We start from the raw sequence: 57,046 nt of genomic DNA on the forward strand, positions 1-57,046 counted from the left end.
AATTTCCCGGCTGCCTCATGATACACCCCTTTTCATTCAGGATGCACCCCGCCTGGTGTTTTAGCTGCCAGGCGGAGCGCTGCCGCATGAAAATCAGGGCCTGAGCATTACGGCTTGCTCTTGTCCAGGAAGCGGAAGAACTCGTTCTTCGGATCCAGGACCAGCACGTCGCTCTTGCTCGAGAAGCTTTCGCGGTACGCCTGCAGGCTACGGTAGAACGCATAGAAGTCCGCGTCCTGGGTGTAGGCCTTGGCATAGATGGCGGCCGCCTGGGCGTCGCCGTCACCGCGGGTTTCTTCCGCTTCGCGGTACGCTTCGGCCAGCAGCACACGGCGCTGGCGGTCGGCGTCGGCACGAATACCTTCGGCCAGCTCGTTACCCTTGGCGCGGTGCTCGCGGGCTTCACGCTCACGCTCGGTACTCATGCGGTCGAACATGCTGCGGTTGACTTCCTTCGGCAGGTCGATGGCCTTGACGCGCACATCGATCACCTCGATGCCCAGCTCCTTGTTGGCCATGCGGTTCAGCGATGCGGTGATGTCAGCCATCAGCGCGTCGCGTTCACCGGAAACCACCTCGTGCAGGGTACGTTTACCGAACTGGTCACGCAGGCCGCTTTCCAGGCGACGCGAAAGCCGCTCGTCGGCGATCTGCTTCATGCCCGACGTGGCGGTATAGAAGCGCTCGGCGTCCTTGACGCGCCACTTGGCGTAGGCGTCGACCATCACCGCTTTCTTCTCCAGGGTCAGGAACCGCTGGGTCGGGGCGTCGAGGGTCATGAGGCGGGCGTCGAACTTGCGTACCTGGTTCACGTACGGGATCTTCACGTGCAGGCCTGGCTGAACATCTGCCTGGACCACCTTACCGAAGCGCAGCAGCACTGCACGCTCGGTCTGGGACACGATATAGAAGCTGTTCCAGGCCACGATGGCCAGGACCACGGCGGCGATCAGGGCGATCAGCGATCTGTTGCTCATCAGCGGCTCTCCCTAGTGCGCAGCGGCTGCTGTTGCTGTTGCATGTCCTGCGCCGCACGCGCGGCCGCATCGTTGGCCGATGGCGATACGCTGGTGGTTGGCGCGGACGCGTTGCGGCTGCCTTCGACCATTTTGTCCAGCGGCAGGTAGAGCAGGTTGTTCTGCCCATCCTTGGTTGCCACCATGACCTTGCTCGAATTGCTGTAGACCTCTTGCATGGTCTCCAGGTACAGACGCTGGCGGGTCACGTCAGGTGCCTTGCGGTACTCGCCGAGCAACTTGCTGAAGCGATCGGCCTCACCCTTGGCGCGGGCGATGACTTCGTCGCGGTAGCCGTTGGCGTCTTCGATGATGCGCTGCGCCTGACCACGGGCTTCCGGCACCACGCCATTGGCATAGGACTCGGCCTGGTTGCGGGCGCGCTGCTCGTCTTCACGGGCACGGATCACGTCATCGAAGGCTTCCTGCACTTCACGCGGGGCTGCCGCGCTCTGTACGTTGACCTGGGTAACGGTGATACCCGTGCGGTAGTTGTCGAGGAAGCGCTGCAGGCGCTCGCGGATATCCACGGCCATCTGCTCACGGCCTTCGGTCAGTACCTGGTCCATCGAGGTGGAACCCACCACGTGGCGCAAGGCACTGTCGGTGGCGTGCTGCAAGCTCACCTCAGGCTGGTCGACGTTGAGCACGAAGTCCTGCAGGTTGCTGATCTTGTACTGCACGGTCAGCGGCACCTCGACGATGTTCTCGTCTTCGGTCAGCATCTGGCCCTGCTTGGTGTAGGCACGCTCACGCGTGACGTTCTCCATGTACTTGCGATCGATTGGCGGGAAGTAGATGTTCAGGCCGGGACCGACCGTTTCATAGTACTTGCCGAAGCGCAGCACCACGGCCTGCTCCTGCTCGTCGACCACATACACGGCGTTGTACAGCCAGATGGCAGCCAGCACCGCCAGGCCGATGCCCAGCAGACCGAAGCCACCGCCCTTGCCGATGTTGCGGTCACCGCCGCCACGTTTCTTCTTGCCGCCGAACATGCCATTGAGGCTGTCCTGCAGTTTGCGGAAGGCCTCGTCCAGATCCGGCGGACCTTTCTTGTCACCACCGCCGCCACCGCCACCACGGCGGCCGCCCCAGGGATCCTGATTGTTCGAGTTGCCACCCGGCTCGTTCCAAGCCATAGCGCTCTCCATCTGATAAAGCAAAGACGCGCCCACGGCGCGCCGTCCAATGCTACAGAATGCCTGTCACTGCTGCCCGGCGACCTCGACGGGCATTTATTGCAAAGTGTGTTGCTCGACAAACACTTGCGGCTCCATGCCTTCGCGGCTGACCAGGCGATTCAGTTCGACCATGGGCAGTCGCACGCTCAGCAGGCTGCGCCCTTCTTCATCATGCTCTTCACTCTGCACCGCACCCAAGGCAAAGAATTGCGCGCGCAAGCGGGCAAAACGCTGCTCCAGGCAAAGGGTACCGACAAACAGATCTTCCCCCAGCAACTCGGCAATCGCCTGGCCGACCAGCTCCAGGCCACGCCCATCGCGTGCCGATACCCAGACCCGTTCCGGCTTGCCATCGGCATTGCGCTGGATCTGCGGCTCGACATCTTCGAGCAGGTCGAGTTTGTTATACACCTCGAGGATCGGCAAGCCTTCGGCGCCAATCTCGCCCAAAACCGCCAGCACTTGCTCGATCTGTTCCATGCGCTCGGGCTCATGGGCATCGATCACATGCAGCAACAGGTCGGAGTTGCTCGACTCTTCGAGCGTAGCGCGAAATGCCTCGACCAGCTTGTGCGGCAAATGGCGAATGAAGCCCACGGTGTCGGCCAGCACGATCGGGCCAAGGTCGTTGAGCTCGAGCCGGCGCAAGGTCGGGTCGAGGGTAGCGAACAGCTGGTCCGCGGCGTACACCTCGGATTCGGTCAGGGCGTTGAACAGCGTGGACTTGCCGGCGTTGGTGTAACCCACCAGCGACACCGAAGGGATGTCTGCACGCTTGCGCCCGCGCCGTGCCTGCTCGCGCTGGCTACGGACCTTTTCCAGGCGCGACTTGATCTGGCGGATGCGCACGCGCAACAGGCGCCGGTCGGTTTCCAGCTGGGTTTCACCCGGGCCGCGCAGGCCGATACCCCCTTTTTGCCGCTCTAGGTGAGTCCAGCCACGCACCAACCGCGTGCTCATGTGCTCCAGCTGGGCCAGTTCGACCTGCAGCTTGCCTTCATGGGTACGCGCCCGTTGGGCGAAGATATCGAGGATCAGCCCGGTGCGGTCGAGCACACGACACTCGAACACACGTTCAAGGTTGCGCTCCTGGCTGGGCGTGAGGGTGTGATTGAAAATCACCAGGTCTACCTGTTCGGCATGGACCAGGTCGTGCAGCTCTTCGACCTTGCCACTGCCAATCAGGTATTTAGCGGAAGGCTGATGCCTTGTCACCGTGACCAGCGAAATGATGTCGGCACCGGCCGACAATGCCAGTTCCTGAAACTCCTGCGGGTCTTCGCGCGCCTCAGGGTTCTGACCTTCCAAGTGAACGAGCAACGCCCGCTCACCACCACCGTGGCGCTCAAAGAACAATGCAGGCTCCTATCAGGCGTTGCCTGGCTCGCTGTCACCGTGCTCGGAATCGGACGGGCTTGGCAGGCGAACCGGACGGGCTGGCACCACGGTCGAGATGGCGTGCTTGTAGACCATCTGGCTCACGGTGTTCTTCAGCAGTACCACGAACTGGTCGAACGACTCGATCGAACCCTGCAGTTTGATGCCGTTGACCAGGTAAATGGAAACCGGGACCTTCTCTTTTCTCAAAGTGTTCAGGTAAGGGTCTTGTAGCGAATGCCCTTTTGACATATGCCGCACTCCTGTAAGGATAAATAATAGAAAATCAATGAAATCGATAAATTAGGCCGCCCCTTCGCAAGAATAGACGGCAATCAGCAGGGACTCAGCTCAATATGGAGATGGGCCCCAGGTATTTCAAGGTGCGGGACAGATTGTCGCAGGCCAGGCTGTCTAGCCAGTGTACGTCAGGCCAGCCACGCAACCAGGTGAACTGCCGTTTGGCCAGCTGCCGGGTCGCGATGATACCGCGTTCACGCATTTCACTCTCTGACAGCTTGCCGTCCAGGTAATCCCAGACTTGCCGATACCCCACTGCCCGTATAGACGGTAACCCGGCGTGCAAGTCACTTCTGGCTCGCAGTGATCGGACCTCGTCGATAAAGCCCTGTTCCAGCATCTGCGAAAATCGTAACGCAATTCGCTGATGCAAAATGTGACGATCTGTAGGAGCAATCGCCAAGCTGGCGACAGTATAGGGCAAATGCCCGCCAGCGCCTGCGTCTGCGCCGCGACTTTCAGCGAATTGACGTTGCCGGTGGGCCGTCATGCTCTCACCGCTCACCCGGTAGACCTCCAGGGCGCGGATCAACCGCTGCGGGTCGTTGGGGTGAATGCGCGCCGCCGACACCGGGTCGACCTCGGCCAGTTGGCGGTGCAACTCGCCCAGCCCCAAGGCCGCCGCCTGGGCTTCAAGCTCGGCACGCACGCCCGCGTCGGCCGCTGGCATGTCGGCAAGGCCGTCGACCAACGCTTTGTAATACAGCATGGTACCGCCGACCAGCAGCGGGATTTTGCCGCGCCCGCTGATCTCGGCCATGGCCTGCAGGGCGTCGGTGCGAAACTGCGCGGCCGAGTAGCTTTCGGCCGGGTCGCGGATGTCGATCAAGCGATGCGGGTGGGCGGCAAGGACTGCTTTCGACGGTTTGGCCGAGCCGATGTCCATGCCGCGGTAGATCAGCGCCGAATCAACGCTGATCAGCTCGCACGGCAGCACTTTGGTCAGTTCGATGGCCAGGTCGGTCTTGCCGGCGGCCGTCGGACCCATGAGGAATATCGCTGGGGGCTTGCCGCTCATTTCATCGACCGCGCAGGAAAAGTTTGTCCAGGTCGTCCAGGCCCATCTGGGTCCAGGTGGGACGGCCGTGGTTGCACTGGCCGCTGCGCTCGGTGTTTTCCATATCGCGCAGCAGGGCGTTCATCTCGGGAATGGCCAGGCGCCGGTTGGCGCGTACCGCACCGTGGCAGGCCATGGTGCCGAGCAGCTCGTTGAGGTGGGCCTGAATACGGTCGCTGGTGCCGTATTCCATCAGGTCGGCCAGCACATCCTGCACCAGGCGGTTGGCCTCGGCCTGCTTGAGCAAAGCCGGGATCTGGCGGATGGCCAGGGTTTCCGGGCCCAGCCGCTGCAGTTCGAAGCCCAGGCGCTGGAACCACTGCGCGTGCTCTTCGGCGCAGTCGGCTTCGCGCTGGCTCAGGGCCAGGGTTTCCGGCACCAGCAGCGGCTGGCCGCTGAGGCCCTCGCTGGCCATGGCTACCTTCAGGCGCTCGTACATGATGCGCTCGTGGGCGGCGTGCATATCGACCAGCACCAGGCCGACAGCGTTCTCGGCCAGGATGTAGATACCCTTCAGCTGCGCCAGCGCGTAACCCAGCGGCGGAATGTCGCCCTGGCTTTCCGGCAGGGTGGCTGCCGGGGCGGCGCCATTGTCCAGCGGCTTGTAAAACTCGCGGTACACCGCCTGCGCCTCGGCCGCCGGCAGCGGTGGCGAGGGCCGCGGGGTGTACTGGTACTGGTAACCGGCACCACTACCGCCGTTGCTGGCGGTGTGTTGCGGCGCACGTGGCTGCTCGAGCACAGGCGAAGCCAGGCGCATTTCCCCCTGCGGGCCGAACTCACCGGCCTGCTGGCCAGTGGCGCGCATCGCTTCAGGCACCGCAGCCGGGGCGGCCAGTTGGTCTTCCGGGCGCACATCGGCCAGGGCCCGGTGCAGGGTGCCGTACAGGAAGTCGTGCACCGAACGCCCTTCGCGGAAGCGCACTTCATGCTTGGTCGGGTGCACGTTGACATCGACGCCGTTGGGTTCCAGTTCAAGGAACAGCACAAAGGTCGGGTGCCGGCCGTTGAACAGCACGTCACGGTAGGCCTGGCGTACGGCGTGGGCCACCAGCTTGTCGCGCACCGCACGGCCGTTGACGAAGAAGTACTGCAGGTCGGCCTGGCTGCGCGAGAAGGTCGGCAGCCCAACCCAGCCCCACAGGCGCAGGCCGTTGCGCTCGACGTCGATCGGCAGCGCCTGCTCCATGAAGCCCGGGCCGCAGATGGCACCCACCCGCCGCGCACGCGCCACTTCATCATGGGCCTCGTGCAGGCTGAGGATGCTCTTGCCGTTGTGGCGCAAGTGGAAGCCGACGTCGAAACGCGCCAACGCCAGGCGCCGGATGACCTCCTGCAGGTGATCGAACTCGGTTTTCTCGGCCTTGAGGAACTTGCGCCGCGCCGGGGTATTGAAGAACAGGTCACGCACTTCGACCGAAGTACCCACCGGGTGGGCCGCCGGCTGCACCCGCGGGAGCATGTCGCGGCCTTCGGTTTCAACCTGCCAGGCTTCTGTGGCACTGGCAGTACGCGAGGTCAGGGTCAGGCGCGCCACCGAGCTGATCGAGGCCAGGGCTTCGCCACGGAACCCCAGGCTCAATACGCCTTCAAGGTCTTCCAGCTCACGGATTTTGCTGGTGGCATGACGGGCCAGCGCCAGCGGCAGGTCGTCGGCAGAAATACCGCTGCCATCATCCCGCACCTTCAGCAGCTTGACGCCGCCCTGCTCCACTTCCACATCGATGCGCCGGGCTCCGGAGTCCAGGCTGTTTTCCAGCAGTTCCTTGGCTACCGAGGCCGGCCGCTCGACCACCTCGCCAGCGGCGATCTGGTTGGCCAGCCGCGGGCTGAGCAGCTGGATGCGCGAACCACCACTCATTGCGAAGCCAATGTGGTGGCAGGGATATCCAGACGCTGGCCGACCTTCAGCTCATCGGACTTCAGGCTGTTGGTGTTGCGCAAGCTGGCCACACTGACCTGGTAGCGCACCGCCAGCATTGCCAGGGTTTCGCCTGGGCGCACCGTGTGCTCACGTGGGCCGGCGGCAATCTTGCCGGTGTCACGCAGCCAGGCGATATAGGTGCCAGGCGGCGGGTTCTGCTGGAAGAACTGGCGCACCCCGGTATGAATCGACCGCGCAAGCGCTTGCTGATGGCTGCGACTGGCCAGCTTGGCCGCCTCACTGGCGTTGGAGATAAACCCGGTCTCGACTAGGATCGACGGAATGTCGGGCGACTTCAGCACCATGAAGCCAGCCTGTTCCACACGCTGCTTGTGCAGCGAGGTGATGCGGCCCATGTTGCCCAGCACTTTCTGCCCGACATTCAGGCTGGAGCTGAGCGTGGCCGTCATCGACAGGTCGAGCAGCACACCCGCGAGCATGCGGTCCTTGTCGTCGAGGCTGACGTTGCCGGCGCCCCCGATCAGGTCGGAACGGTTTTCCGTGTCTGCCAGCCAGCGTGCGGTTTCGGAGGTAGCGCCACGGTCGGACAGGGCAAACACCGATGCGCCGAACGCAGCCTTGGACGGCGCGGCGTCGGCGTGGATCGAAACGAACAGGTCGGCGCCCTTCTTGCGGGCGATTTCGGTGCGTTTGCGCAGCGGAATGAAGTAGTCACCGGTGCGGGTCAGTTCGGCGCGGAAGCCCTTTTCCGTGTTGATCTGGCGCTGCAGCTCCTGGGCGATCTGCAGCACGATGTCTTTTTCATGCTGGCCGCGCGAGCCGGAAGCACCCGGGTCCTCGCCGCCATGACCGGCGTCGATGGCAATGACGATGTCGCGCTTGCCGCTAGGTACCGGCGGCAGCTTGATGGCTGGCTGGGTCGGCGTGACCGGGACCGCTGGCGTGGTGGCAGGCGTTTGCACTGGGGTCGGTGGTGGGGTTGGCGCCATGGCCGCGATGGCATCGGCTTCCTGATCGTACAGGTCGACCACCAGGCGGTTGCCGTACTGGGCATTGGGCGCCAGGGTAAAGCTCTTGGGGGTGACCGACTTCTTCAGGTCAACGACCACACGCAGGTCGGTCGGCGTGCGCTGGGCCGAACGCACGCTGCTGATCGGCGTGTTGGAAGTCGCCACTTTCAATGGCGCCGCCAAGGTCGCGCCATTGATGTCGATAACCAGGCGATCCGGTGCGCTCAAGGTGAAGACGCTGTGCTGCACGGGGCCAGACAGGTCGAAGACCAGCCGCGTGTTGTCTGGCGCGCGCCACAGGCGCACGCTCTTGACTTGAGTGACGGCCAGAGCGTCAACGGTCACCGTTGTCAGCAGCAGCCCAACGATGGCGACCAGTGCGCGTATGCGCATACCTACCCCACTTACTGTTTATAGTGTTTGGCCAGTGCCACGCACCAGGCCTCGCCGCGAGCCCCCTGCGGCGACAGGTTCAGCGAGCGTCCGCCCGCTTGGGGGCTTATGGTAATGGTCAGGTCGGGCTTTGGCAAAACGCCCGCACCCTTTTGTGGCCACTCGAACAGGCACAACGGGTCGCCCTCGAAATAGTCACGAATCCCCATGAACTCCAGCTCCTCCGGATCGACCAGCCGATACAGGTCGAAGTGAAAAGCTCGGACAGCGCCGATCTCGTAGGGTTCGACCACGGTGAACGTCGGGCTTTTCACTGCACCAGTATGGCCCAGGCCACGGATCAGGCCACGCGAGAGCGTGGTTTTACCCGCGCCCAGGTCGCCTTCCAGGAAAATGACACCGCGACCACCGGTCACTTCGGCCATTTTTGCACCAAAGTCGACTGTAGCCGCTTCATCGGCCAGAAACAGATTTAAGCCACACACGCAGAATGCTCCTCCAACAACGCTCGAATGACCGGCGCCAGATCGCTGGCCGCCAGGCCCCTGCCTTCAACCCCCAGACGCTCACCGGCACAGGCGTGAAGCCAGGTACCCAGGCAGCCGGCACTCCAGGCGTCCAGCCCCTGGGCCAGCAACGCCGCCAGCACCCCGGTCAGCACATCGCCCAAGCCCGCGCCGGCCATCGCCGGGTGCCCGCGCTCGCACAGCATCAACTGGCCGGACGGGTGCGCCACCAGGGTACCTGCCCCTTTGAGCAGGCACACACTGTTGTAGCGCCGCGCCAGCTTGCGCGCAGCGCCCGGCCGGTCGGCCTGTACCGCTTCGGTGGAAATGCCCAGCAGCCGCGCCGCTTCCCCGGGGTGAGGCGTGAGGATGCTACCGCTGGGCAGGGCCAATGGGGTGCCTGCCAGCAAATTCAGGGCGTCGGCGTCCCATACCTGCGGGCGCTCGGCGTTCGCCACTGCCGACAACAGGCTCCGGCCCCAGGCAGCCTGCCCAAGGCCGGGGCCCACCACCAGTACCGTGGCGCGCTCCAGCACGCCGACCAACTGGTTGGCCGACTGTACCCCCAGGCACATCACCTCAGGCAGGCGGGCCAGGCTCGCGGGTAGATGTTCGGGCCGGGTCGCCACGCTGACCAGGCCGGCGCCGCAGCGCAAGGCGGCTTCGGCGCTGAGCAGCACAGCGCCACCGGTGCCCAGGTCGCCGCCCACTACCAGCACATGGCCGAAGTCGCCTTTGTGCGCATGCGGGTGCCGTGCCGGCAGGTGTGCGACAGTCACGCTGCTGAGCAGTTGTAGGGTGTTGCCAGGGTGTTTGGTCTGCGGCATGGGGTCAAAGGCTCCAATGTCTGGCAGAATTATACGCACCTGAGCCCGTATTGCCTTGCCCATCCATGCCTGCCTCTACACCTGACCTCGCCCAACTGGCCCAATCGATCAAGATATGGGGCCAGGAACTCGGTTTTGCCCACGTCGGCATCGCCGGGGTCGACCTTGGCGAACACGAACAGCACCTGCAACGCTGGCTAGACGCCGGTTACCAGGGCGAAATGGAGTACCTGGGTGCCCATGGCAGCAAGCGGGCGCACCCCGACCAACTGATTCCCGGCACGGTACGCGTGGTCTCGCTGCGCATGGACTACCTGCCCGGCGATACGCAGATGGCGCAACGCCTGGCGCAACCGGAAAAAGCCTACGTGTCACGCTACGCCCTGGGCCGTGACTACCACAAGCTGGTGCGCAAGCGCGTGCAGTTCCTGGCAGACCGTATCCAGCAAGCCATCGGCCCGTTCGGCTACCGCGCCTTCGTCGACAGTGCCCCAGTGCTGGAGAAGGCCTTGGCCGAGCAGGCCGGGCTGGGCTGGATCGGCAAGAACACCCTGCTGCTCAACCGCAAGGCCGGCAGTTACTTCTTCCTGGCCGAACTGTTCGTTGACCTGCCGTTGCCGGTGGACGAAGCCACCACCAGTGAACATTGCGGGCGTTGCCAGGCGTGCCTGGACATCTGCCCGACCCAGGCGTTCGTGGGGCCCTATGTGCTGGACGCGCGGCGTTGCATCTCGTACCTGACCATCGAGCTGAGAGGGCCGATTCCTGTCGAACTGCGCTCGATGATGGGTAACCGTGTATTCGGTTGCGACGACTGCCAGATCGTCTGCCCGTGGAACCGCTTCGCCAAGCACAGCCAGGAGCAGGATTTCCAGCCGCGGCATGGGTTGGAGAATGCCGAGCTGGCCGAGATGTTCCTGTGGGATGAGCGTACTTTCCTGCGCAAGACCGAGGGCGGGCCGCTACGCCGGGCAGGCTATGAGCGGTTCTTGCGCAACCTGGCGGTGGGCTTGGGCAATGCGCCGCCGACGATACCGGTGATCGAGGCGCTGAAGGCGCGGCGCGAGGATGCGTCGGAGCTGGTGCGCGAGCATGTCGAGTGGGCGCTGGCCCGGCACGGCATTCAATAGCTACACGGCCCACTGTGGGAGCGGGCGCGCCCGCGAAGCAGGCACCGCGGTGGGTGGCACCGGCTGCGCCGGTGTTCGCGGGCATGCCCGCTCCTACAGGGACCGCGCCGGGCCTGGGGCAGGTTTACTGCTGGTCGTTGTAGTGAAACTTGGGCATTTCCCAATGGAAACGAATCGCCAGCAAGCGCATCAGGAACCCACCAAAGAGGGTCAGCAGCATCGCCTGCTCCGCCGGCACCTTGAAATACACGCAGCCGAGGTAGAACCACGCCGCGGCGAACGACACGCTGGCGTAAAGCTCGCGGCGGAACACCAGCGGGATGTCGTTGCAGAAGATATCGCGCAAGATGCCACCGAACACCCCCGTGATCACCCCGCTGATCGAAGCCACCAGCATGCCCTGCCCCATTTCCAGCGCCGTCATGCAGCCAATCAGGGTAAACGCCACCAGCCCCAGTGCGTCTAGCACCAGGAACAGCGAGCGCAGGCGGCGCATCATTGGCGCGATGAAAATGGTCAACAGGGCAGCAAAGCTGGTCAACACCAGGTACTCAGGGTGTTTCACCCAGGTCAGCGGGTAGTGCCCGAGCAACACATCGCGCACCGACCCGCCACCCAGGGCGGTAACACAGGCGATCAGCACCACGCCGAACCAGTCCATGCCGCGACGCCCCGCAGACAACGCACCGGTCATGGCTTCGGCAGTGATGGCAATGAGGTAGAGCATCAGCAACATGGTGCGGGTCCGTGCGGGAAAGGCGCGCAGTCTAACCAGTTGCCCAAGGCACCAAAAGGGGGCGCAGCCAGAATATCTGCGCCGTAACGGTTCACACCTTGATGAAATGCTCGCGGTAGTGGCGCAACTCGGCAATCGATTCGCGAATGTCGTCCAGCGCCAGGTGCGTATTGCCCTTCTTGAAGCTGTCACGCACGTCCGGCGCCCAGCGCGCTGCCAGTTCTTTCAGCGTCGAGACATCCAGGTTGCGGTAGTGGAAGTAGTTTTCCAGGTTGCGCATGTGCCGGTAGAGGAAGCGACGGTCCTGGCAGATGCTGTTGCCGCAGATCGGCGATTTGCCTTTGGGCACCCACTGTTCGAGGAAAGCAATGGTCTGGGCCTCGGCCTCGGCCATGCCGACCTTGCTGTCGCGCACACGCTGGGTCAGGCCAGACGCGCCATGGGTGCGGGTGTTCCACTCGTCCATGCGGGCCAGTACTTCATCGCTGTGGTGGATGGCGATCACCGGGCCTTCGGCCAGGGTGTTCAGCTCGCTGTCGGTGACAATGGTGGCCATTTCGATGATGACGTCGCTGTCCGGATCGAGGCCGGTCATTTCCAGGTCGATCCAGATCAGGTTCTGTGGGTTTTGCATGCAGAAGCTCCTCATATAGCCCGTCATCTTAGCCTAGTGGCCCAGCCACGCCCATTCACCGCCACAAGGTAAGGGCAATGGTGCAACGCCTGGCGTGCTAAACTGCCTGCCGTTTTCAATGCCCTGACCCGGGCCCTTCTCACGGAATGTTCATGGCCAAACGCCAGCTCAATCGCCGCCAGAACTGGCGCATCGAAAAAATCCAGGGCGAGCGTGCTGCTCGCGCGGCCAAACGCGAGCAGCATGTGCTGCAGGAACTGGAAGGTGGCGACCTGGGGCCGGAACAACTGGGCCTGGTGATTGCCCACTTTGGCGTGCAGGTCGAGGTGGAGGCCCAGGATGGCGACGTTGCAGGCCAGGTGTTCCGCTGCCACTTGCGCGCCAACCTGCCAGCACTGGTCACTGGCGACCGCGTGGTATGGCGTGCAGGCAACCAGGGCATAGGCGTGATCGTGGCGCAGATGCCACGCAGCACCGAACTGTGCCGGCCAAACAACCATGGCCAGTTGAAACCGGTCGCAGCCAACGTCGACCTCATCGTGATCGTGTTTGCCCCGGCCCCGGAACCGCACCCGAACCTGATCGACCGTTACCTGGTCGCTGCCGAGCATGCAGGCCTGCGCCCGCTGCTGCTGCTGAACAAGGCCGACCTGATCAACGCCGAGAACGGCCCCGGCCTGCAGGCGCTGCTGGAGGTTTACCGCGAGCTGGGCTATCCGCTGCTGGAGGTATCTGCCCACCACGGTGATGGCATGCAACGCCTGCAGCAGCAACTTGACGGGCACATCAGCGTGTTCGTCGGCCAGTCGGGTGTGGGCAAGTCTTCGCTGGTCAACAGCCTGCTGCCAGAGGCCGGCACCCGCGTCGGCGACCTGTCGGAATGGTCGGGCCAGGGCACCCACACCACCACCACCGCGCGGCTGTACCATTTCCCCAATGGCGGCGACCTTATCGACTCGCCGGGCATCCGCGAATTCGGCCTTGGCCACGTCAGCCGCAGCGATGTGGAGGATGGCTTCATCGAGTTCCGCGACCTGTTCGGCACCTGCCGCTTCCGCGATTGCAAACATGACCGCGAGCCAGGCTGCGCGTTGCTCAAGGCGCTGGACGATGGCCGGATCTCGCAGCAACGCATGAACAGCTACCGCTCGATCATCGCCAGCCTGACGGAAGACAGCTACTGACCGGGCTGTAAGCCTTCCTCCGCCCTGAGGCCCACCTGCACGGCCCTGCAAAACGCCGTGCGAGGTTGCGCGGGGCCTACTGCTCCTTGCTCTCGTCCATCTTCAGCGTGCCATCCTCGAAGATGTTCAGCTTCTGGCGCAGTTCACGTGGTTGCATCGGCGCCTGATCGGCCCCGGCACCGGGCGCCGCGCCACTGGCCGGCGGGGCCGCGGGCGGGGCTGCCGGCGCTTGCGGTGCACCCTGTTCGCCCTGCTCACCCTCGATGTTGCGCTGGGCCTTCTTGGTCAGCACGATGATGTCGATGCGGCGGTTTACCGGGTTGAACGGGTTCTTGCGGTCGAACAGCGATGACGATGCATACCCCACCACCCGAGCCACCTGGCCGTCCGGGTACCCACCCGCCACCAATGCCCGGCGTGCGGCATTGGCGCGGTTGGCCGACAGCTCCCAGTTGCCGAACTCGCCAGTGCCGGCATACGGTTTGGCGTCTGTGTGGCCGCTGATGCTGATCTTGTTGGGCACTGCCTTGATGGTGTCGGCCATGGCCAACAGAATGTCTTCGAAATATGGCTGCAGGCGCGCACTGCCGATATCGAACATCGGACGGTTCTCGGCGTCCATGATCTGGATACGCAGGCCATCCTGGGTGATCTCGAACAGGATCTGGTCCTTGAACTTCTGCAGTTGCGGGTTCTCTTCGACCTTGTTCTGCAGCTCCTGCAACAGCAATTCAAGGCGCTCGCGCTCGACCTGCTCGGCCATGGTCTCCACCTGGTCCTTGTCCAGCTGGGTGGGCGACGGCTGTGTCGGCTCGGTTTTCACTTCCGGGTTGATGGTTTTGTCCGGCGCCATTTCGGGGGAACCACCCAGGTCGATGACGTAGGGCGTACCACTTTCGGAGAACCCGATCGGGTCCTGGAAGTAACCGGCAATGGCGATCTTCTGTTCAGGCGTGGCCGTGGACAACAGCCACAGCACCAGGAAGAACGCCATCATCGCCGTGGCGAAGTCGGCAAAGGCGATTTTCCAGGCGCCACCGTGGTGGCCGCCGCCAAAGCGCTTGACGCGCTTGACGATGATGGGCTGATTGTTCTCCATGAATCAGCGACCGCGAACCGCTTGTTCCAGCTCGGCGAAGCTTGGGCGGTGCTTGGGGTACAGCACCTTGCGCCCGAACTCGACCGCCAGCGACGGCGGCATGCCCGAAGCCGAGGCCACCAGCGATGCCTTGATCGACTCGTACAGGTTCAGCTCTTCCTTGGCGTCGTGCTCCAGGCACTTGGCCAGCGGGCCGAAGAAGCCGTAGGCCGCGAGAATACCGAAGAACGTACCGACCAGCGCCGCACCCACGTGCATGCCGATGGCCGCCTGGTCCCCATCGCCCAGCGAGGCCATGGTCACCACGATACCCAGCACCGCCGCTACGATACCGAAGCCGGGCATGCCATCGGCGATGCCGGTCACTGCATGGGACGGGTGCTCAAGCTCTTCCTTCATGCTCAGCAGCTCCATGTCGAACAGGCCCTCGAGCTCGTGCGGGGCCATGTTGCCGGTAGACATGATGCGCAGGTAGTCGCAGACGAACGCGGTCATGCGCTCATCGGCCAGTACCGTGGGGTACTTGGCGAAAATCGGGCTGGCGGCGGCGTCTTCGATGTCGGCCTCGATGGCCATCATACCTTCGCGACGGCTCTTGTTGAGGATTTCGTACACCAGCCCCAGCACTTCAAGGTAGAACGCATGGCTGAAGCGCGAGCCGAACATCTTCATCGACTTCTTGATGACGTGCATGGTCATGTAGCCAGGGTTGGCCTGCAGGAATGCACCAAAGGCCGCACCGCCGATAATCAGTACTTCGAACGGCTGGATCAGCGCCGCGATCTTGCCGTGGGAAAGCACGTAGCCGCCGAGCACGCTCGCGAATACGACGATGATGCCGATAATTTTAGCCATAGGTTCAAAGCACTTGCTGTCGTGGTCAGGGGAAGAGACGAGAGCTGTAAAACTCTTCTTCTACTTATCGGCAGAACTGCGCCAGACTATAGCCACACAATGCGAAAAGCCAGTTCGGACTGATGTCAAAATGCCAATTGAAACCAAGGTGCCCGCTCAGGCTCCGCGAACGCTAGAGGCCTGGGTCAAGCTGCTCGAGAGTGTTCGCATCCCGGTGCCGAAGCACAGCTACGACCGGGTCATGGCGGCCATCCACGATAGCCGCCGCTCGCTGCGCGACATCGCCGAACTGATGCAAGATAGCCCGGCGCTGGTGTTGTCGGTGATGCGTGAAGCCAACCACGCCACCAACGCCAGCATGGCCGAACCGGCCGAAAGCCTTGAAGTGGCCCTCAACCGGCTCGGCCTGGAGCGCAGCGAGCTGTTGCTCAAGCGCCTGCCGGCAGTGCCTGTTGAAGAAATCCCGCCGGTTCTGTGCCAGTTCCAGATGATCAGCCAGCACGCAGCGCAGCAGGCCAGCGGCCTGTTCGCCAGCCGCCTGGCCCGGCTGTGGCAGGAAATCCACTGGGGTAGCCTGCTGTTTCTGTCGCCCCTCTGGCCGCTGGCACTGGCCTACCCGAAGCTGCTCGACACCTGGGAGCTGCGGGTGATCCACAAGGGTGAAGAGGCCGCCCATGTCGAGGAAGAACTGTTTGGCGTGCGCATAATGGCGCTGTGCCAGACCACGGCCGAGTACTGGCGCCTGCCGCAATGGGTGACCCAGGGTTACCGCCTGCTGCTGGAAGAGCGCGAGCAACTGGCCCAGGTGCTGAGCATCGCCCGCGACGAAGACCTGCTCAGCCAGCAACACCGCCTGGACGCAGAGCCCGGCCTGCGGCGCTGGTTCAACCAGCCGGCCAATACCGTGTTGCTGGCCAACAACCTGGCCCTGGCGGCGCAGGTCGGCTGGGACAACCCGCACCTGTTACGCTGGCAGCTGCTGACCGCCCTGTACCTGCAGACTTCGCTGGAAGACGTGCAGCAGCAAGTTCACCAGCAGGCAGCCGCCAGCGCCCGTCGCCATGCCCGGCATGCACTGTTCCATCCAGCCGAGGCGCTGATATGGCCGTGGCACCAGCGCCGCCCGCACCCGGACATGCTGGCGGCGCCACCGCCCAGCAGTGAAGAGCTGGCGCGCTGGCGCACACTGTGCCAGCACCTGCTGGCGCAACCCAGCCCGTTCACCAATACCGTGCACCTGGCCACCCAGGCACAAGAGGCCCTGCTGGCCTGCGGTATGCAACGCATCATGCTGCTGAGCCTGGACAAGAGCACCGACACCCTGCGCGTGCAGCAGACCGCCGGCTTGCCCAAGGAGGCCGCGGGCCTCGCCCTGCAGGTGGCTCAGAACAAACTGCTGCAAAAGCTGATGAGCCAGGCCGGGCAGCTGCGCATCACCCCGCAGAACCACAGCCAGTTCGCCGCGCTGCTGCCAGCCCCGCTGCGCGCCCTGTTCCGCAGTGAGCATGTGCTGCTGCGCTCGCTGGCGGTGAACGATCAGGTGCTCATGCTGCTGGTGGCCGACCAGGCTTGCAGGCCCATGGCCGATATCAGCGTGCAAGCCTTCGGCAAAACCGTGCAATGCATCGAGCGGGCACTGTCGCTGTTCGCCAACCGCAAAGCCTGAGCCTTGCGCTACAATCGCTCCTCTTTCCACTCTGGAGACCGTGGATGACCGACTTTTCCGGCCTGCCCCTGGTGATCGAAGCTGCAGACCTGCTGCCGCGCCTGGATTCACCGCAGTTGATCCTGGTCGACCTGAGCAGCGCCAACCGCTATGTCTGCGGGCATATCCCCGGCGCCCGCTTTGTCGAGGGCAAGCGCACCCAGCTCGGCCAGCCACCGGCCCCTGGTCTGCTGCCGCCCCTGGGCGAACTGGAAAAACTGTTCAGCGAACTCGGCCACCGCGATGATGCCGTCTACGTGGTGTATGACGATGAAGGCGGTGGTTGGGCGGGGCGTTTCATCTGGCTGCTCGACGTGATCGGCCATACGCGCTACCACTACCTCAATGGCGGTATCCAGGCCTGGCCAGCCGACAAGCTGTCTACCGAAGTGCCCGCAAGCGGCACCGCCCCGGTGCACCTGCACCTCGACACTGCACCTACAGCCACCCGCGAGTACCTGCAAAGCCGCCTGGGCGCCGATGACCTGGTGATCTGGGACGCCCGCGCCCCACAGGAATTCAACGGCGAAAAAGTGTTGTCGGCCAAGGGCGGCCACATCCCTGGTGCGGTCAACTTCGAGTGGACCGCCGGCATGGACCTCAACGACCACCTGCGGATCCGCAGGGATATCGCCGAAGTGCTGCAAAGCCTGGGCATCACCCCCGACAAGGAGGTGGTTACCCATTGCCAGTCCCACCGCCGTTCCGGTTTCACCTATTTGGTGGCCAAGGCCCTCGGCTACCCACGCGTCAAGGCTTATGCCGGCTCGTGGAGCGAATGGGGCAACCACCCGGACACGCCTGTAGAAGTTTAAGGAACCTGCATGAAATCCCGTCTGTTCATCATCAGCCAGTACCTGCTGCCGCACCACCTGCTGTCGCGGCTGGCCGGCTGCGTCGCCGAGTGCCGCGTGCGCTGGTTCAAGAACGCCTTCACCGCCTGGTTCGCCAAGCGCTACCAGGTCGACATGAGCCAGGCGCTGGTCGAAGACCTGAGCGCCTACGAGCACTTCAACGCATTCTTCACCCGCGCCCTGAAGCCGGGCGCCCGCCCGCTGGATGAAACCCCGGGCGCCATCCTGTGCCCCGCCGACGGCGCCGTGAGCCAGCTTGGCCCGATCGAGCATGGCCGCATCTTCCAGGCCAAAGGCCATGGTTTCAGCGCGCAGGAGCTGCTGGGCGGTGACCCGGCGCTGGCCGCCCCGTTCATGGGCGGTGAGTTCGCCACCATCTACTTGTCGCCCAAGGACTACCACCGCGTGCACATGCCGCTGGCCGGCACCCTGCGCGAGATGGTCTACGTGCCGGGCCGACTGTTCTCGGTCAACCAGACCACTGCCGAAAACGTGCCCGAGCTGTTCGCCCGCAACGAGCGGGTGGTCTGCCTGTTCGACACCGAACGCGGGCCGATGGCCGTGGTGCTGGTGGGTGCGATGATCGTTGCTTCGATCGAGACCGTGTGGGCCGGCCTGGTGACGCCGCCCAAGCGCGAGCTGAAGACCTTCCGCTACGACGACGCCAGCCGTGCGCCGATCCACCTGGAGAAAGGTGCCGAGCTGGGGCGCTTCAAGCTGGGTTCGACGGCCATCGTGTTGTTCGGGCCGCAGCAGGTGAAGTGGGCCGAAAGCCTGGGTGCCGGCTCTGCTGTGCGCATGGGGCAGCAGTTGGCGGCGCCTGTGCAGGCTTGATGGCCTGATAAAGCCTGGGCCGCTTTGCGGCCCTTAGCGGGCATGCCCGCGAAGGGCTGCAAAGCAGCCCCAGATTTCCCGATCAGCCGCGCGCGTCGCGGTCGCGCAAGCCCAACAGATACAACACGCCATCCAGGCCCAGGGTAGAAATCGCCTGCTTGGCCGACTGGCGCACCAGCGGCTTGGCGCGGAATGCCACGCCCAGGCCGGCCAGTGCCAGCATTGGCAGGTCGTTAGCGCCATCGCCCACGGCAATGGTCTGTTCCAGTTGCAAGCCCTCATCGCTGGCCAGTTTCTGCAGCAGTTCGGCCTTGCGCTGGGCATCGACGATCGGCTCGACCGCCACACCAGTCACCTTGCCATCCACCACTTCCAGCTCGTTGGCGAACACATAGTCGATACCCAGGCGCGCCTGCACCTGGCGGGCAAAATAGGTAAACCCACCGGACAGGATGGCCGTCTTGTAACCCAGGCGCTTGAGCTCGGCGAACAGATTTTCCGCGCCTTCGGTCAGGCGCAGCGAGGCGCCGATTTCGTCCAGCACGCCCACATCCAGGCCCTTGAGCAGCGCCATGCGCTCCTTGAAACTGGCGCGGAAGTCCAGCTCGCCACGCATGGCGCGTTCGGTGATCGCCGCCACCTGCTCACCCACGCCAGCCGCCTTGGCCAGCTCGTCGATGACTTCGGCCTCGATCAGCGTCGAATCCATGTCGAATACCGCCAGGCGGCGGTTGCGGCGGAACAGGTCGTCTTTCTGGAAGGCAATGTCGACGCTCAGCGCCTGCGCCAGGGCGAAGAAATCGGCACGCAGAGCCTTGGCATCGCTCGGCACCCCACGCACGGATATCTCGACCGCCGCCTTGCCCTTGTCGGTGTCGGCGTCCAGCGCCACCCGGGCCGACAGCCGCTCGATGCGTTCGATCGTCAGGCCGTACTGGCTGATCACCGCACTGACCCGCTGCAGTTGCTCGGGGGTGATCTTGCGGCTGAGCAGGGTCACCACATGGCGCGCCTCACCATGGCCGTCGGCCCAGTGCTGGTAGTCCGCCTCGGAAATCGGCGTATAACGGGCCTGCAGGTTCAGCTCGTGGGCCTTGGCTTGCACACCCTGCAGCAGGGCAGTTGCCACTTCGTTGTCAGGGATATCGACCAGGATGCCGAACGACAGGGTGCCGTGCATGACCGCCAGGCCGATGTCGAGGATACTCACACCGCCCTGCAGCAGGACGCCGGTGATTGCCGCAGTGAGACCGGGACGGTCCTCACCGGTGATGTTGATCAGGACGATTTCGCGCACAACCTGGCTCCGACTTCGATGAAAAATGCGCATTCTACCGACTTTCCATGACCATCGGGCGCCAACGATACTTTGCCGACAAAACCCGGCTCGCTATACTCCCCCCACTTTCTTGCCATTAAGAGCCGAGCTCTGTGAACCGGCCCACGCCCGTCAAACCAGACAACTTCTTCCTGATGATCTATCGTGCCCTGAGTCAACGTCGCGTGCCGCTGGCACTGCGCATCGCCTGCACCAACATCTTCCTGGTGGCGCTGGCACTGGTGATCTATGCCTGTGTGATGGGCCTGCAGTTCAAGCAGGCCATGCACGAGCAGGCCGACGCCCTCGGCCAGAGCCTGACCACGCAAACGGCCACTTCGGCGACCGAACTGCTGGTAGCCAACGATATCCTCAGCCTCAACGTGCTGCTGGGCAACCTGGTGAAAAACCCGCTGGTGGCCCACGCGGCCATCTACAGCGTGGACAACCGCATCCTCGCCGAAGCCGGGCAACGCCCGCGCAATAGCCTGCTGGGCGAGGCCGAAGGCGTGTACCAGACCAAGATCAGCTTCCAGGACGTGGCTGCCGGGCAGCTGCGCATCAGCCTGGACATGAGCCAATTCCAGCAACCCATGCTGATCAGCCTGCAAAGCATGGGCATTCTGGCGGCCATCCTGCTGGCGCTGGCTTTGGCCCTCAGCTTGCGCCAGGGCCGCTACATCACCCTGCCATTGCTGCAGTTGCGGGTATGGCTGCGCGACCCGCAGTACTACACCCCGGCCACCGACCGCCAGGATGAAATCGGCGACATCGCCCGCCAGCTGCATGCGCGCCTGGCGCCACCGCCGCCACCAGAGCCGGAGCCAGAGCCTGAGGAAGACGACGATGAACCATTCGACGACCCGCAGCACGTCAGCCCGGCACCCAAGGCCGCGCCGCGCGCCAAGGTCGCCGCAGTGCCAGACGAGGAAGATGACGAAGCGTTCGCCGGCCTGCTCGACGACGACACTGCACCAAGAACCGCAGTGGTAGACGAGTCCGACGAACCGCACTTCAGCGCCATCCTTGCGGTGCAGCTGGGCTCCCAGGAGCAACTGCGCCGTCTGCCGCGTACCCGCCTGACCGAACTGACCGAGCGTTACCGTGACTGCCTGGAGCATGCGGCATCGCTGTACGACGGCGAAACGCACACACTCAACGATGGCAGCACCCTGGTGCTGTTCCACAGCCGCGTATGTGGTGAGGACTACCTGACTAACGCAATCTGCTGCGGCGAGCTGTTGCGCGCCCTGGGCCATGCCCTGCAGATCGAAGTGGCCGACAGCGGCATCACCTTGCAATTGCAGCTGGGCCTGGTATTGGGCAACGATCTGCACGGGCTGGAGCTGGTAGACGTGTTGATCGCCGAAAAAGCCCAGGATGCCCTGGCGTTGTCGCAGCACAGCCGCAACCTGTTGCTGGTGGAGCGGCAGATCAGCGATGACGCACTGATTCGCCAGCGCGCACGCATTCGCCCGATTGCCAGCCCTGAGGGCGCCTGCTGCGTGGAGCGCCTGCTGGAACCGTACCCTTCGATGCTGGAACGGCAACTGGCGCGCATGCACGAGCGTCGGGCCTGACAGGCTGCGCTGGGCACTGGGGCTGCCGCGCAGCCCCTTCGCAACGCCAGGCCGCGCCTACAGGGCCCGGGCCCAGCTTCGCAATGGTTTGACGCAGACATGAAAAAGCCCACAGCATCGCGGGCTTTTTTTACACCTGGCGGTTAGGTCAGAACCGATAGACTTCCATATCGGTGCGGATCGGCGAGGCCATCGGGATCCTGGACTTTTCCGGCGCCTTCTTCACCTGCACCGGTGCAGCCGGCTTTTTCGGCGTTTCTTCAGCGATTGCCGGCTGGTTGGCCAGCGGCTTCACCGCCGTGCTCAGCTGCTCGGCCAGCTTCTGCAGCAATTGGCCCTGGGCCTGTACCTGCGACGACTCGCTGCCCTCATGTGGCTGTTCGAGGTGCACGATACGGTTGTCACGTACGCGGCCACGGCGGTCCAGCAGGCGCCACTGGGCGTCGAGGATGGCCGGTTGGTCCTTGCCCGAGTCCAGGCGGGTAATCGACAGCAGCACCTGTACATCCGGCGTGAAACCGGCCGTTGCCGGGGCCAGTACCACTCGCTGGCTGTCCAGGCGCCAGGCCAGCTGGCGCACCAGCAACTGGTCGATGTCCGACGACAGGCTACCCGCCCAACGACCGTCGGTCGCCGCGCTCAGGCTGCCATCGGCCTGGCGCTGCAGGAACGTCTCGCGCTGCAGGTAATCGGCCACCGATACCGGCCCGAGTACAACGGCCATGCCCGCACTCTGCGACGGCTGGCCAGGATCACCACTGTCGAGCTGGTACAAGGCAACAGGCTGGTGCATGGTGCACCCGCCCAGCCCCAGCAGGCCAGTCATCAACAGCGCAAGTGGAAGGCGCAGAAATTTCATCATCCCATCCAGGCGGCTGCCTACAGGCACACCGCAGTGATACATATAAATTCAAACGGGCACACGACCACGCCGGCGCCGCAAGGGCCATATCATCCGCGAAATAACCGTCCGACTCCAGTGTTTCTGCCCGGAACGGCGCTGTAATTGCCGTTCCAGACATTTCCACCGGTTACGCCGGCACTTCCACCTGCAAGCTATCGACGCGCTGGAACCCACGCGGCAGCTTGCTGCCGCGCCGGCCACGCTCGCCCTTGTAGTGTTCCAGGTCGTCGGGCTTCAGAGACAGGGTACGCTTGCCGGCCTGCAATACAAGGGTCGCCCCGTCGGCGACCACGGCCAGGTCGGTGACGAACTCTTCGCGGCTGGCGACCCGGTCGCCGGGTACACCGATGATCTTGTTGCCCTTGCCTTTACCCAGCTGTGGCAAGTCGCTGACCTTGAACACCAGCAGGCGGCCTTCGGTGGTCACCGCCGCCAGCCAGTCCTGCTCACGGTTAGCCACCGGCCGCGGCGTCATGACCTTGGCGCCGTTGGGCAGGCTGAGCAAACCCTTGCCGGCCTTGTTCTTGGCCTGCAGGTCTTCACCCTTGACCACAAAGCCGTAGCCGGCGTCGGACGCGACCACGTACAGCGCATCGTCCTCTGGCAGCAGCACGCAATCGAAGGTGGCCCCAGGCGGAGGCGTCAGGCGCCCCGTCAGCGGCTCACCCTGGCCACGCGCCGAAGGCAGGCTGTGGGCGGCCAGCGAGTAGCTGCGCCCGGTCGAGTCGATCAGCACGGCAAACTGGTTGGAGCGGCCAGCAGCAGCGGCCTTGAAGCCGTCGCCTGCCTTGTACGACAAGCCGGTCGCGTCGATGTCGTGGCCCTTGGCACAGCGTATCCAGCCTTTTTCCGACAGCACCACGGTGACCGGCTCGGTCGGCATCAGCTCGTTTTCCGACAGCGCCTTGGCTTCGGCGCGCTCGACGATTGGCGAGCGGCGGTCGTCGCCATAGGTTTCGGCATCCTTGATCAGCTCGCTGCGCACCAGCTTGCGCAGTTTGGCCTCGCTGCCCAGCAGCGCCTGCAATTTGGCTTGCTCTTTCAGCAGTTCGTCCTGCTCGCCGCGGATCTTCATCTCCTCCAAACGCGCCAACTGCCGCAGGCGGGTCTCGAGGATGTAGTCGGCCTGGATTTCGGTCAGGCCGAAGCGCGCGATCAGCGCCTGTTTGGGGTGGTCCTCGGTGCGGATGATGTGGATCACTTCATCCAGGTTGAGGAACGCGGTGAGCAAACCGTCCAGCAGGTGCAAGCGCTTCTCGACCTTGTCCAGGCGGTGCTGCAGCCGGCGACGAACGGTATGGGTGCGGAACTCCAGCCATTCCACCAGGATCGTGCGCAGGTTCTTCAGCTGCGGCCGGCCGTCGAGGCCGATGATATTGACGTTGACCCGGTAGCTGCTTTCCAGGTCGGTGGTGGCGAACAGGTGCTGCATCAGCTCGTCGGCATCCACACGGTTGGACCGCGGGATGATGACGATGCGGCAAGGGTTCTCGTGATCCGATTCGTCGCGCAGGTCGGCCACCATCGGCAGCTTCTTGGCCTGCATCTGCGCCGCGATCTGCTCCAGCACCTTGGCCCCCGACACCTGGTGTGGCAACGCGGTTACAACGATGTCGCCGTCCTCGACGCGGTACACGGCGCGCATGCGGATCGAGCCACGGCCACTTTCGTACATCTTGAGGATTTCGGCCCGCGGCGTGACGATTTCGGCCTCGGTCGGGTAGTCCGGCCCTTGAATATGCTCGCACAACTGCTCGATGGTGGCCTTGGGCTCGTCGAGCAGGCGCACACAGGCGCTGGCCACTTCACGCAGGTTGTGCGGCGGCACATCGGTGGCCATGCCCACGGCGATACCGGTGGTGCCGTTGAGCAGAATGTTGGGCAGGCGTGCCGGCAACACGGCGGGCTCCTGCAAGGTGCCGTCGAAGTTGGGCACCCAGTCGACGGTGCCCTGGCCGACTTCGCTGAGCAGCACTTCGGCATAGCGGGACAACCGCGCCTCGGTGTAGCGCATCGCCGCGAACGACTTCGGATCGTCCGGCGCACCCCAGTTGCCCTGGCCATCGACCAGTGTGTAGCGGTAGCTGAACGGCTGCGCCATCAGCACCATGGCTTCATAGCAGGCCAAGTCGCCATGGGGGTGGAACTTGCCGAGCACGTCACCGACGGTACGCGCCGACTTCTTGTGCTTGGCATCGGCATCGAGCCCCAACTCGCTCATGGCGTAGACAATGCGCCGCTGCACTGGCTTGAGGCCATCGCCGATATGCGGCAGGGCGCGGTCCATGATCACGTACATGGAGTAGTTGAGGTAGGCCTGTTCGGTGAAGTCAGCCAGTGAGCGGCGTTCTACGCCGTCCAGGCTGAGTTCCAGTGAGTCGCTCATGCGGGCCTCGTCATTTCAGGTTCTGGCGCAGCAGCATGGTGCCACCGCGCTGGGTAAATTCAAGTTGTTGCAGGGCACTCATGCCCAGTAGCACGGTGGGGCCATCCAGGCCCGGCACGACAATGGCGCGTACGTTCTGCAGGTGGATGTCGCCCAGTTGCAGGCTGGCCAGCCGCGTGCGGTAGCCCTCGGTGCGGCCATTGGCGGTACTCAGCAGCACCGGGCTGCCACGCGCCAGGTTCAGGTCACGGGCCAGCCCTTCGGGGATCGCGACGTCGGTGGCCCCGGTGTCGAGCATGAAATGCACCACCTGGCCATTGATCGCGCCATCCACCACGAAATGCCCCTGGCCATTACTCAGCAGGCGCACCTCGATGAAACCTTGGCCGTGCTCCGACTGCACCTGGCGGTTGGGGTTACGTTGGCTGTCTTCCCACTGGCCGAAAAAGCGCGTGGCCAGAAACAGCGCAGCCGCCCAGGCAAGCACCATCAGCACCCGCCCTGCGCGCTTGCCCGGTGCCTGGCTCACGGTTTGGCGCCCCAGCCGCCCTGAGGTGCCTCGAAGCGCCACACGATCGGGCGCCGCTCGCCGTCGGCACGGTCAGCGTTGTTGTTGTCCAACCCAACCCAGGCGCCTTTGCCGTCGATCACCAGCGCCTCGGCCAGGCCGAACGGCTGATCGTAGCGGCGCATCGGCTCCAGCGCCTCGGCGGCGAACGACCAGCAGCGCTCGACCTCGCCGCTGTCAGCGTCCCGCCGGCATATCCGGTAGGCGTTGCGCTCAAGGGTGAACAGCTTGCCCTCGAACCAGGCGAGGTCGGAAAAGTCGCGCGACAGGGCCCGGGCCTCTGGCATTTGCGGCGGCTGCATCTCGACCCCAGCCTCGCTCAGCAGCACGCAACCGCGCCCGCAGGTCCATACCGACTGCTGCCGTTCGATGGCCACCAGACCACGGCGCTCGCGCTCGGCCGCCAGCCACAGGCGGTCACCCGCCGGGTTGATTGCCAGCCCTTCGAACAGCGCATTGAAGTTCAGCAGCATGCCACTGGCCCGCGCCTGACGGACCATGGCCGGGTCGATCTTGAGCCAGTCGGGCTCACCTTCGGGCGGCAGTTGCAGCACCGCAGCGTTTGCCTCGCTGACCAGGTACAGGTTGTTTGCCTGGTCGCAGGTGATGCCTTCAAAGTCCAGCGCCCCGCCGCGAATGTACGACGCCGCCCAGTTGCGTGACTTCAGGCCCCACGGCAGGCCGCTTTCCGGCACCGGCGGCGCAGTGAAGACAAGCGCCTGCGCGCGCCAGGTAGCGCTCTGCTGGTCGAAGCGGTAGATGCGGTCATCGTCGCGGTCGGACACGCCCCATAACGCCCCCCGGCAGACTGCTAGACCAGACAGGTTACCACCGCGCATACCGTCTATCGGGTGCTCGGCAGTCATCTTCAGCTCTGGCCAGTCGCCCGCCAGGCCCGGCAGCGCAACCAGCGCCAGCCAGGCCGCCAGAAGCAGACGAATCAAACCATGACCTCGGCGAGGTTACCTTTGGTTTCCAGCCAGTTCTTGCGGTCACCGGCGCGCTTCTTGGCCAGCAGCTTGTCCATCAGCTCGCAAGTCGCCTGCACGTCATCCAGGGTCAGTTGCACCAGGCGCCGGGTATTCGGGTCCATGGTGGTTTCACGCAGTTGTGGCGGGTTCATTTCGCCCAAACCCTTGAAGCGGGTGACTTGGGGTTTGCCGCGCTTCTTCTCGGCCACCAGGCGGTCGAGAATGCCATCACGCTCGGCTTCGTCGAGGGCATAGTAGATTTCCTTGCCCAGGTCGATGCGGTACAGCGGCGGCATGGCCACATACACGTGCCCGGCCTCGACCAGTGCACGGAAGTGCTGCACGAACAGCGCGCACAACAGCGTGGCAATGTGCAGGCCGTCGGAATCGGCGTCGGCGAGGATGCAGATTTTGCCATAGCGCAGTTGCGCCAGGTCGGTGGCACCGGGGTCGACGCCGATGGCCACGGCAATGTTGTGCACTTCCTGGCTGGCCAGGACTTCGCCGCCGTCCACTTCCCAGGTGTTGAGGATCTTGCCGCGCAGCGGCAGGATGGCCTGGAATTCCTTGTCCCGGGCCTGCTTGGCCGAGCCACCGGCCGAGTCACCCTCGACCAGGAACAGCTCGGCACGCATCGGGTCCTGGCCGGCGCAGTCGGCCAGCTTGCCGGGCAATGCCGGGCCCTGAGTGATGCGCTTGCGCTCGACCTTCTTGCTGGCCTTGAGGCGGCGGCCGGCATTGCTGATGGCCAGCTCCGCCAGTTGCATGCCCAGTTCAGGGTGGGCGTTGAGCCACAGGCTGAAGGCATCCTTGACCACGCCAGAGACGAATGCCGCCGCCTCGCGTGAAGACAGCCGCTCTTTGGTCTGCCCGGAGAACTGCGGGTCCTGCATCTTCATCGAGAGGACGAAAGTGATGCGCTCCCAAACGTCTTCCGGTGCCAGCTTGACCCCGCGCGGCAGCAGGTTGCGGAATTCGCAGAACTCGCGCATGGCATCCAGCAGGCCCTGGCGCAGGCCATTGACGTGGGTACCACCCTGGGCGGTAGGGATCAGGTTGACGTAGCTTTCCTGGATGCTGTCGCCGCCTTCGGGCAGCCACAACAAGGCCCAGTCTACCGCTTCCTTGTTACCGGCCAGGCTACCGCAGAACGGCTCATCGGGCAGGCGCTGGAACTCGTTGACCGAATCGACCAGGTAGGAACGCAGGCCATCCTCGTAGTGCCATTCGACCTTTTCGCCGCTGGCCTTGTCCTCGAAGCTGACCAGCAGGCCTGGGCACAGCACGGCCTTGGCCTTGAGCACGTGCTTGAGACGGCTGATGGAGAATTTCGGCGAGTCGAAATACTTGGGGTCGGGGCTGAAATACACGCTGGTGCCGGTGTTGCGCTTGCCGACCGAACCCACAACTTCCAGCTCGCTGGCCTTGAAGCCGTCGGCGAAGGTCATCTGGTACTCGTTGCCGTCGCGTTTGACACGCACGCGCACCTGGGTCGACAGGGCGTTGACCACCGAGATGCCAACGCCGTGCAAGCCACCGGAGAACTGGTAGTTCTTGTTGGAGAACTTGCCGCCGGCGTGCAGCTTGGTCAGGATCAGCTCGACCCCGGACACGCCCTCTTCGGGGTGAATGTCCACCGGCATGCCACGGCCGTCGTCGCTGACTTCCAGCGAGTGGTCGGCATGCAGAATGACCTGCACGGAGCGGGCGTGACCGGCCAGGGCTTCGTCGACACTGTTGTCGATCACTTCCTGGGCCAGGTGGTTGGGGCGGCTGGTGTCGGTGTACATGCCCGGCCGCTTGCGGACCGGGTCAAGGCCCGAGAGGACTTCGATGGCGTCTGCGTTATAGGCGCTAGCGCTGGGATTGGCCATAGGGTCTCGTCGTCAGTCTGGTGAGTGCAAAAAAGTCAAAATACAGAAAAATCGAGCGCTGCATACTGCCCACGCGCAATACCGGCAAACGCCAGCAGGGCCGGCAGGCGCTCGGCAAAGCCCTGGAAACTGTGGTCACCACCGGCCTGGATGCGCAGGGCACAAGCACGGTAATAACGTTCGGCATGGCGGTAATCCAGGGTTTCGTCGGCGGTTTGCAGCCACACCTGATAGCGGCTGGCATCGACCGGCGCTGGCACTTCCAGCTCGGCCAGGGCCTGCACGTGGTCCAGGGTCAGCTCCCAGGTTTCATCGGTGTAGTGGTTGCGCTGGGTACCCAGGTAGCCGTCAAAGTGCTTGTGCGGGGTAACCGCCGGGTTGACCAGCAAGGCCTTGAGGCCATGGCGCTCCGCCAGACAGGTGGCATAGTAGCCGCCGAGCGAACTGCCCACCAGTAATGGCGCGCCCAGTTCGGCGATGGCTGCCTCAAGCTGGGCGATGGCCTGGCGTGGGTGATGGTGCAAGGCGGGCACCCGCAGTTGGTCGGCCAGGCCGAGCCGCTGCATGACCGCTTCGAGCTGGCGCGCCTTGGTGGAAAGCGGCGAGCTGTTGAAGCCATGGATATAGAGGATGGAACCCGACATGCTGCCCCCGGAATCTGTGGCTTCGCGCCTGATGATGCGGGCGCAGGGACGCGCAGTGTAGCGCGTTCGCCGGGTTTTGACGCAGCGTCACGGGTTTCGCAACAATTTCTTCACCATAGCCCGCTGCAACAGGGCACCCTGTAGGAGCGGCCTTGTGTCGCGAAGGGGGGTGCGAAGCGCCCCCCAGAATTTCAGCTTCGCCGCAGACATTGTCGGGGCCGCTTTGCGGCCCTTTCGCGACACAAGGCCGCTCCTACAGTTGAACGCGCAACCCGCTCAATAACCTGGGCTATCGAAGTCGAGCTTCACTTCAAAGTCCCACGCCCGCTCCACCCCGGTCTCCAGCCGCCCGTCGGCATGCAGGCGCAGCCAGCGGTACCCAGGCTGCTCTTCGCTCACCTTGAAGTCCTCGCTGCGGGCCGCGAACTGAATGCAGGTCGAAGGCGTAGCCAGCAGGCGCCGACCATCGCGCACTTCATCCCACTCCTGATGAACGTGCCCCCACAGCAATGCCCGCACCTGTGGGTAACCTCCAATGATGTCAAACAGCGCCTGGGCATTGCGCAAGCCGATCGGGGCGATCCAGGCGCAGCCGATGTCTACCGGTTGATGGTGGAAACACACCAGGCAATGGCGCCCGCCCGCCCCTTTCAGCGCGGCCTCCAGCACTGCCAGCTGGTCATCCCCCAGCAAGCCATGTGTGGCGCCGTGCACCGCCGTGTTGAGCATCACAATACGCCAAGCGCCGATATCGGTTACCGCCTGTACCAACTCCGGCGCCACTTCGGCCATGATCCGGGCCTCATCATGGTTGCCCGGCAGCCAACGGCTTGGTACGCCAAACGGCGCAGTCAGCTCACGAAAAGCTTCATAAGAAGCAACGCTGGCATCCTGGGACAAATCGCCCGTGCACAACAGCAAGTCGACAAGCGGCTGCTCGCGCCGCACCTGGGCTACCACATGGCCCAAACTTTCACGGGTCTTGAGGCCCAGCATGCTGCCGGCCGGGTCGGCGAAAAGATGGGCGTCGGTCAGTTGCACCACATGTACTGGGCGCGGGTGGTCTGCATGCATGTCAGCGAACGCTTGCCAGTTCGTGGCCACAGGCCAGGCAGTGACTCAGCCATTCACCGAGGAACAGGTTGAGCTGGGCCTTTTCGTCTGGCTGGTGCATGGCCTCGTTCGGGTAGGGGTAGATGCTGCGCAGGCGCCGGGCATGTTCGGCGCTGATCACTTCGGCCATGCGCGCATCGTGATACACCTGCACCTCCAGGTGCGGCACCGGCAGCCACGGCAAGCTGTGCTCCTGACGTATATGCAGGGTGGTGGTGTACGGGCAGGCCAGCACCACGTCGAGCACCAGCACGCCAAGCATCTGGTCGCCCTGGGTCATACCGATGCGGCGCGAGCTCTGGGTGGTACGCATGTCCGGCAGCAAGCGCATCAGCCGGGCATAGTTGGCCTCACAGGCAGCCTGCAGCCCGGCCAGGTCGACTCGATAGCGCTCGCGCAGCAGGTTCACTTCCACATACCTCGTACTTCGTCACGGTTCAGCGCCAGCCATTGCAAGCCGATGATGGTCGCCGCGTTGCAGATGCGCCCATCGCGCACGGCCTGCAAGGCATCTTCGAACGACCAGACCCGCACGCGAATGTCTTCACCCTCGGCCTCCAGGCCATGCAGCCCGCCTGCCCCTTCGCTGCTGCAGTGGCCAAGGAACAAGTGCACGTATTCATCGCTGCCGCCTGGCGACGGGAAGTAGCGGGTCATCGGCCACAGGGCACTGAAAGTCAGGCCCGCTTCTTCTTCGGCTTCGCGGTGGGCGACTTCCTCGGGTTGCTCGTCCTTGTCGATCAGCCCGGCGACCATTTCGATCAGCCAGGGGTTTTCGGCCTTGCCCATTGCACCGACGCGGAACTGTTCGATCAGCACCACTTCATCGCGCAGCGGGTCGTAGGGTAGTACACACACCGCATCGTGACGCACGAACAGTTCACGGCTGATCTCGCGCCCCATGCCGCCCGCAAACAGCTCGTGGCGCAAGTGCACTTTGTCGAGCTTGTAGAAGCCCTGGAAGCAGTTTTCCCGCTTGACGATCTCGACCGCCCTGGGCACTGAGTTCAACGTGTCTGACATGGAAATCCTCGCTACCTCAATCACAGCATCGCGCCATCCTACTCCGCACGCCAGCGCGTTTCACCCCTTTCCAGCAACCATTCGCACAGTCGGGACAGCACGTGCGCACTCTGTTAGCTTAGTGGCGAACCGAAGGCCGCGCAGACGGTCAAAGGCCGACTTTTCCCTGTTTTTGCAAGGATCATCATGACCATTGTCAAACTGACTTCCGTGGCCGTGCTGGCACTCGCTCTGGGCGCCTGCCAGAGCCTGTTCACGCCCAACTACCGGACCCCGCTAGAGGTCAAACGCGACGCCTGGGAGCATGTAAAACCCGGTTGCAGCGAAAGCGATTGCCCGCTGGTGAACATCGACATGGTGCACTTCCCGGCCCTGCCCAAGCTTGACGGCATCGTCGAAAAGCGCTTGCTGCAACTGACCGAAGACAATCAGCATGGCACCGCGCCGGCCACCCTGCAGGCCTATGAACAGCAATACCTGGCCAGTGCCGACAAACGTAACAGCAGCTACCTGCAAGCCAAGGTACGCGAGCAGCATGACGGCCTGGTGATCATCGAACTGTCCAGCTACCTGGACAGCGGTGGCGCACACGGCATGCCTGGGCGTGGTTTCATCAACTACTCCCGCAAGCTGGACAAGGTGCTGACCCTGCAGGACATGCTGCTGCCTGGCCAGGAAGAGACGTTCTGGAAAACCGTCGAAGAGTCGCACCGCGCCTGGCTGATGAGCGTGGGCATGGACAAGGACGCCGAGTTCGTCAAGACCTGGCCGTTCAAGAAGTCGCCGCACATCGCCCTGACGTACGGCGCACTGGTGGTCAAGTACGAGGTCTATGCCATCGCGCCCTATTCCATGGGCCACGTGGAACTGAAGATCCCCTACCCGCGCCTCAATGGCGTGCTCAAGCCGGAACTGTTCCCCGGCCGCGGCTGAGGCTCAACAGCCCGTGCAGCACACCTGCCAGCAGCAATGCTGGCAGGGTGGCGCCCAGCTCGGGTGCATTGGCGGCAATCAGGTGGTAGGCCGCCACCCCTACGAACCAGGCCAGTAGCGCCTGCCAGTGCAAACCCTTGACCTGTACCGGCAGGCCACGGCGACGCACGACATAGTGGTCCACCAGCACTACGCCGAACAGCGGCGCAAACACCGAACCGATCAGCAACAGGAAGTTCTCGTACTGAGCCAATGGCGCCAGCAAGGCGATCAGGGTGCACAGCACGCCGATGGCCAGTGCCAGGTGCTCCACCTTCAACGGCAGCAGCACCCCGGTGGAGACCGCCGCCGAGTGGATGTCGGCGAATGCCTTTTCCGACTCGTCGAGCAGAATCAGCAGCAACGGAACCCCCATGCCGGCGCCAGCCAAGGCCAGCAACAACGCATTGACTTCGCCACTGGCGGCGAAGGCCAGGGTGTAGGCCACGCCCAGGCTCATCAGCCAGGTATTGCCGATGAAGTAGCCCAGCACGGTACCGCCGAACACGTGCCTGCCATTGCGGGCGAAACGTGAATAGTCGGCGATCAGCGGCAGCCACGACAGCGGCATGGCAATGACGATGTCGAAGCCTACTGCCAGCGACATCGAGCCATCCCCGACGCGCCCCCACAACTCAGCCAGGTCGGCCTTGGCGAACAAGTTCCAGGTCAGCCAGACGCAGGCCCCCAGCAGCAACCAGATACCCCAGGCGCGCAACACCTTGCGCACGAACGCCAGTGGCCCGCTCACCGCCAGCAAGGTCGCCAGGGCACCAAAGCACAGGGTCCACAGCATCGGGCTGTTCCAGGCGCTGTGCTCACCGAACGCACGTGCGCCCAGCAGGCTGGCGGCATCGCGCATGACGATGATCTCGAACGCCCCCCAGCCCACCAGTTGCAGCAAATTGAGCACCGCCGGCAAGCGCGTGCCATGGCTGCCCAGGCTGAGCCTCAGGGTGCCCATGGCCGACAGCCCGGTGTCACTGCCGATGACCCCGGCGGCGCCCAGCAACAGCACGCCCACGCCGGTGCCCAGGGCAATGGCCAGTACGGCGCCAGCAAGGCCCAGGCCCGGCGCGAGCATGGCGCCGACTTGCAGCACCATCAGACCGATGCCCAGGGAAAACCAGAGGGAGAACAGGTCACGCGCGCCGAAGATGCGCTGGTGGGTGGGGACCGGGTGGTCGGGGGAGAACGGGCTGGGTGATGTCATGGTGGGCGCTCGCCGGCAATGTTGTTGGTGTTCCTGGCGAGGACTTCGTCCTCGTATCGCGACGCAAGGCCGCTCCCACAAAAAACGCCCTGGCCTTGAGCCTGGTGCGGTTCCTGCGGGAGCCGGCCCCAGCGTTCTCAGACCTTGTGGTACAGCTGGCTGCCTTCCTGGCGGAACCGCTCGGCCTGCTCACGCATGCCTTGCTCGACCGTGACGTCCACGGCTTCGATCTTGGCGGCGTACTCCCGCACTTCCTGGGTGATCTTCATCGAGCAGAACTTCGGCCCGCACATCGAGCAGAAGTGCGCGACCTTGGCCGACTCCTTGGGCAGCGTCTCGTCGTGATAGGCGCGGGCAGTGTCAGGGTCGAGGCCGAGGTTGAACTGGTCTTCCCAGCGGAACTCGAAGCGCGCCTTGGACAGGGCGTTGTCGCGGATTTGTGCGCCGGGGTGGCCTTTGGCAAGGTCGGCAGCATGCGCGGCGATCTTGTAGGTGATGATGCCGGTCTTGACGTCATCCTTGTTCGGCAGGCCCAGGTGCTCCTTGGGCGTCACGTAGCAGAGCATGGCGCAGCCGAACCAGCCGATCATTGCCGCACCAATGCCCGAGGTGATGTGGTCATAACCCGGGGCGATATCGGTGGTCAGTGGGCCGAGGGTATAGAACGGCGCCTCGTCGCAGCATTCCAGCTGCTTGTCCATGTTCTCCTTGATCAACTGCATCGGCACGTGGCCAGGGCCTTCGATCATGCACTGCACGTCATGCTTCCAGGCAATCTTGGTCAGCTCGCCAAGGGTTTCCAGCTCACCGAACTGCGCAGCGTCGTTGGCGTCGGCGATCGAGCCGGGGCGCAGGCCATCGCCCAGCGAGAAGCTGACGTCGTAGGCCTTCATGATTTCGCAGATTTCGTCGAAGTGGGTGTAGAGGAAGTTTTCCTTGTGATGGGCCAGGCACCACTTGGCCATGATCGAGCCGCCACGGCTGACGATGCCCGTGACCCGCTTGGCGGTCAGCGGCACGTAGCGCAGCAACACCCCGGCATGGATGGTGAAGTAGTCCACACCCTGCTCGGCCTGCTCGATCAGGGTGTCGCGGAACAGCTCCCAGGTCAGGTCCTCGGCCACCCCGTTGACCTTTTCCAGGGCCTGGTAGATCGGCACGGTACCAATCGGCACCGGCGAGTTGCGGATGATCCACTCGCGGGTCTCATGGATGTGCTTGCCGGTGGACAGGTCCATGACCGTGTCCGACCCCCAGCGGATGCCCCAGGTCAGCTTGGCCACCTCTTCCTCGATGGACGAGCCCAGGGCGCTGTTACCGATATTGCCGTTGATCTTCACCAGGAAATTACGGCCGATGATCATCGGCTCCAGCTCCGGGTGGTTGATGTTGGCCGGGATGATCGCACGGCCACGGGCAATTTCCTGGCGCACGAATTCGGGGGTGATCTCTTTCGGAATGTTGGCACCGAAGCTATGCCCGGCATGTTGCGCGTCGAGCAGGCCGGCGGCGCGCGCCTCCTGCAGCTTCATGTTCTCGCGGATGGCCACGTATTCCATCTCGGCGGTAACGATGCCCTGGCGGGCATAGTGCATTTGCGAAACATTGGCGCCGGCCTTGGCCCGGCGCGGGTTGCGCACGTGGGCAAAACGCAGCTTGGCCAGCTCGGCGTCGTTCAGGCGCTGCTGGCCGAAGTCGGAGCTCAGCCCGGCCAGGCGCTCGGTGTCGCCACGCGCGTCGATCCAGGCCGACCGCACGTCGGCCAAGCCTTTGCGCACGTCGATGATCACACTGGGATCGGTGTAGGGGCCGGAGGTGTCGTAGACCAGTACCGGGGCATTGGACTCGCCACCGAAATCGGTCGGCGTATCGGCCAGGCTGATTTCCCGCATGGGTACGCGGATGTCCGGGCGCGAGCCCTGCACATAGACCTTGCGCGAACGCGGGAACGGTTGCACGGACTGCTGATCGACTTGCGCCGATTCGCTGAGGTTGATCGTTTTTTCTTGTTGGGTCATCACAGGCTCTCCAGACGGCTTCCTAGCAGTGGAATGTCGGGGTGAACCTGAATGGCGCGGACGCATCCATTAGTGGATGCAGTGCCGGATATGGGGGTGCCTTGAAGCTGCATGCAGCTGTGACAATCCCGGACCTGGCACAAGAGGCTCCCCGGGAAGGCGAGCAATCTTGTTCCCTACGCAGGCGCTAACCTGATCAGGTTCAACGGGATCCGCACCTCTGCGATCTCAGCCTTTGCTTCAAGGCACCCCGACAAGAACCTGCGCAGTCTAGACTGCTGTGGTCGGCAAAGCCAAGCGGGTTTCTGCGCAGATGATGAAAGGCGCGCCCGGCGATTGTTGCCGGGGGGCACATGGCACTAAACTGGCGCATCGCCAAATACTCAACGGTTCAGTAATTCAATTTCGTACAAGGATTGCCTTTATGCTGCGCAAACTCTCACTGGCAATAGCCGTGTCTTGTGCGTCCAACGGAGTGGCCTGGGCAGCGGACGCGCCCCAGACGGTCAAGACCGACCTGGTCAGCGTGTACCAGGAAGCGGTCGACAACAACGCCGACCTGGCAGCAGCACGCGCCGACTACGGCGCACGCCGTGAGGTGGTACCGCAGGCCCGCGCCGGCTTGCTGCCGAACCTGTCGGCCGGGGCCGAGATGATGAATACCCGCACCAAGCTGGACGAGCCGTCGATTACCTCCAACCGCAGCGGCAACGCCTGGAGTGCAACCCTGGCGCAGCCCATTTTCCGCGCCGACCGCTGGTTCCAGTTGCAGGCCGCCGAGGCGGTCAACGAACAAGCCGCCCTGGAGCTGTCGGCCACTGAGCAGAACCTCATCCTGCAAACGGCCCAAAGCTACTTTGCCGTGCTGCGCGCCCAGGACAACCTGGCCGCGACCAAGGCGGAGGAAGCCGCGTTCAAGCGCCAGCTCGACCAGTCCAACGAACGCTTCGATGTCGGCCTGTCGGACAAGACCGACGTGCTGCAGTCGCAGGCCGGCTACGACACTGCCCGGGCCAACCGGATCATCGCCGATCGCCAGGTACAGGATGCCTTCGAAGCGTTGGTAACGCTGACCAACCGAGAGTACAGCTCGATCCAGGGTGTGGTGCATAGCCTGCCAGTGCAGGTACCTACGCCGAACGATGCCAAGGCCTGGGTGGAAACGGCCGGGCGCCAGAACCTCAACCTGCTGGCCACCAACTATGCGGTGTCTGCCGCCGAAGAAACCCTGCGCCAGCGCAAGGCCGGCCATGCACCCACCCTGGATGCAGTGGCCAAATACCAGAAGGGTGACAACGACAGCCTCGGCTTTACCAACCCTGCTCCCCAACAGAACGTTCGCTACAGCGGCGACGTCGAGCAGACCAGTATCGGCCTGCAACTGAACATCCCGATCTACAGCGGCGGCCTGACCAGCTCGCAGGTACGCGAGGCTTACCAGCGCCTGAGCCAGAGCGAACAGCAGCGCGAGAGCCTGCGCCGCCAGGTGGTGGAGAACACCCGCAACCTGCACCGCGCGGTGAACACCGACGTGGAACAGGTCCAGGCACGCAAGCAGTCGATCATCTCCAACCAGAGTGCGCTGGAAGCGACTGAAATCGGCTACCAGGTCGGCACCCGCAACATCGTCGACGTGCTCGATGCCCAGCGCCAGCTGTACACCTCGGTGCGCGACTACAACAACAGCCGCTACGACTATATTCTCGACAACCTGAGCCTCAAGCAGGCCGCAGGCACCCTGAGCCCACAGGATCTACAGGACCTGGGGCGGTACCTGAAGGCCGACTACAACCCGGACAAGGACTTCTTGCCACCGGATCTGGCGGCTGCTGCAGCCAAGAACTTCGAGCGCCGCCCTTGAATTCAGGGAGCACGCGGACAGTGTAGGAGCGGCCTTGTGTCGCGAAAGGGCCGCACAGCGGCCCCGACAATCTTGCGGTCGTGCGAAAATCCCGGGGGCGCTGCGCCCCCCTTTCGCGACACAAGGCCGCTCCCACAGGGATCGCGCCGCTGCGAATATCAGCGCATTAGCGCAGCCAGCCCATCAAGCAAACGCTGCAATGCACCTTGGTTGGCCTGCATCACCGCCCTGCCCGCCGCGCCCATGCGCTGGGCATCCTGCGGTAACTCGACCAACCGCCGCACGGCCTCGGCCAGCCCGTCGGCATCGTCCACCTGCTGCAACGCCCCTGCCTCTACCAGCATTGCGCTGATTTCGAGGAAGTTGAACACGTGCGGCCCCATGATCACCGGCAAGGCCAGTGCTGCCGGCTCCAGCGGGTTGTGCCCGCCGGTCGGCACAAGGCTGCCGCCCACGAAGGCGATATCGGCCAGCGCATACAGAAACAGCAATTCGCCCATGGTGTCGCCCAGCAATACCCGGGTTTGTGCGTCGACGGGCGCGCCAGTGGAGCGGCGAATGGTGCTGAACCGTTCGCTGCAAAGCGCATGCACCGCATTGAACCGCTCAGGGTGGCGCGGCACCAGGATCAGCAAGGCATCGCCATGCACCTGCAACAACTGCTGATGCGCCTGCAGCACCAGCGCATCCTCCCCCTCATGGGTGCTGGCAGCAATCCACACCGGGCGCTGCGTGGCGCCCCATTGCTCGCGCAACCCCCGAGCCCGTGGCAACAGCTGCTCATCGACCTTCAGGTCGAACTTGATCGAGCCGGTCACCTGCACGCAGTGCGGGCGGGCGCCCAGTTCACGAAAGCGTTGCGCCTCGGTTTCGGTCTGCACGGCAATCAGGTTCATCTCCGCCAACATCGGCCGCGTCAGCCTGGCAAAGCGCCCATAGCCACGGGCCGAGCGCGCAGAGAGGCGGGCATTGGCCAGTGCCACCGGAATACCGCGCTTGGCGCACTGATGAATATGGTTGGGCCACAGCTCGGTTTCCATGATGATGCCCAGTTTCGGCTGCACATGGTCGAGGAAGCGCCGCGCCGCCCACGGCAGGTCGTAGGGCAGATAACAGTGCTGCACACGGGGTTCGTCGGCGAACATGGCGCGAATGCGCTCGGAACCGGTAGGGGTCATACAGGTGAGCGTGATCGGCAGTTGCGGGTAGGCCTTGAGCAAGGCGCGCACCATCGGCGCCGCGGCAATGCTTTCGCCGACCGACACCGCGTGCACCCAGATACCGCCCTGGCGCATGGCCGGCAGCCTGAAGGCAAACCGCTCGGCGATACGCTGGCCATAGGCCGGCGCCTTGCGTGCACGAAGGTACAGGCGCAGCGCGACCAGCGGCAGGCCCAGGTGAAAGAGCAAGGTATAGAGGGTTCTGTTCATGGCAGCGGAGTTTACCCGATCGCGCGCAAGTGCACTGCAAAGCGCTCGGCCAACCATTGCGCAGCAGGGCCCAGGGGTTCATCACGGCGCCAGGCCAGTTCCGCCACCAACGCCGGTGGGCGCCACTCACTGTCCAGCTCCACCATGTGCGTCTGGTATGTGGGGTACTGCACGACATGCCGTGGCAACCAGGCCCAGCCGAGGCCGCGCATCAACAGCTCCGCCAGGACGTAGAAGCTGTCGGCACGCCACACCTGCGGGCTGATGGCCTCGCCGCCGGGGTAACCGCTTTGCTGCGGGGTGATCAGCAATTGACGATGGCGGGCCAGCTGTTGGCGAGTGACCCGGCCACGACCCGCCAGCGGGTGGTCGACCGCACAGACCGTGACCATTTCCACGCTGCCCAGGGCGCGCCGCTCCAGGGTTGCCGGGATGCTCTCGTGGTGAAAGAACAGCCCCAGGTCGGCGCGCCGCTCGACCAGTTTGCGCGCCACATCACCCTGGGCCCCGCTGGCCAGTTGCACCTCCAGCAGCGGAAAGTGGCTGGCCAATTCATCGAGGCTGTCAATCACCGGCTGGTAGGGCATGGCTTCGTCCTGCGCCACGCGCAGCAAGGCCTCCTGCCCGCGCATCAACGCCAGCGCACGGCCATCCAGGCGTTCGCACTGGCGCAGCAGTTCACGGGCATCTTCCAGCAGCGCGCTGCCGTTTTGCGTCAGTTTCGGCTGCCGGCCACTGCTGCGCTCGAACAGGGTGACGCCCAGGTCGGTTTCCAGCAAGGCGACCGCGCTGCTGATCGCCGACTGGGCCTTGCGCTGTTCACGGGCCACGGCAGAGAAAGAGCGCAATTCTGCAACGCGCACAAAAGTTCGCAGTTGTTCGAGGTTCCACTGCTCGGCCATTGGCCTATCTCCAAAATTGATAGGTAATGACTTTACCGCATCCAGGTTGAGCCTAGAATGCCCGCCAGAACCGGAGGATCCCACCATGAATGCCTACACCTATCTCGCCATTGCCATCTGCGCCGAAGTCATCGCCACTGCTTCGATGAAAGCGGTAAAAGGCTTGAGCACGCCGTTGCCGCTGCTGCTGATGGTGGTGGGCTACGGGATTGCGTTCTGGATGCTCACCCTGGTGGTGCGCAGCATTCCGGTGGGTATTGCCTATGCCATCTGGTCGGGGCTGGGCATTGTGCTGATCAGTGTGGCGGCGCTGGTGATCTACGGGCAGAAGCTGGATGTGCCGGCGATGCTGGGGATGGCGATGATTGTCGGCGGAGTGGTGGTGATTCAGCTGTTCTCCAAGACCAGCGGGCATTGAGCTGTGCCCCGCGAGGCAAGCCAGCGCCCACGGGGTAGCACTGGCCGGGTTTGCCGGCGGTAGGGCCCGCTGGGGGATACCCTGTATACTTGCCAGCTGTCCCAGTCTTCGAGGTACCGCCATGCCATCTGCCATTTCCACTGACGTGCTGATCGTCGGCGCCGGGGTCGCAGGCCTCTGGCTCAACGCACGCCTGCGCCGCATGGGGTATTCGACAGTGCTGGTGGAGCGCGCCAGCCTTGGCGGTGAGCAGACTATCAAGTCCCAGGGCATTATCCATGGCGGCACCAAGTACGCCCTGCACGGTGCCCTGACCGGCGCGTCGGAAGCCATTGCCGACATGCCGCGCCGCTGGCGCGAAGCCTTGAGCGGCAGCGGCGAGCTGGATCTTGCCGGCACCCGCCTGCTGTCCGATGCCCACTACCTGTGGTCGCCAGGCACCCTGGCCGGCAACCTCACCAGCTTTTTCGCCAGCAAGGCCGTGCGCGGCCGGGTCGATCAGGTAAAGGGCGAGCAACTGCCACCCGCCCTGCAAGACCGCGCGTTCAAAGGCAAGGTCTACCGCCTGGCTGAACTGGTCATCGACGTGCCCAGCCTGCTGGCCAATCTGGCCGAACTGGCAGGTGACAGCCTGCTGGCTGGTGAGCACATCGAACCGCTGCGCGAAGGTGAAGAACTGGTCGGCCTGCGCGTGGACGGCCGTGACATCCGTGCGCAACGCATCGTACTCAGCGCCGGCGCCGGCACCGCCGACCTGCTGCATGCCGTGGGGCTGCAGCAGCCGGCCATGCAAACCCGCCCGTTGCACATGGTGCTGGCCAAAGGCGCCAACCTCAAACCGCTGTACGCCCACTGCCTGGGCAGTGGGCCAAAGCCCAGGGTTACCATCACCACCCACCCCGCGGCCGATGGCCAGTGGGTCTGGTACCTGGGTGGCGACCTGGCCGAAGCCGATGGCGTCGCCCGCGAGCCCGCGGCACAAATAGCCGCCGCCCAGAAGGAAATCGCCAGCCTGCTGCCCTGGGTCGACCAAAGCCAACTGCACTGGGCCACACTGCGGGTCGACCGCGCAGAACCGGCACAGTCCGGCCTGGTACGCCCGGACAACGCCTTCCTCGCCGAGCAACACCGCCTGCTGGTGGGCTGGCCAACCAAACTGGCGCTGGCACCGGACTTCAGCGACCGCGTCATCAGCCATCTGCAACGCGACGGGATCCGCCCACAGGCGCATGCCGAGCTAGGCGACCTGCCTCGGCCGGTGCTGGGTGTGCCGGCCTGGGAGCGCCTGCTGCCATGAGCCTGCCCACCCTGCACGGTTTGCACCGCCCGCTGGGCAGCACCGGCTTTCAGGTTTCGCCACTCGGCCTGGGTACGGTCAAGCTGGGCCGCGATCAGGGCGTGAAATACCCCAATGGGTTCACCATCCCCAGCGACGACGAAGCCCGCATGCTGCTGGCCCAGGCCCGCGAACTGGGCATCAACCTGATCGATACCGCCCCCGCCTATGGCCGCAGCGAGGAACGCCTGGGCCCGCTACTGCGCGGCCAGCGCGACGCGTGGGTGATCGTGAGCAAGGTCGGGGAAGAATTCGACGGTGGCCAGTCACATTTCGACTTCACCGCCGCCCACACCCGCCGCTCGGTGGAGCGCAGCCTGCGCCGCCTGGAAACCGACCGCATCGACCTGGTGCTGGTGCATTCCGACGGCAACGACCTGGCCATTCTTGAGCAGCAAGAGGTGTACCAGACGCTGGCCGCGCTCAAACAAGAGGGCAAGATCCTTGGCTACGGCCTGTCCGGCAAAACCGTCGCCGGCGGCCTGAAGGCCCTGGAGCAAGGCGATTGCGCCATGGTCACCTACAACCTCAGCGAGCAGGCAGAACGGCCGGTGCTGGACTACGCTGCCGAGCACGGCAAGGCCATCCTGGTGAAAAAGGCGCTGGCCAGCGGGCACCTTTGCCTGGCGCCGGGTGTCGACCCTGTGAAGGCCAGTTTCGAACTGCTGTTCGCCCACCCGGGCGTCAGCAGTGCTATCGTCGGCACCATCAACCCGTTGCACCTGGCCCATAACGTGGCCACCGTTGCCCGTATCCTGGGCCAGCACTGAGTTACCCACGGCCCCTGGGCCTGGAAACTGACCCGACGCAAGGAGGAGCCTCGTGGCGCGAACGCTGATCCGCAAGAACCCGAGCAACTTCAAGACACTGCCATTGCACGTCGAGGCGAGCGCCGAAGGGCTGATTTACCAGAGCATCGGCATGCCGCTGAATTTCGCCCAGACCCAACAGCGGCGCAAAGCCATCGAACTGCCCGACCCGCAGCGCTTCGTGGCCGAACTGGCAAACCTGGGCGTATCGGTGCGCCTGACGCTGCATTGGCAGAACCGCGATTACTGGGTGCTGGTGCGCCAGCGCCGGCAAGACCGGGGCGATGTGGTATTGAAACTGATTTCCGGCTACGTGCCGGCGCAGGAGCTGAACCTGCCCCTGCATACTGCCGTGCAGGAAGTAGCCGAAGAATGCCTGCTGGAAACCCCGGAAGGCTGGCTGGGCGGGCGCTTCAACGACACCTGGCTACCCGTCCCCTACGCTGCCGCCCTGCACTACCGCGAAACCCCGCACTTCGTGCTGGCCCCGCAATCCGGTGCCGCCCGGCCCGTACACTGTGGCCAGCTGCCCCTGCTGGAGCGGCCGCGGGCCTATGTGCACTTGCCCACTGCGTCGTTGCAGCTGATCTATGACATGCGTTTGCAGGTGCCGCGGGACGCCAAGAAACTCAGCTTGTTCCACGTTGACGAGCGTTTGGAAGGCGACCAACTGGTGGCGAGGCTCAACCGCAAGCGCCCTGACCTATACCTGATGCCGTTGCAGGACGGCCAACCGCTGGCAGAGCTGTACACGTTGAAGAAGGACGAATTGGTGCCTGCAAGCACGCGCGGGCTGTACCTGGCCGAAAGCTTTGCCAGGCAGGAAGGTTGGGTAGTGGCGGACGAGCGGGTGCGCTGGAGGGATTGGGTCAAGCAGCAAGGCCTGGTGGAAAGCAAGCCGGCGCGGGCCTCACGCCTGCAACGTTTTGGCGACAAGGCGCGGGCGTTGCTGCAGCGGGCGCGCACCTCACTTCACAAATAAGATTCTGAAGCCTGCGTGGCTCCTGTAGGAGCGGCCTTGTGTCGCGAAAGGGCTGCGCAGCAGCCCCAGCTATTTGTGCGTTTGCAGTGGAATCCTGGGGCTGCTACGCAGCCCATCGCGACACAAGGCCGCTCCTGCACAGGCCAGTGAAAGAGTGGCGCTCGATCAGTGCTTGCGGATCTTCTCGACAATAGCCGTGGTCGAGCTGTTCTCGACCAGCCCCAGCACCTTCACGGTGCCGCCGTAGGCCTTGACGATGTCGGCGCCGACCACCTGGTCGATGCCGTAGTCACCCCCCTTGACCAGCACATCCGGCTTGACCTGGCTCAGCAGGTTCTCCGGGGTGCCCTCGGAGAAGCTGATCACCCAGTCCACCGCACCCAGCCCGGCCAGCACGGCCATGCGCCGGTCGACGCTGTTGATCGGCCGGCCCGGCCCTTTCAGGCGGCTGACGGAAGCATCGTCGTTGACGGCCACGATCAGGCGATCGCCTTGGGCCCGCGCCTGCTCCAGGTAGGTTACGTGCCCGGCATGCAGGATATCGAAGCAACCGTTGGTGAAAACGATTTTCTCCTTGTGCGCCCGCGCGTCATCGATGGCCAGCAGCAGCTGTTCCAGGCCCAGCACACCGCGCTCGGAGCCTTCCTCACGCTGGATCGCACGGCGCAGTTCAGGGGCGCTGATGGCGGCGGTACCCAACTTGCCGACCACGATACCTGCCGCCAGGTTGGCCAGGGCCACTGCGTGGGGCAAGTCCTCACCGGCGGCAATCGCGGCGGCCAGGGTGGAGATGACGGTATCGCCAGCCCCGGTAACGTCGAACACTTCGCGCGCCCGCGCCGGCAAATGCAGCGCTGGCTGGCCAACGCGCAGCAGGGTCATGCCGTGCTCGCCACGGGTGACCAGCAAGGCGCCCAGGTCCAGGTCCTGAAGCAGCTGCAAACCCTTGGCGACCAGGTCGCCCTCATCGACGCATCGACCTACGATGGTCTCGAACTCGCTGAGGTTGGGGGTGATCAGGCTGGCGCCACGGTAGATGGAAAAATCCTTGCCCTTGGGGTCGGCCAGCACCGGAATGCCCTTGCCCCGGGCCGCCTGGATCAGGGCCTGGTGGTTTTTCAGCGCACCCTTGCCGTAGTCGGACAAGACCAGCACCTTGACCCCTTCCAGCAGGTTATCGACCTCGCTGGCCAGCGACAGCGGGTCGGTGGCGAAGGGCTCTTCGAAATCGATACGCAGCAGTTGCTGGTGTCGGCTCATGACCCGGAGCTTGACGATGGTCGGCTGGTGGGCAATGCGCTGGAACACCGAGCGCACCCCGGCAGCCTGCAGGCTATTGGCCAGGCTGTCGGCGGCCTCGTCCTGGCCGGTGACGCCAATCAGCGACGCGGGTGCGCCCAGCGCGGCAATGTTCAAGGCAACGTTGGCCGCACCGCCGGGGCGATCCTCGATCTGATCGACCTTGACCACCGGCACTGGCGCCTCGGGCGAAATACGCGAAGTACCGCCATGCCAGTAGCGGTCGAGCATGACATCGCCGACCACCAGTACCGGGGCTTGATCGAAACGCGGCATGGACAACTTCATGGGCAACCCATATGGAAATAATGAACAGGGGCAGGATATTAGCACAGGGTCGTCAATGGCTTTACGGCCAGATAGCCCATGGAAAATTCCCGTGACAATCGGGGCCATGACGGCCCCGATCAAGGAGGGTTCAGGTGATGTCGGCCTTGGCCGGCTCATCCAGGCCCATGGCATGCAGGCGGGCATAATGGCCATTTGCCGCAAGCAACTCGGCATGGGTACCGCGCTCTACCAACCGACCCTGATCCATCACCAGGATCTGGTCGGCCTTCTCGATGGTGGACAGGCGATGGGCGATGACCAGCGTGGTCCGCCCCTGCATCACGTGGTCCAGCGCCGCCTGGATATGCCGCTCGGACTCGGTGTCCAGGGCAGAGGTGGCCTCGTCGAGAATCAGCAGTGGGGCGTTTTTCAGCAGTGCACGGGCAATTGCCAGGCGCTGGCGCTGACCGCCGGACAGCAGCACGCCGTTTTCACCGACTTCGGTATCGAAGCCCTTCGGCAGACGGTCGACGAACTCCTTGGCGTAGGCATCGGCCGCCGCGGCTTCGATGTCTGCGCGCGGGGCGCCGGCCAGGTCGCCGTAGGCGATGTTGTTGGCCACGGTGTCGTTGAACAGGGTGACATGCTGGGTCACTTGCGACACATGGCGGCGCAGGTTGCGCAGGCGGTAGTTCTCGATCTCCACGCCATCGAGCAGAATCTGCCCTTTGCTGTGGTGATAGAAGCGCGGGATCAGCGCAGCCAGCGTCGACTTGCCACTGCCCGAGCGGCCAACCAGGGCGATCATTTGCCCGGGCTCGGCAGTGAAGCTGATGTCGCTCAGCACCTCGCGGTCGGTACCGGGGTAGGTAAAGCTGAGGTTGCGCACTTCCAGGTGCCCTTCCACGCGCTCCTTCTCGACCGTGCCGGTGTCCAGCTCAGGGGCTTCGTCCAGTTGCTCGAAGATGCTTTCGGCACCTGCAAGGCCCTTCTGGATGGTCGAGCTGACTTCCGACAACTGGCGAATCGGCTTGGGCAACAGGCCGGCAGCGGTGATGTAGGCGACCAGGTCGCCGGCGGTGGACTCGCCCCGCAGGAACAGCACCAGGAACATCAACGCGGCCATGGCGGTGTAGATCACCAGCTGCAACACCGGCGTGTACAGCGAACCGGTCTTGGTCATGCGCAGCTGCTTGTCGGTGTTGCTCAAGCTGGCCTTGCCGAAACGCTGTTCCTCATAGGCCTCGCCACCGAAGCTGCGGACCACGCGATAGCCCTGGATGGTTTCAGAGGCAACGTGGGTGACGTCGCCCATGGCTACCTGGATCTTCTTGCTCTGCTTGCGGAATTTCTTGCTGGCAACGCTGACCATTACCGCGATGACCGGCAGGATGGCGACCATCACCAGGGTCAGGTGCCAGTTCATCCACAGCAGGTAGGCGAACAGGAACACCACCGTCAGGCCTTCGCGGATCACTACCTTGATGGCATCGGTGGCAGCGCCGGTAACCATGGTCACGTTGAAGGTAATGCGTGAAATCAGGTGCCCGGAGTTGTGGTTGTCGAAGTAGCGGTTAGGCAACACCAGCAGTTTGTTGAACAACTCCACCCGCAAGTCGTGCACCAGGCACAGGGAGACCTTGGCCAGGAAGTAGTTACCAAGGAACGAGCCCAGGCCTTGCCAGGCGGCGATCAGGATGATCAGCAGCGGCACGGCCTGAAGCAATTGCAGGTCGCGCAGGTACGGCACGTTGGGGAACAACACCGCTTCGGGGTTGCTCAACCCATCGACGAAATATTTGAGGATGCCGGCCAGCATCGGCTGGGTCGAGGCGAAGATCACGAAACCGATGATGCTCAGCAGGAAAATGCCGACGTAGGGTTTCACATAGCCCAGCAGCCGGAAGTAGATCTTCAGGCTGGATGTGTGCTCCGCCGGTCGCGGTGTTTCGGCCATTATCAAGCTCGCTGTTCAGGTTGAACCGGAAATTTTACCACAGGCGTCATTTTCGGCACGCCCCCATGGCAGCATCATCGCAAGGCCGAGCTACAGGGCTGTGTGGGCGAACCCGTTTCCTACCCGATGAATCGAAGACACCATGCATGGTGCTACCGCATTATTTTCGGCATTATTGCCGGTCATTTTGCTCGCCAGACGACAAGGCCCTATTCATGCAATGCTCGCGGCTCAACCAGGTCGACTTCGACCAGCTGACACACGGCGCCCAGGTGCTTGAGGCAGACAGCCATGGCGCCAAAGTCTACCTGCTCGCAGATGGTAATTTCCTCAAGGTTTTTCGTAGAAAACGTCTGATTTCATCTGCACTGCTGCGCCCGTACTCGCAGCGCTTCGTCGACAACGCTGCGCGCCTGGCACAACTGGGCATTCCCACCCTCGAGGTGATCAGCCAACACAAGCTCGACATGCCAGGCCGCACCGCGGTGCTGTATCGCCCTCTGCCGGGGCGCACCTTGCTGCAAATGTCTCGGGATGAAGGTTTCAGCTGGGATATCTACCTGCCGCGCCTGATCGAACTGATCCGCCAGCTGCACCGCAGCGGTGTGTATTTCCGCTCGCTGCACCTGGGCAACGTGGTGGTAACCCCTGACCAGCGCCTGGGCCTGATCGATGTAGCCGACATGCGCTTCCTGCGGCCGCCGCTGTCAGCGCGCATGATCCGGCGCAATGTGCAGCACATGGTGCGTTACATAGAGCGGGAAAACCTCGGCGAGCGCTTCCCCCTCGCTGCATTCGAGGGCGCCCTGCTCGCGCGTTGAGGTCAGCCGAGACATCGCTCGGCCAGCATCAATCGACGTTGTCGGGGGGGCTTGCTGCGGGCAATCGCGGGGTTGACTGCGTTGTTACTGTACAAAAACGGTAATACCTGCGCCGATCAAGGCCCCTGCCACCAGCGTCAATGCCAGCTTCATCCGGTCACGCTGACGGCGCTTGGCCTTGCGCTCCACTTCAATGGGTACGGTCACGTGATTACCGAACCCAGTGTGCAATACCGCATCACCTTCTAGCGTGACCGCTGTCAGGTTGAGCTCGGCATAACGCCGGGACAGCGCCTTTTCTCCAGCATAGGCGGCAAATGGCGCACAGCGCTGGTAATCGCTCAACCGCCGCAGGCCGGGGTTCAACGAAAACGCCTGCCATTCGGCCTTGTCCGACAACAGGGGGTAGCACGGCACGCCGGCGATCACCTGCCGATCCCCGAGGTGAATGTACGGGCTGTGCACGGCCAGGTCGTGGGCGTGGCTGCGCAGCCACACCTGCAGCAGGTCGGGGCTGGCAGCCAGAATGGCGTGCGAGTCCTCGACGAAGCCTTGGCGATAGAAGTGCCAATCGTCCTCGCAATGGAAGATGTAGGGCGTCTTGACGTGGCTGTAGGCCAGGTCGATAGACGCCAGTTGGCCTAGCTTGGGGCGGTTGACGAACACCTTGCAGTGCGGCTTCCAGTGCTCTGGCACAGCGTCATGCACGGCATCGTCACCTGAATCTTCGGTGATGAATACCTCGCGAATGGGCGCCGTGTTGTAGCGATCGAAACTCTCAAGGGTGTCTTTGAGCAGGTCGAACCGCCCACAACTGGTCACGACAAGCGTGACATCACTCTCATTTGAAAAGCGCACCGGACTCCCCCCGCGTTGCGACTGTCGGCTTTCAACGCCCGTTCCTGGGCGCCAAAGCTCTTATGTTAGAAGCCCAGCTTCAGGCGCAGCCGCTGCCATGCAGACAATGGCGGGCGGGGCCTGAGCGCTGGGCGCATGTGCTCGACGATGCTACGGCCTACAGCGCCGAAGCTGAAACGGGAAACCGCCAGATGGCGGCCGTTTTCGGCAATCTGCCGCGCCAGCTCAGGCTCGGCACGCAAGCGTCGCAGCTTGGCCTGAAGGGTCGGGATGGTGTCATACAACACCACGTTGTGCATGTCCTGTAGACCCAACGCACGGTTTTCCTGCTCGCCCTGGTCATAGGCCAGCAGTACACAGCCGCAGGCCATGGCCTCGAAGTTCTTGATCATGTATTCGCCCATGCCGACATCGGCGCTGACGAAAAACCGGATTCGGTTGAGCGTGTTGCAATAGTCTTCGCCCGACTTGGTGCGGGTTACCAGCAGGTCCTCGACCTGCCCCAACTCGTCCAGCAGCGCCTTGCGGCCGCTGTAGGCCACGCTGTTGACACTGCCGACGAAGGCCAGTTCGATATCGCGCTCGCGCCCTTGGTCAGCCAGCAACTGCTCGTCATAACCCTTGGGCACGAATACCGCATCGAAGCCTTCCTGGCGCAGGCGCTCGCTGACCATGTAGCCAGAGCTGATCACACGCGCCCAGGGCAGTTGCCGGTAGTGGGCGCTGAACTTGCCGGTGTACTTGCACGGGATGTAGTTCTGGTAGGCGTCGTGCTCGAGTATGACCAGGTTCGGCACGGTACGAATGAACGCGACCTGGCGGATTTCCTGCTTGAAGCGCAGAAAGAAAACAATGCGGTCATAGCGCTCGACCTGCACTTGGCGCTTGAAGTAGCGGCGCAGGTTGCGTTGGTCTTCGCTGGTCAACCAGCGCAGGTCGCATTCGCAGTTGGCCGCGACGCCGTCGTACAGGCGATCCAGGATCGCGCGCTGTTCCTTCTGTACTAGAAATAGGACTTTCATCATGTTCCTTGGGCGCTCTGCGCCAACGCGGTCAGTTTTACAGCTCACGCCGCCAGAACAGCTCATGCCGGCGCACCGCCTTGCGGAAGAACTCGTTCTCCCCATAAGGCGACGGGCGGCGACCGGCCAGCCACCGCTGCAGCAAGCGGCGCAGGCGACGCTTGAAGGGGGCTGGCGGTTGCAGGTCGTGCATCATGCCCAGCGCCATTGCCTTGTCACGCTGGCTGGCCAGGTCCAGTACCAGGCTGCAGGGGGCCCAGGCCTGATCCGCGCTCAACTGCGGCGGCAACGCCACGCCGTCACCGCTATCGCCCATTGGCCAGCGATCGTTGTCATGCAGGTGGTTGGCGTAGCACAGCAGGGTCTGTGGCTTCCAGGCCAGCCCCTGCAAGGCTTCGAGCACCGCGGCCTGGGCGCAGACATGATCGGGGTGCGGGTCCAGCTGGGGGTGCGGCAGCACCAGCACTTCGGGCCTGGCCAACTCGAGCACAGCCCGCAAGTCGGCCAACAGGTTGTGCCAGGTAGGGGCACCGTCCAGGTCGGCGGGCAGCGGGAACGGGTTGAACTGGCGGAACGGGCGGATATCGGCCATGTCGGCTTCACGAGACGCCGCAGGCCGATCGGGCGCCGCCTGCATGGCAGGCAATTGCAGGCAGAAGTAGCCCAACTGCACACAACGAGATTCCGCCACCCCGGCCCAGCGCGGCACGGCAATGCTGTCCCAGGCGCGCAGGCGACCTTTCAGGCGAGCGGCTTCGGCCTTGCCCAGGCCCATCTGCCGATAATGCTCGGCCTCGATTTCACCGGCGGTCAGCGTGACCACCCAGGCTTCCTGCGCTTGGCTGTACAGCCCGTAGGCAGCCAACTCGGCGTCATCGGCATGGGGTGCAATCACCATTACCCGCCGCCGTTGCAGTTCGACCGCCGGGGTTATCCACAAGCGCGGCTGGCCCAGCAGCCGGCAATGCCGGCCACGCAAGCGCAGTGTGCCGGCCTGCAGGGGGGCGGCCAGGCCGGTGAGGTTGAGATAACGCAAGCCGGCGACACCGCGCTCGAAGGTTTGCTGGTCGGCCTGCTCGCCCGCCAGCAGTTCGACCCGCGGATCGAGAAAACGCCCCAGCCAACTGCTTTTTATGTGCAGTTCGAGCACCAGGGTTTCCCCGCCCTGCAGCACGCAGTCGGCCTTGAGCAGACCGGCCTGCAAGCGCGCGGCCACGGGCCGGGTGTGCTCCCCGAAGTCGTAGGCGTAATCTTCGCCCGGGGTGTAGAACAGATGGTCGGCAAACCACGCCTCATGCGCAGCCCACAGCAGCGGCAACAGCAAAAGCGGCAGCCACCACCAGGTGGCCAGGCCCAAGGCGACCAGCCCGGCCAGCCCTGCCAGCAGCGCCAGGCGTTTGTTGCGCCGGTGGCGCTTGAGCAACTGCTGCTTGCGACTCATACCTGGTACACCGGCACGGGGTTGCACCAACGCTCCTTGTACTCGCGGTCGGCACGACCGAACGAGAACCGCAGCGGCTTGTTGCGCGCTCGGGCGTCGTCCCAGGCCGCCTGGGTGTTGAGGAAGCTCAACACGCTACCTGGGCTGAAGGCCTTGGTTTCGGGGTCGACACCGCCGTTGATGTACTCCACGCTGACCCACTGCGGTGCCTCGACACGGTACACCAGCTGGATCGCAATCGGCTTGCCGTCCAGCAGCAGTACCGAGCCGATCAGCAGCTCACGCAGCCGCTCCAGCACATCGGCCATGCGCTCGGCACCGGTGGCCGGGAAGCCCCAGCGGCGCTGGAACAGGTCGCAGTACATGCTGGCGATTTCCTGTGCGCTGAACGCGCTGATCGGGCGCACCACCCCGCCCGCCTCTTCCAGCAGGCGCAGCTCGCGGCGCTGGTTGTAGCGGAACTTCTTCGACAGGTCTTCGTGCGCGCGGGCCATGGCCAGCTGTTCCTTCTGCACCTTGAGCCCGCTGAAGCGGCCCTGGTTCAGTTCGGACAGGTAGCGCACGCTGTGACGCAGCGGTGCGCCGGCATCGGGTGCGGCCGGCAGGATGATTTCGGCGTTGCCGAGGTCGAACAGGGCTTTCTTGCCGGCGCGTTTGAGCACGTCCTTGGACAGGGCCAGGTGGCGCCCCCAGGTCGCAATGGCGGCTTTCAGCTCGCCATTCTGGTGCCAGCCAAGGTAGCGCACGGGTATCTGCGCCAGGTCAGCCAGTTGCTCGACCACCAGCGGGTGAGTCGCGACGCTGCCGCCAAAGCGGGCCCACGCCTGGGCATAGGCGTGGGCGTCGATCACTTGCCAGCCGCGTTCGCGCCAAGCCTGAATACGATTGAGCATCACCCCTGCCCCACCAGCGCACGCACCTGCGGCAGTTGCCAGAAGGCCTCGCGCACGGCCTGGTCGGAAAAGCGCTCACGCAGGCGTTGCAGCATGTGTTCGGCACAGGACTGGCGCTGCTGCCCGTCGAGCACGGCCATATGTTCCAGGCCCTGGGCCAACTGCCCGGGGTCGCCCAGCGGGAACAGCACGCCAACGCCCTCGACCACCTCGCGGGCACCGCCACAGGCGGTGGCCAACACGGGCACCCCGGCTACCATGGCCTCGAGCAGGACCATGCCGAACGGCTCATGGTCGGAGCTCAGGGCGAACACGTCGAAAGCCCGGAAGTAACGGCGCGCGTCCGGCACCTGGCCAAGGAAGTCGACCTGCCCGGCAATACCCAGTTCGCCAGCCAGGGCCTTGAGCTTGCCTTCCAGACGCCCCTTGCCAAGGATCGCCAGCCGGGCGCCGGCCGGCAGCCCGGGCAGTGCCTGGGCAAAACCGCGCAAAAGCGTGGCCTGGTCCTTGTCCGGGTGCAGCCGGCCGACATTGCCGACGATCCATGCCTGCGCATCCAGGCCCAGCGCCTGCCGCGCCTCGGCGCGCGGCACCTGGGTCACCTGCAGGGCCTCGATGTCGATACGGTTGTACAGCGTCTGGATGCGTTCGGCCGGCCACTGCGGCAAGCAACGGCGCATGTCGTCGCGTACGGCATCCGACACCCCGAGCAGGCTCAGGCGTTTGCCGAACAGGTTGGCGAAAATGCGCCGCCCCTTGCGCTGGTAGTCACCAAAGGCATGGTGCACGCCGATCACCGGCAGGCCAGTAGCCAGCAACGCCACATAGATCGGCTTGAAGCGGTGGGCGATGCAGAACGCAAAATTGCGCTCGGCCGCAATCCGCCGCAGGGCGCGGATCGCGCCCAGCTTGAGACCACGCACGGCCTTGGAGCTGAAGCCCAGGAACAACACCTCGTCCGAGGCGCAACCCGCCGCTACTTGCGGGTCGGCTGCCCCCGTGAGGAACACCGTGGTGACCCGGTAGCCACGCCCCTGGAACAGGCTGGCGTACTGACGGGCACAGTCCAGAAACGGCCCGTCATAGCCATGGCAGAACTGCAGGATGCGCGGTTCAGAGCGGCTGGTCATAGGCGGCAGCGCCGTCCTTCACAACCAGGATGTCTTCCATGATCAGGTACTGCAGGTCCGAGCCGAAGAACATGTTCAGGGCGTCGGTCGGCGAGCAGATCATCGGCTCGCCACGGCGGTTCAGCGAGGTGTTCAGCGACACGCCGTTGCCGGTCAGGTCTTCGAGCGCCTTCATCATGTCGTAGTAGCGCGGGTTGTACTCACGCTTGAGCACCTGGGCACGCGAGGTACCGTCCTCGTGAACCACCTCCGGCACACGGGTTTTCCACTCTTCAGCCACTTCGAAGGTGAAGGTCATGAACGGCGCCGGGTGATCGACCTTGATCATCTGCGGGGCGACAGTGTCGAGCATCGACGGGCAGAAAGGTCTCCAGCGCTCGCGGAACTTGATCTGCTCGTTGATACGGTTGGCGACGCCCGGCACGCTCGGGCAACCGATGATCGAACGCCCGCCCAAGGCGCGCGGGCCAAACTCCATGCGGCCTTGGAACCAGGCCACCGGGTTGCCATCGACCATGATCTTGGCGATACGCTGCGGCATGTCGTCGAGCTTGCGCCACGCCGGTGCATTCGGGTGCCGAGCGCAGGCAGCGATCACGTCCTCGTTGGAATAGGACGGGCCGAGGTAGACGTGCTCCATCTTCTCGACCGGTACGCCACGGGCGTGGGACACGTAGGCCGCAGCGCCAACCGCAGTACCGGCGTCGCCGGAAGCCGGCTGCACGAACAGCTCTTTGACATCCGGGCGGGCGATGATCTTCTGGTTGAGCTTGACGTTCAGCGCGCAGCCGCCGGCAAACGCCAGCTTGCCGGTTTCGCGCAGGGTGTCGCCCAGGTAGTGGTCGATCATCTGCAGGGCGATCTTCTCGAACAACGCCTGCATGCTGGCCGCGTAATGGATGTACGGCTCGTCGGCGATATCGCCTTCGCGCTTGGGCCCCAGCCACTCGATCAGCTTGGGCGAGAAGTAGAAGCCCTTGCCCTTTTCTTTATGGCGGCGCAGGCCGATGACGTTGGCGTATTCGGTGTTGATCACCAGTTCACCGTTCTCGAAGCTGGCCAGGCGCGAGAAGTCGTATTTGCTGGCATCGCCATACGGCGCCATGCCCATGACCTTGAACTCGCCATCGAGCATCTCGAAACCGAGGAACTCGGTAATGGCACCGTACAGGCCACCCAACGAGTCCGGGTCGAAGAATTCCTTGATCTTGTGGATCTTGCCGTTTTCGCCGTAGCCGAAGAAGGTGGTGGCGTACTCGCCTTTACCGTCAATGCCGAGGATGGCCGTTTTTTCCTTGAAGCCCGAGCAGTGATAGGCACTGGAAGCATGGGCCAGGTGGTGCTCGACCGGCTCGATCTTGATCTTTTTCGGGTCGAAGCCCAGTTGCTCCAGGCACCAGACGATCTTCTTGCGGTAGCGCTTGTAGCGGCGGTTGCCCATCAGGATTGCATCGAGGGCGCGATCCGGGGCGTACCAGTAGCGCTTGGCGTAGTGCCAGCGCGCCTTGCCGAACAGGCTGATGGGCGCGAACGGGATGGCAACCACGTCGACGTCGGATGGCTTGATGCCTGCCTGCTCCAGGCAGAACTTCGCCGACTCGTAGGGCATGCGGTTCTTCGCATGCTTGTCACGCACGAAGCGCTCTTCTTCGGCGGCGGCAATCAGCTTGCCATCAATGTACAGGGCCGCGGAAGGGTCATGGCTAAGGGCGCCGGACAGGCCAAGAATCGTCAATGCCAAGGGATCAGCCTCTTCATTCGGTAGAGATGCGCCAGCGGCCGCTTGGGCGGGTGGCGACTAAAAGGCGGGATTATAACGCAAAGATCACGAACTGCGCGGTCGTTGTAGGAGCGGCCTTGTGTCGCGAAAGGGGCGCGAAGCGGCCCCAGTTTCTCAGCTTCGCGGCAGAAATTGCCGGGGCCGCTTTGCGGCCCTATCGCGACACAAGGCCGCTCCTACAAGGAATCGAGGTGCGGCCTACTCGGCGATCAGCCAGTCCATGCGGTAGCTACCGGCAGTCTGCGCCAGCTCCTTGGCCAGCCACGGCAGCAACTCCTTGAGCTCGTCTTCCAACCCCCACGGCGGGTTGGCGATGGCCAAGCCAGAACCATTGAGCCCCTGGGGGCTGTCCTGATGGTGCACATACAGCTCCACCCGCAGCAGCTTGGGTGCGCCGGTGCTGGTCAGGTCCTGGTAATAGCGTGTCAACGAACGCTGGTCCTTGATCGGGTACCAGATGGCTGCAACCGTCTGGCGCATGCGCCCAATGGCCTCTTTCATGGCCGTGGTGCAGCGCTTGAGCTCATCGGCCTGCTCGAACGGCGGGTCGATCAGCATGATCGCGCGCTTTTCCTGCACAGGCAGCAAGGCCCGCGGCACGTACCAGCCTTCACCCAGGTGCACGGTAACGCGCGGGTCTTTCTTCATGTTCTCCTTGAGCAGCGGCCCGTCTTCCGGGTGCTTCTCATTGAGCAGGGCACGGTCCTGCTGGCGCATCAAACGCCGGGCCAGCTCAGGCGAACCAGGGTAGTAGCGCAGCTCGCCGTCGGCGTTCAAACGCTTGATGACGCGCAGGTAGTCAGCGGCCATGGCCGGCAGGTCATCGCGGTTCCACAGGCGGGCTACACCTTGCTGATACTCGCCGGTGCGGCTTGCCTGGTCGCCCTGCAGGTCGTACAGGCCAAGCCCTGCGTGGGTATCGATGTAGGCGAACGGCTGCTCCTTGCGCGACATCAGGGCGATGAGGCGGGTCAGCACGATGTGTTTGAGGACGTCGGCGTGGTTGCCGGCGTGGAAGGCGTGACGATAGTTCATGGCAACTCCTGCGAAGGCGGCAAGTTTACCTTGCCTTGCAGGCGGCGTCAGGCCTGGCCGTCGATCGGCGGCGGCTTCTTCGCGGGCTTGCCCGCTCCCACACGGACCGCACTGGTTTCAGGTTCCGTGCAAACCCTGTGGAAGCAGGCGCCGCCGGCTCAGCGGGTATTACTTGTCAGCGTGGTACGCCGCATCAGCCGTCTCGAAGCGCTGCACCATCGCCTGCGAAGGGCTGCCCAGCTTGCTCACCACGACGATGGCAATGCTCGCCAGCAGGAAGCCCGGGATTATTTCGTACAGGCCCCAGACATCGATCTGCTTCCACAGGATCACGGTCAGTGCACCGACCACGATACCGGCCAGCGCGCCGTTACGGGTCATGCCTTTCCACAGGACCGAAATCAGCACCACCGGGCCGAAGGCTGCACCGAAGCCGGCCCAGGCATAGGCCACCAGGCCCAGCACACGGTTTTCCGGGTTGGCCGCCATGGCGATGGCGATCAGGGCCACCGCCAGCACCATCAGGCGGCCGACCCACACCAGCTCACGCTGCGACGCATGCTTGCGCAGGAAGGCTTTGTAGAAGTCTTCGGTCAGGGCACTGGAGCAGACCAGCAACTGGCAGCTCAGGGTGCTCATCACCGCCGCCAGAATGGCCGACAGCAATACGCCGGCAATCCAGGGGTTGAACAGAATCTTCGCCAGTTCGATGAACACGCGCTCGTGGTTTTCGGTGACCGGGCCAGCCAGATCAGGGTTGGCCGAGAAATAGGCGATGCCGAAGAAGCCCACGGCGCAGGTACCGGCCAGGCACAGGATCATCCAGGCCATGGAGATGCGGCGGGCGTTGGCAATCGACTTCACAGAGTCGGCCGCCATGAAGCGCGCCAGGATGTGTGGTTGGCCGAAATAGCCCAGGCCCCAACCCATCAGCGAGATGATGCCGATGAAGGTTGCGCCTTTGAACATGTCGAAGTTGGCCGGGTTGACCGCCTCGATGGCCGCGAAGGTAGTGTCGAAGCCACCTGTGGAGATCAGCACGATCACCGGCGTGAGGATCAACGCAAAGATCATCAGCGACGCCTGCACCGTGTCGGTCCAGCTCACCGCCAGGAAGCCACCCACGAAGGTGTAGGCGATGGTGGCGGCAGCGCCAGCCCACAAGGCGGTTTCGTAGGGCATGCCGAAGGTGCTTTCGAACAGACGGGCACCGGCAACGATGCCGGAAGCGCAGTAGATGGTGAAGAACACCAGGATGACGATGGCGGAAATGATGCGCAGCAAGCCGCTATTGTCGTCGAAGCGGCTGGAGAAATAATCCGGCAGGGTCAACGCGTCACCGTTGTGCTCGGTTTGCACGCGCAGGCGACCGGCCACGAACAGCCAGTTCAGGTAGGCACCCACGGTCAGGCCGATGGCGATCCAGGCCTCGGACAGGCCAGCGAAGTAGATGGCGCCCGGCAGGCCCATCAGCAGCCAGCCACTCATGTCGGAAGCACCGGCAGACAGTGCGGTTACCACGCTGCCCAGGCTGCGCCCGCCCAGAATGTAGTCGGAAAGGTTGTTGGTGGAGCGATAGGCGGCGAAGCCGATCAGCACCATTGCCGCGATGTAGATCACGAAGGTGATCGT

Annotated in this window: 50 protein-coding genes and 1 riboswitch (1 of these 51 running past the window's edge); of the genes, 13 read left to right on the forward strand and 37 right to left on the reverse strand. The window is 64.0% G+C overall.

The features are described 5' to 3' along the window. Positions 1-107: 107 nt before the first annotated feature. From hflC to L1P09_RS22690, 9 genes are all read right to left on the reverse strand, one after another. On the reverse strand, positions 108-977 hold the full coding sequence (hflC, locus tag L1P09_RS22650; protein ID WP_235768140.1) for a protease modulator HflC: 870 nt from the start codon (positions 975-977) through the stop codon (positions 108-110). After that, positions 977-2,158, reverse strand: coding sequence for an FtsH protease activity modulator HflK (gene hflK / locus L1P09_RS22655; RefSeq protein WP_009681304.1), 1,182 nt, complete (start codon positions 2,156-2,158; stop codon positions 977-979). Before hflK ends, hflC begins: the two co-directional genes overlap by 1 nt. Positions 2,159-2,254: 96 nt before the next feature. Next, positions 2,255-3,556 carry a ribosome rescue GTPase HflX gene (hflX, locus tag L1P09_RS22660; protein ID WP_009681305.1) on the reverse strand — a complete coding sequence of 434 codons (1,302 nt, stop codon included), beginning with the start codon at positions 3,554-3,556 and terminating at the stop codon, positions 2,255-2,257. Between the two features lie 12 nt (positions 3,557-3,568). After that, entirely contained in the window at positions 3,569-3,829 is a 261-nt protein-coding gene (gene hfq / locus L1P09_RS22665; protein WP_003258160.1) for an RNA chaperone Hfq, read from the reverse strand. Positions 3,830-3,923: 94 nt separating this feature from the next. Beyond that, positions 3,924-4,895, reverse strand: a complete 972-nt coding sequence (miaA, locus tag L1P09_RS22670; RefSeq protein WP_009681306.1) for a tRNA (adenosine(37)-N6)-dimethylallyltransferase MiaA — start codon at positions 4,893-4,895, stop codon at positions 3,924-3,926. A gap of 1 nt (position 4,896) precedes the next feature. After that, on the reverse strand, positions 4,897-6,795 hold the full coding sequence (gene mutL / locus L1P09_RS22675; protein WP_054904836.1) for a DNA mismatch repair endonuclease MutL: 1,899 nt from the start codon (positions 6,793-6,795) through the stop codon (positions 4,897-4,899). Further along, a complete protein-coding gene (locus tag L1P09_RS22680; RefSeq protein ID WP_054904837.1) occupies positions 6,792-8,222 on the reverse strand; it encodes an N-acetylmuramoyl-L-alanine amidase in 1,431 nt (476 codons plus the stop codon). Before L1P09_RS22680 ends, mutL begins: the two co-directional genes overlap by 4 nt. An 11-nt stretch (positions 8,223-8,233) precedes the next feature. Further along, a complete protein-coding gene (tsaE, locus tag L1P09_RS22685) occupies positions 8,234-8,707 on the reverse strand; it encodes a tRNA (adenosine(37)-N6)-threonylcarbamoyltransferase complex ATPase subunit type 1 TsaE (protein ID WP_009681309.1) in 474 nt (157 codons plus the stop codon). Then, the gene (locus L1P09_RS22690; protein WP_009681310.1) at positions 8,695-9,555 is read right to left on the reverse strand and encodes an NAD(P)H-hydrate dehydratase; all 861 of its coding nucleotides are present in this window, start codon (positions 9,553-9,555) and stop codon (positions 8,695-8,697) included. The genes tsaE and L1P09_RS22690 overlap by 13 nt, the downstream gene beginning before the upstream one ends. 65 nt (positions 9,556-9,620) lie before the next feature. On the opposite strand from L1P09_RS22690, the gene queG reads away from it, so the two are divergent. Beyond that, positions 9,621-10,685 carry a tRNA epoxyqueuosine(34) reductase QueG gene (queG, locus tag L1P09_RS22695; RefSeq protein WP_110676625.1) on the forward strand — a complete coding sequence of 355 codons (1,065 nt, stop codon included), beginning with the start codon at positions 9,621-9,623 and terminating at the stop codon, positions 10,683-10,685. Between the two features lie 124 nt (positions 10,686-10,809). Here queG and L1P09_RS22700 read toward each other — a convergent pair whose 3' ends face one another. Further along, entirely contained in the window at positions 10,810-11,421 is a 612-nt protein-coding gene (locus L1P09_RS22700; protein ID WP_232893038.1) for a trimeric intracellular cation channel family protein, read from the reverse strand. Between the two features lie 91 nt (positions 11,422-11,512). After that, positions 11,513-12,055, reverse strand: a complete 543-nt coding sequence (gene orn / locus L1P09_RS22705) for an oligoribonuclease (RefSeq protein ID WP_009681312.1) — start codon at positions 12,053-12,055, stop codon at positions 11,513-11,515. A 152-nt stretch (positions 12,056-12,207) separates the two neighbouring features. On the opposite strand from orn, the gene rsgA reads away from it, so the two are divergent. After that, entirely contained in the window at positions 12,208-13,239 is a 1,032-nt protein-coding gene (rsgA, locus tag L1P09_RS22710) for a small ribosomal subunit biogenesis GTPase RsgA (protein WP_009681313.1), read from the forward strand. Positions 13,240-13,315: 76 nt separating this feature from the next. On the opposite strand, the gene motB is transcribed toward rsgA, so the two are convergent. Then, positions 13,316-14,338 carry a flagellar motor protein MotB gene (gene motB, locus L1P09_RS22715; protein WP_054912833.1) on the reverse strand — a complete coding sequence of 341 codons (1,023 nt, stop codon included), beginning with the start codon at positions 14,336-14,338 and terminating at the stop codon, positions 13,316-13,318. A 3-nt stretch (positions 14,339-14,341) separates the two neighbouring features. Next, positions 14,342-15,193, reverse strand: coding sequence for a flagellar motor stator protein MotA (motA, locus tag L1P09_RS22720; protein WP_009681315.1), 852 nt, complete (start codon positions 15,191-15,193; stop codon positions 14,342-14,344). 130 nt (positions 15,194-15,323) lie between these two features. Between motA and L1P09_RS22725 the strand changes: the two genes are divergently transcribed. From L1P09_RS22725 to asd, 3 genes are read left to right on the forward strand one after another with little or no spacing between them, the layout of a single operon-like run. Next, positions 15,324-16,859, forward strand: a complete 1,536-nt coding sequence (locus L1P09_RS22725; protein WP_235768141.1) for an HDOD domain-containing protein — start codon at positions 15,324-15,326, stop codon at positions 16,857-16,859. Between the two features lie 44 nt (positions 16,860-16,903). Then, a complete protein-coding gene (locus tag L1P09_RS22730) occupies positions 16,904-17,713 on the forward strand; it encodes a rhodanese-like domain-containing protein (protein WP_054904841.1) in 810 nt (269 codons plus the stop codon). 9 nt (positions 17,714-17,722) lie between these two features. Next, positions 17,723-18,586 carry an archaetidylserine decarboxylase gene (gene asd, locus L1P09_RS22735; RefSeq protein WP_029887865.1) on the forward strand — a complete coding sequence of 288 codons (864 nt, stop codon included), beginning with the start codon at positions 17,723-17,725 and terminating at the stop codon, positions 18,584-18,586. An 82-nt stretch (positions 18,587-18,668) separates the two neighbouring features. On the opposite strand, the gene serB is transcribed toward asd, so the two are convergent. Further along, a complete protein-coding gene (gene serB / locus L1P09_RS22740; protein WP_178126165.1) occupies positions 18,669-19,883 on the reverse strand; it encodes a phosphoserine phosphatase SerB in 1,215 nt (404 codons plus the stop codon). A 134-nt stretch (positions 19,884-20,017) separates the two neighbouring features. On the opposite strand from serB, the gene L1P09_RS22745 reads away from it, so the two are divergent. Then, positions 20,018-21,484, forward strand: a complete 1,467-nt coding sequence (locus L1P09_RS22745) for an AhpA/YtjB family protein (RefSeq protein ID WP_054904843.1) — start codon at positions 20,018-20,020, stop codon at positions 21,482-21,484. Positions 21,485-21,632: 148 nt separating this feature from the next. Here the strand turns inward: L1P09_RS22745 and L1P09_RS22750 are convergent, their stop codons facing one another. From L1P09_RS22750 to L1P09_RS22790, 9 genes are all read right to left on the reverse strand, one after another. Then, positions 21,633-22,343 carry a PqiC family protein gene (locus tag L1P09_RS22750; RefSeq protein ID WP_009681322.1) on the reverse strand — a complete coding sequence of 237 codons (711 nt, stop codon included), beginning with the start codon at positions 22,341-22,343 and terminating at the stop codon, positions 21,633-21,635. A 172-nt stretch (positions 22,344-22,515) separates the two neighbouring features. Continuing rightward, positions 22,516-24,774: a DNA topoisomerase IV subunit A gene (parC, locus tag L1P09_RS22755; protein WP_235768142.1), complete on the reverse strand. Its 2,259-nt coding sequence runs from the start codon at positions 24,772-24,774 to the stop codon at positions 22,516-22,518. A 10-nt stretch (positions 24,775-24,784) separates the two neighbouring features. Next, the gene (locus tag L1P09_RS22760; RefSeq protein ID WP_009681325.1) at positions 24,785-25,303 is read right to left on the reverse strand and encodes a retropepsin-like aspartic protease family protein; all 519 of its coding nucleotides are present in this window, start codon (positions 25,301-25,303) and stop codon (positions 24,785-24,787) included. After that, a complete protein-coding gene (locus L1P09_RS22765; RefSeq protein ID WP_235768143.1) occupies positions 25,300-26,286 on the reverse strand; it encodes an esterase-like activity of phytase family protein in 987 nt (328 codons plus the stop codon). The genes L1P09_RS22760 and L1P09_RS22765 overlap by 4 nt, the downstream gene beginning before the upstream one ends. After that, positions 26,283-28,187 (reverse strand): DNA topoisomerase IV subunit B, encoded by a 1,905-nt coding sequence (gene parE / locus L1P09_RS22770; RefSeq protein WP_009681328.1) that lies wholly within the window; start codon positions 28,185-28,187, stop codon positions 26,283-26,285. The genes L1P09_RS22765 and parE overlap by 4 nt, the downstream gene beginning before the upstream one ends. A 35-nt stretch (positions 28,188-28,222) precedes the next feature. Continuing rightward, positions 28,223-28,831 carry a YqiA/YcfP family alpha/beta fold hydrolase gene (locus L1P09_RS22775; protein WP_054904847.1) on the reverse strand — a complete coding sequence of 203 codons (609 nt, stop codon included), beginning with the start codon at positions 28,829-28,831 and terminating at the stop codon, positions 28,223-28,225. Between the two features lie 276 nt (positions 28,832-29,107). Continuing rightward, positions 29,108-29,905, reverse strand: a complete 798-nt coding sequence (gene cpdA, locus L1P09_RS22780) for a 3',5'-cyclic-AMP phosphodiesterase (RefSeq protein ID WP_232892255.1) — start codon at positions 29,903-29,905, stop codon at positions 29,108-29,110. Between the two features lies 1 nt (position 29,906). Beyond that, positions 29,907-30,359 (reverse strand): DUF1249 domain-containing protein, encoded by a 453-nt coding sequence (locus L1P09_RS22785; protein WP_009681331.1) that lies wholly within the window; start codon positions 30,357-30,359, stop codon positions 29,907-29,909. Beyond that, entirely contained in the window at positions 30,350-30,967 is a 618-nt protein-coding gene (locus L1P09_RS22790) for an NUDIX domain-containing protein (RefSeq protein ID WP_009681332.1), read from the reverse strand. Before L1P09_RS22790 ends, L1P09_RS22785 begins: the two co-directional genes overlap by 10 nt. Before the next feature lie 186 nt (positions 30,968-31,153). Between L1P09_RS22790 and L1P09_RS22795 the strand changes: the two genes are divergently transcribed. Further along, on the forward strand, positions 31,154-31,900 hold the full coding sequence (locus tag L1P09_RS22795; RefSeq protein ID WP_009681333.1) for an RsiV family protein: 747 nt from the start codon (positions 31,154-31,156) through the stop codon (positions 31,898-31,900). Here the strand turns inward: L1P09_RS22795 and cytX are convergent. Further along, positions 31,869-33,152 (reverse strand): putative hydroxymethylpyrimidine transporter CytX, encoded by a 1,284-nt coding sequence (gene cytX / locus L1P09_RS22800; RefSeq protein ID WP_235768144.1) that lies wholly within the window; start codon positions 33,150-33,152, stop codon positions 31,869-31,871. The two genes, L1P09_RS22795 and cytX, sit on opposite strands and share 32 nt — an antisense overlap. Before the next feature lie 137 nt (positions 33,153-33,289). Further along, positions 33,290-35,170, reverse strand: coding sequence for a phosphomethylpyrimidine synthase ThiC (gene thiC, locus L1P09_RS22805; RefSeq protein WP_235768145.1), 1,881 nt, complete (start codon positions 35,168-35,170; stop codon positions 33,290-33,292). Positions 35,171-35,326: 156 nt separating this feature from the next. Next, a riboswitch (TPP riboswitch) is annotated at positions 35,327-35,433 on the reverse strand. Between the two features lie 161 nt (positions 35,434-35,594). Between thiC and L1P09_RS22810 the strand changes: the two genes are divergently transcribed. After that, complete coding sequence (locus L1P09_RS22810; protein WP_054904851.1) at positions 35,595-37,031, forward strand: TolC family outer membrane protein; 1,437 nt, start codon at positions 35,595-35,597, stop codon at positions 37,029-37,031. A 158-nt stretch (positions 37,032-37,189) separates the two neighbouring features. Here L1P09_RS22810 and waaA read toward each other — a convergent pair whose 3' ends face one another. After that, a complete protein-coding gene (gene waaA, locus L1P09_RS22815) occupies positions 37,190-38,461 on the reverse strand; it encodes a lipid IV(A) 3-deoxy-D-manno-octulosonic acid transferase (RefSeq protein WP_235768146.1) in 1,272 nt (423 codons plus the stop codon). Positions 38,462-38,472: 11 nt separating this feature from the next. Further along, entirely contained in the window at positions 38,473-39,363 is an 891-nt protein-coding gene (locus L1P09_RS22820) for a LysR family transcriptional regulator (RefSeq protein ID WP_054904853.1), read from the reverse strand. 85 nt (positions 39,364-39,448) lie between these two features. Between L1P09_RS22820 and L1P09_RS22825 the strand changes: the two genes are divergently transcribed. The 4 genes from L1P09_RS22825 (at position 39,449) to L1P09_RS22840 (ending at position 42,908) form a co-directional block, all read left to right on the forward strand. Further along, positions 39,449-39,781, forward strand: a complete 333-nt coding sequence (locus tag L1P09_RS22825; RefSeq protein WP_110676613.1) for a DMT family transporter — start codon at positions 39,449-39,451, stop codon at positions 39,779-39,781. A gap of 121 nt (positions 39,782-39,902) precedes the next feature. After that, positions 39,903-41,078 carry an NAD(P)/FAD-dependent oxidoreductase gene (locus tag L1P09_RS22830; RefSeq protein WP_009681341.1) on the forward strand — a complete coding sequence of 392 codons (1,176 nt, stop codon included), beginning with the start codon at positions 39,903-39,905 and terminating at the stop codon, positions 41,076-41,078. Further along, a complete protein-coding gene (locus tag L1P09_RS22835; protein ID WP_009681342.1) occupies positions 41,075-41,887 on the forward strand; it encodes an aldo/keto reductase in 813 nt (270 codons plus the stop codon). Before L1P09_RS22830 ends, L1P09_RS22835 begins: the two co-directional genes overlap by 4 nt. Positions 41,888-41,939: 52 nt before the next feature. After that, positions 41,940-42,908, forward strand: a complete 969-nt coding sequence (locus tag L1P09_RS22840) for a hypothetical protein (RefSeq protein ID WP_054904857.1) — start codon at positions 41,940-41,942, stop codon at positions 42,906-42,908. A 165-nt stretch (positions 42,909-43,073) separates the two neighbouring features. On the opposite strand, the gene hldE is transcribed toward L1P09_RS22840, so the two are convergent. Together hldE and msbA are read right to left on the reverse strand one after the other, a co-directional pair. Further along, a complete protein-coding gene (gene hldE / locus L1P09_RS22845) occupies positions 43,074-44,495 on the reverse strand; it encodes a bifunctional D-glycero-beta-D-manno-heptose-7-phosphate kinase/D-glycero-beta-D-manno-heptose 1-phosphate adenylyltransferase HldE (RefSeq protein ID WP_009681344.1) in 1,422 nt (473 codons plus the stop codon). A gap of 130 nt (positions 44,496-44,625) precedes the next feature. After that, positions 44,626-46,434, reverse strand: a complete 1,809-nt coding sequence (gene msbA / locus L1P09_RS22850) for a lipid A export permease/ATP-binding protein MsbA (RefSeq protein ID WP_009681345.1) — start codon at positions 46,432-46,434, stop codon at positions 44,626-44,628. A 215-nt stretch (positions 46,435-46,649) separates the two neighbouring features. On the opposite strand from msbA, the gene L1P09_RS22855 reads away from it, so the two are divergent. Next, positions 46,650-47,255 carry a serine/threonine-protein kinase gene (locus L1P09_RS22855; RefSeq protein ID WP_009681346.1) on the forward strand — a complete coding sequence of 202 codons (606 nt, stop codon included), beginning with the start codon at positions 46,650-46,652 and terminating at the stop codon, positions 47,253-47,255. 84 nt (positions 47,256-47,339) lie between these two features. Here L1P09_RS22855 and L1P09_RS22860 read toward each other — a convergent pair whose 3' ends face one another. The 8 genes from L1P09_RS22860 to putP form a co-directional block, all read right to left on the reverse strand. Next, on the reverse strand, positions 47,340-48,113 hold the full coding sequence (locus L1P09_RS22860) for a glycosyltransferase family 2 protein (protein ID WP_054881222.1): 774 nt from the start codon (positions 48,111-48,113) through the stop codon (positions 47,340-47,342). 65 nt (positions 48,114-48,178) lie between these two features. Then, the gene (locus L1P09_RS22865) at positions 48,179-49,135 is read right to left on the reverse strand and encodes a glycosyltransferase family protein (protein WP_054906196.1); all 957 of its coding nucleotides are present in this window, start codon (positions 49,133-49,135) and stop codon (positions 48,179-48,181) included. Positions 49,136-49,172: 37 nt separating this feature from the next. Further along, positions 49,173-50,576 carry a PIG-L deacetylase family protein gene (locus L1P09_RS22870; RefSeq protein ID WP_054906197.1) on the reverse strand — a complete coding sequence of 468 codons (1,404 nt, stop codon included), beginning with the start codon at positions 50,574-50,576 and terminating at the stop codon, positions 49,173-49,175. Further along, on the reverse strand, positions 50,573-51,469 hold the full coding sequence (locus tag L1P09_RS22875; protein ID WP_054906198.1) for an antimicrobial resistance protein Mig-14: 897 nt from the start codon (positions 51,467-51,469) through the stop codon (positions 50,573-50,575). The genes L1P09_RS22870 and L1P09_RS22875 overlap by 4 nt, the downstream gene beginning before the upstream one ends. Continuing rightward, positions 51,469-52,599: a glycosyltransferase gene (locus L1P09_RS22880; protein ID WP_235768147.1), complete on the reverse strand. Its 1,131-nt coding sequence runs from the start codon at positions 52,597-52,599 to the stop codon at positions 51,469-51,471. The genes L1P09_RS22875 and L1P09_RS22880 overlap by 1 nt, the downstream gene beginning before the upstream one ends. Then, entirely contained in the window at positions 52,583-54,340 is a 1,758-nt protein-coding gene (locus L1P09_RS22885; protein ID WP_054906200.1) for a carbamoyltransferase family protein, read from the reverse strand. The genes L1P09_RS22880 and L1P09_RS22885 overlap by 17 nt, the downstream gene beginning before the upstream one ends. A 237-nt stretch (positions 54,341-54,577) precedes the next feature. Continuing rightward, entirely contained in the window at positions 54,578-55,414 is an 837-nt protein-coding gene (locus tag L1P09_RS22890) for a 23S rRNA (adenine(2030)-N(6))-methyltransferase RlmJ (RefSeq protein WP_054906254.1), read from the reverse strand. A 168-nt stretch (positions 55,415-55,582) separates the two neighbouring features. Continuing rightward, positions 55,583-57,046: the 3' portion of a sodium/proline symporter PutP gene (gene putP, locus L1P09_RS22895; RefSeq protein ID WP_054906255.1), read on the reverse strand. The gene runs 15 nt beyond the window's last position; the window shows 1,464 of its 1,479 coding nt (coding positions 16-1,479); its start codon lies beyond the right edge, outside the window; its stop codon occupies positions 55,583-55,585.

The organism is Pseudomonas juntendi (genome assembly GCF_021560075.1).
Taxonomy (GTDB): Bacteria; Pseudomonadota; Gammaproteobacteria; order Pseudomonadales; family Pseudomonadaceae; genus Aquipseudomonas; species Aquipseudomonas juntendi.

What these genes read in the sequence shown, in the direction of transcription:
- hfq (WP_003258160.1), bottom strand. Translation starts at nt 3,829, where the DNA reads ATGTCAAAAGGGCATTCGCTACAAGACCCTTACCTGAACACTTTGAGA.
- hflK (WP_009681304.1), bottom strand. Translation starts at nt 2,158, where the DNA reads ATGGCTTGGAACGAGCCGGGTGGCAACTCGAACAATCAGGATCCCTGG.
- motA (WP_009681315.1), bottom strand. Translation starts at nt 15,193, where the DNA reads ATGGCTAAAATTATCGGCATCATCGTCGTATTCGCGAGCGTGCTCGGC.
- L1P09_RS22680 (WP_054904837.1), bottom strand. Translation starts at nt 8,222, where the DNA reads ATGCGCATACGCGCACTGGTCGCCATCGTTGGGCTGCTGCTGACAACG.
- L1P09_RS22750 (WP_009681322.1), bottom strand. Translation starts at nt 22,343, where the DNA reads ATGAAATTTCTGCGCCTTCCACTTGCGCTGTTGATGACTGGCCTGCTG.
- parE (WP_009681328.1), bottom strand. Translation starts at nt 28,187, where the DNA reads ATGGCCAATCCCAGCGCTAGCGCCTATAACGCAGACGCCATCGAAGTC.
- L1P09_RS22790 (WP_009681332.1), bottom strand. Translation starts at nt 30,967, where the DNA reads ATGTCAGACACGTTGAACTCAGTGCCCAGGGCGGTCGAGATCGTCAAG.
- L1P09_RS22855 (WP_009681346.1), top strand. Translation starts at nt 46,650, where the DNA reads ATGCAATGCTCGCGGCTCAACCAGGTCGACTTCGACCAGCTGACACAC.
- hldE (WP_009681344.1), bottom strand. Translation starts at nt 44,495, where the DNA reads ATGAAGTTGTCCATGCCGCGTTTCGATCAAGCCCCGGTACTGGTGGTC.
- miaA (WP_009681306.1), bottom strand. Translation starts at nt 4,895, where the DNA reads ATGAGCGGCAAGCCCCCAGCGATATTCCTCATGGGTCCGACGGCCGCC.
- mutL (WP_054904836.1), bottom strand. Translation starts at nt 6,795, where the DNA reads ATGAGTGGTGGTTCGCGCATCCAGCTGCTCAGCCCGCGGCTGGCCAAC.
- msbA (WP_009681345.1), bottom strand. Translation starts at nt 46,434, where the DNA reads ATGGCCGAAACACCGCGACCGGCGGAGCACACATCCAGCCTGAAGATC.
- L1P09_RS22835 (WP_009681342.1), top strand. Translation starts at nt 41,075, where the DNA reads ATGAGCCTGCCCACCCTGCACGGTTTGCACCGCCCGCTGGGCAGCACC.
- L1P09_RS22880 (WP_235768147.1), bottom strand. Translation starts at nt 52,599, where the DNA reads ATGACCAGCCGCTCTGAACCGCGCATCCTGCAGTTCTGCCATGGCTAT.
- thiC (WP_235768145.1), bottom strand. Translation starts at nt 35,170, where the DNA reads ATGACCCAACAAGAAAAAACGATCAACCTCAGCGAATCGGCGCAAGTC.
- L1P09_RS22810 (WP_054904851.1), top strand. Translation starts at nt 35,595, where the DNA reads ATGCTGCGCAAACTCTCACTGGCAATAGCCGTGTCTTGTGCGTCCAAC.
- waaA (WP_235768146.1), bottom strand. Translation starts at nt 38,461, where the DNA reads ATGAACAGAACCCTCTATACCTTGCTCTTTCACCTGGGCCTGCCGCTG.
- hflC (WP_235768140.1), bottom strand. Translation starts at nt 977, where the DNA reads ATGAGCAACAGATCGCTGATCGCCCTGATCGCCGCCGTGGTCCTGGCC.
- L1P09_RS22690 (WP_009681310.1), bottom strand. Translation starts at nt 9,555, where the DNA reads ATGCCGCAGACCAAACACCCTGGCAACACCCTACAACTGCTCAGCAGC.
- L1P09_RS22870 (WP_054906197.1), bottom strand. Translation starts at nt 50,576, where the DNA reads ATGAGTCGCAAGCAGCAGTTGCTCAAGCGCCACCGGCGCAACAAACGC.
- L1P09_RS22865 (WP_054906196.1), bottom strand. Translation starts at nt 49,135, where the DNA reads ATGAAAGTCCTATTTCTAGTACAGAAGGAACAGCGCGCGATCCTGGAT.
- cpdA (WP_232892255.1), bottom strand. Translation starts at nt 29,905, where the DNA reads ATGCATGCAGACCACCCGCGCCCAGTACATGTGGTGCAACTGACCGAC.
- L1P09_RS22700 (WP_232893038.1), bottom strand. Translation starts at nt 11,421, where the DNA reads ATGTTGCTGATGCTCTACCTCATTGCCATCACTGCCGAAGCCATGACC.
- L1P09_RS22830 (WP_009681341.1), top strand. Translation starts at nt 39,903, where the DNA reads ATGCCATCTGCCATTTCCACTGACGTGCTGATCGTCGGCGCCGGGGTC.
- rsgA (WP_009681313.1), top strand. Translation starts at nt 12,208, where the DNA reads ATGGCCAAACGCCAGCTCAATCGCCGCCAGAACTGGCGCATCGAAAAA.
- L1P09_RS22875 (WP_054906198.1), bottom strand. Translation starts at nt 51,469, where the DNA reads ATGCTCAATCGTATTCAGGCTTGGCGCGAACGCGGCTGGCAAGTGATC.
- queG (WP_110676625.1), top strand. Translation starts at nt 9,621, where the DNA reads ATGCCTGCCTCTACACCTGACCTCGCCCAACTGGCCCAATCGATCAAG.
- parC (WP_235768142.1), bottom strand. Translation starts at nt 24,774, where the DNA reads ATGAGCGACTCACTGGAACTCAGCCTGGACGGCGTAGAACGCCGCTCA.
- motB (WP_054912833.1), bottom strand. Translation starts at nt 14,338, where the DNA reads ATGGAGAACAATCAGCCCATCATCGTCAAGCGCGTCAAGCGCTTTGGC.
- L1P09_RS22820 (WP_054904853.1), bottom strand. Translation starts at nt 39,363, where the DNA reads ATGGCCGAGCAGTGGAACCTCGAACAACTGCGAACTTTTGTGCGCGTT.
- L1P09_RS22775 (WP_054904847.1), bottom strand. Translation starts at nt 28,831, where the DNA reads ATGTCGGGTTCCATCCTCTATATCCATGGCTTCAACAGCTCGCCGCTT.
- asd (WP_029887865.1), top strand. Translation starts at nt 17,723, where the DNA reads ATGAAATCCCGTCTGTTCATCATCAGCCAGTACCTGCTGCCGCACCAC.
- L1P09_RS22890 (WP_054906254.1), bottom strand. Translation starts at nt 55,414, where the DNA reads ATGAACTATCGTCACGCCTTCCACGCCGGCAACCACGCCGACGTCCTC.
- L1P09_RS22725 (WP_235768141.1), top strand. Translation starts at nt 15,324, where the DNA reads ATGCCAATTGAAACCAAGGTGCCCGCTCAGGCTCCGCGAACGCTAGAG.
- orn (WP_009681312.1), bottom strand. Translation starts at nt 12,055, where the DNA reads ATGCAAAACCCACAGAACCTGATCTGGATCGACCTGGAAATGACCGGC.
- L1P09_RS22825 (WP_110676613.1), top strand. Translation starts at nt 39,449, where the DNA reads ATGAATGCCTACACCTATCTCGCCATTGCCATCTGCGCCGAAGTCATC.
- L1P09_RS22795 (WP_009681333.1), top strand. Translation starts at nt 31,154, where the DNA reads ATGACCATTGTCAAACTGACTTCCGTGGCCGTGCTGGCACTCGCTCTG.
- L1P09_RS22730 (WP_054904841.1), top strand. Translation starts at nt 16,904, where the DNA reads ATGACCGACTTTTCCGGCCTGCCCCTGGTGATCGAAGCTGCAGACCTG.
- cytX (WP_235768144.1), bottom strand. Translation starts at nt 33,152, where the DNA reads ATGACATCACCCAGCCCGTTCTCCCCCGACCACCCGGTCCCCACCCAC.